The following is a 57,671-nucleotide window of genomic DNA, read 5'->3' on the forward strand; positions in this document are numbered from 1 at the left end:
CCTTTATCTCGTCGGAGGCACTCCAGTCTGTACGTCGATGGGCAAGGCGCTTCCGCTTTTCTTGTTTAAACAGTTTCTTTTTCCTTTATCCGTACCTTCGCCTTTTCTGTTGAAAGCTCCCATTTGACATCTTTCGGCCCTTTCACTTCGAGGTTCACTTCATGGTCCCCTGCCTGGAGGCCTTCCATATTCATAAACACTTCAAACGCGCTCTCCTGAGCCTTTTTCAACTGATCCTTGCTGCCTTCCACTTTGATGGATACAGCTCCATCCTCGGGCGATAAAAACTCAACATCCAAGCCTTCCGCCAAGCCCTTGCTTTCAATGGGCACTTCACTCAAACTTGTTTCTTCACTCTTTTTTTTGGCCTTGTCTGTCACGACTTTCACTTTGACTATTTCAGGGGTGATTTTATTAATCCCATCGGGCCTTATAATCGGTACATCCAATTCTTCATCTTTGGTTATTTTGCTGACATCCACTTCCGCTTCTATTTCATCGACTTTTTGCAAAATATCCGTCCGCCCGAAAATCATGACCTCTTCAATATCACCTTCCATCCGCTTGATGACAGTGCCTTCAGGCGAAGATCCGACCTGCTTGATTTTAAGCGGAACAGTCTTTCTCGGATTATTTACCGGGACGGTCACTGTTACATACTCAGGTTCGACAAACACATCGAGCTTGTTCAATTCGCGATCCAGGACAGTCACTTTTGTGTCCCGTTTAATGGTGTCTGTAATCAGCCCTCTTGCATCAATGGATGCTTTCACATAAGAAATCTTTTCAAGGGTTTCTTTTCCGCCGGTGATTTGGACTTTGTTCGGTTCGACAATCGGAAGTTCAGCTTCAAATCCTTCCGCCAATATATTATTGTTGAATTCGGGCTCGACGGTGAAGTCCTTTGTCACCTTTTCCTGGATGGAGACCTCCACATAGACAGGCTCCACTTGTACCTTCAGCTTCTCGGAAAAATCTTTATATAAAATGGGAACACGATGGTTACCAATGCTTAAATCAGATAAATCCACATAGATGGAAAAATCTCTTTGCCGCTTTGTCGCTTCGACAAATCTTCTTTGGCCTTCAATCGTTACATTAACCGTTTCAGGCAATCCGGTTACGACAAGATTTTCGGAATCAAAGTATTTCTCCAGTGGCACGTCGGTAATGGTTTCCACCTCATTGCTTTCCATTCCGTTAGGCCTGGATGCTCCGTTTTTGTTCCCCAAGTCCTGCACTGACAGGAAAAGAAGCACGGCCAGCGCCATGGCGACAATTCTTACGAACCAGGGATTATCCATGAATTTATCCATTTTGTTTCTTCCCCTTTCTTTTCCAAAGTGTTGAGGAAGTCTGTTTGGCCAATTCCTTTTCCAGAAGTTCCTGAAATTCTTCTGAAGACAAATCTCTATACAGTTCACCGTGCTGTGTCACGGATACATGGCCTGTTTCTTCGGAAACGACAATCGTCAAGGCATCCGTCACTTCACTGATTCCCACCGCTGCCCGGTGTCTTGTACCAAGCTCCTTGGAAATGAACGGGCTCTCGGAAAGAGGAAGATAACAGGCGGCCGCGGCAATTTGATCCCTTTGGATAATGACGGCCCCATCATGCAATGGCGTGTTGGGGATAAAGATATTGATCAGCAGCTGAGAGGTCAGCTTAGAGTGGAGCGGAATCCCGGTTTCTATGTAATCGCCCATGCCTGTTTCACGTTCGATAGAAATCAAGGCCCCGATTCTGCGCTTTGCCATGTAGCTGATGGCTTCTGTAATCGCAGTCACTCTTTGATGCAATTCCTCTTCTTCCTGGATGCCGCCTCTTGTAAAAATACTTCCGCGTCCAAGTTGTTCAAGGGCGCGTCTCAGCTCAGGCTGGAATATGATAATGATCCCCAGGAAACCCCAGGTAATGGCATTTTCCAATATCCAGCTCAGCGTATGTAGATTAAGGTATTCACTGACAAACCGTGCAATAATGATGACAAAAATACCTTTTAAAAGCTGCACCGCTTTTGTACCGCGTATAATCATAAGCAGCTTATATATAACGTACCAAACGAGGAAAATATCCACTATGCGGGACAAGTAGTCCATAATAGAAAGGTCGGCAAACGACATAATCTTTCCTCCATCTATTTTTTAAGCGCAGACATTGTTGCAGGCAAACCAATTATAACTAACTTATTATAACATAAAAATAATCCGGAGGCATTTGCCGCCAATATGCCAATGCAGTTTCATTTTGAAAAATTTTATCAAAAAAGGACTGCATGTGCAGCCCCGATAAAATCATTTGAATAATTGGCCTACCTTTTTTCCGCCCTCTTTCATCTTATACCAAATCCATTCGAACACTTCGTCAATTTCATCTATATCACCAGTCACGTTCCCTGCAGAAGCCATGTATTTATCTCCATTAATAATGGTAACATTCCCATCCACTTGGCCTTCTATCCTGAGATCCCCGTTTTTAACAACAAGATCCCCTTCGACCACTTCGCCTTCAGGAACAATTACTGTGTCATTTTCCACGATGATATTAGGTTTTTTCGTGAAGGCAAACTTCTGGTCATCATTCCATCCGCTGACAAGGCTTCCTGCCATTAATAAAAAGAATACTGATACGGCGATCAGCATAGGATGATGTCTGAACCAGCGTTTGACTCCCACCATATTCTTTTCTTTCGGGAGGCGGGCCATGACCTGATTTGTAAAGTGAGCGGGAGCTGAGATTCGGGAGACACTTTTCACCAATGCTTCTGTTCGTTTCAATTCTTGAAAATGTGTTTGACAGGCCTGGCACTTTTGCAAGTGATCCTTCAATTCACGTTCTTTATCTTGTGTCAGATCCCCGTCCATGTATTCCTGCATATAGAGAACGATCTCTTCTGAACAAGCCTTCAATTTCCTTCTCACCTTTCTCACATATTGTGCAATCTCTTGCGAAGTGCTTCCCTGCCGCGGTGAATTCTTGTTTTCACAGTGCCAAGCGGCATTTCCAACACTTCCGCGATTTCATTCAGCGAGAGGTCATCAATGTATCTGAGTATAATGACCGATCTGTATTTATCCGGCAATCGCAAAATTTCATTTTGCACAATTTCCTGAAGTTCCAACGTTTCAACTTCTGCATCAGGCGTTTTTCCTGCTGCTGCCAATTGTGAATATAAAGTCAATCCTTCTGTTCCTGCAATTTCAGCATCCAGAAAATAATCAGGTTTTTTCTTTCTTATCCGATCTATACAAAGATTGGTGGCGATTCTATACAGCCATGTGGAAAACTTGCGGTTGATCTGAAAGCTTTCGATATTAACATAGGCCCGGACAAACGCCTCCTGTGCAATATCTTCCGCTTCATGCCGATTGCCAAGCATCCTGTAGCAAAGGGAAAAGATCCTGTCTCTATATAGCTCTACGATTTCCCCAAATGCTTCCTGATCGCCTTTTAAAACTTGCCTGATTCTTTGATTCACCAGCTTATCCATCTCATTTAACCCTCCCGCCTGCGCGGTTCCCTTTATATACGTTCTGTTTAAAATAAAGTTTCAAATTTAATCATCTTTTCTATCATAACAAATTTTTACTTAGGTAGTGAAATTGGTTTAATCTTTAAAAAAATGGTTAAACAGTTATAAACAATCACTTTGCGAGGGATGGATCATGAACAGGGAACAGGAAATGTTGTTAAGGAAAATCGAGGAAAGAAGAAAAGAAATGGTTGAATTGGGACTGTCCCGGTCCTTCGTGGATGAACGCGTCGTATATTTAAGCGATCAATTGGACCAGCTATTAAATAAATATCATCTTTTTGAGCAGAAACAGGCAAGCAGCAGTTCGTAAATGAGCTGCTGCTTTTTTAAAAAGGATTTTTTCACAAAAGCTTTTCTCCAAATAAAGATCCCATCAACGCGACAGCCACCTCCGCTGTCTTGTTTTTTTCATCCAAAATGGGGTTGACTTCCACAAATTCCGCTGAAGTGATGAGTTCCGATTCCGCGAGCATCTCCATCGCCAAATGGCTCTCGCGATAGCTGATGCCGCCCAATACCGGTGTTCCTACACCAGGGGCATCATGGGGGTCCAAACCGTCCAAATCAAGGGATAAATGGACGCCGTCTGTTCTCTCTTTCAAGTAAGCAATGGTTTCTTCCATCACCCTTGTCATTCCCAGACGGTCAATTTCATGCATCGTATATACCTTGATGGAATGCTCCCTAATCAAACCTCTTTCACCCTGATCCAGATCGCGCGCCCCGATGATAACAACATTTTCAGGTTTTACCTTTGGATGGAATCCCCCAACACCTGTCAGCTCGGGATGTCCGAAGCCAAGGCTGGCAGCAAGCGGCATACCGTGGATGTTCCCCGAAGGAGACGTTTCATCCGTGTTTAAATCCCCGTGCGCATCATACCAGATCACGCCCAGATTGTGGAAGTGTTTCGCCGCACCTGCAAGCGTTCCGATTGCAATACTGTGATCGCCCCCCAGAATTAGCGGAAAACTGTCTTTTTTTATAATGGAATCTACACAGTCGGCCAAATGGGAGGCCGCCTTTGTGATCGCTTTCAAATTCCTTAAAGAAGGCTGGGCATTTTTGTCCTCATTTATATGAGCCACTGGAATATCTCCCATATCCTCAACCACATAACCTATGCGCTCCAAGCGTTTAACCGCATCCGCATACCTCATGGCACTCGGCCCCATATCGACGCCCCTTCGCATCTGACCCAGATCCATGGGCACCCCGACAATCGAAAGTTTCTTTCTCATAGGCTCGCTCCTTCACCAACATTAATGCCTATATTCTATCCCGGGAACCACAAATGACTCAACTGGACAAAAAAGTGAATATATATGCAGAAAAGCGGAAGCGCCTTGTTCAGCCCCGACAAGCATAAGCCGATTCCCGAGGAGGCAGTACTTCAGCCACCACAGGGAATTGGCTTATGACCTCGAGGGGCTAGGCGCTGGAGCTGGACAGCAGAAAAGCGGAGGCGCTCGTTTAGCGACGTACAGACTGACGATCTTGATGAGATAAATTGGAGGAGAACCGGTGGTTGGAAGGCATTGACTCTCTTTGCCTACCGAGTTTCCTCTTTGACTCTCTGCTCGGGAGGCATTGACTCCCTTTGCCTACCGAATTTCCTCTTTGCACCTCTGTTCGGGAGGCATTGACTCCCTTTGCCTACCGAATTTCCTCTTTGCCTTTCTGTTCGGGAGGCATTGACTCTCTTTGCCTACCGAGTTTCATCTTTGCCCCTCTGTTCGGGAGGCATTGACCCTCTTTGCCTACCGAGTTTCCTCTTTGCCTCTCTGTTCGGGAGGCATTGACCTTATCAGATCATTGCGCTCAAAATCGCTCTATGAAACAAAACCCTCGCTCCCTTAATCAGCGTTGTTTTACATTTAACCGCCCGCTTCAATGACGCCAAATAGAAAAAAAGCCTTATGTCTAAACAAGGCTTTTTAAAAAATGGAGCCTAGCGGGATCGAACCGCTGACCTCCTGCGTGCAAAGCAGGCGCTCTCCCAGCTGAGCTAAGGCCCCTCGGATAGGAAAATAAAAAAGTGAGCCATGCAGGATTCGAACCTGCGACCCTCTGATTAAAAGTCAGATGCTCTACCAACTGAGCTAATGGCTCTTGGCTGGGCTAGCTGGATTCGAACCAACGATCACGGAGTCAAAGTCCGATGCCTTACCGCTTGGCTATAGCCCATCGATTAAAAACACATTAAGTATATTACCCGATAATCTTTTTTTATATTCCTCTTTATGTAAATGGTGGTGGGGGACGGATTCGAACCGCCGAACCCGGAGGGAGCGGATTTACAGTCCGCCGCGTTTAGCCACTTCGCTACCCCACCTCAAAAAAGGCAAAATAAAAAATGGTGCCGGCCAGAGGACTTGAACCCCCAACCTACTGATTACAAGTCAGTTGCTCTACCAATTGAGCTAGGCCGGCAAGCCATAATTTTAAGTGGTGGAGGATGACGGGTTCGAACCGCCGACCCCCTGCTTGTAAGGCAGGTGCTCTCCCAGCTGAGCTAATCCTCCGAAATAGAATGTGCAAGTGCATGCGTTGCGACAAGATATCGCGCTCTTAGCATGCCATCCGCTATTAAAATTGTAATGAGCGGTGCATTACTGTGTCAGCTTCATGCGCTCGGTCAGTCACGTGCTAACGTGAGCTCTTGCTTTTATTAATGTCCAGCTGCAGGCGTCAGTGACGCCTTTCGCCTTTCGCCTTTCTAATGACCCCTACGGGATTCGAACCCGTGTTACCGCCGTGAAAGGGCGGTGTCTTAACCGCTTGACCAAGGGGCCGTTTATTAAGCACAATACAGAGTATAAGTTAAAGCATGCTGGCTTGTCAACACATTTTTAGATGTTTTTTAGAAAATGTTCGCAGCGCCATTTTTCGTGATCGACTATATAGTGAAATAGCACATTTTTTAATTGGAATCCCAACTCTTCTGCACTTGGGACCTTTAACTACATAAAATAATAATCAATAACCCTGAGGAGGTGCCTTTACATGAGTGCAGGTGTAGGCTACGGTGGTGGTTTTGCGTTTGTTGTTGTTCTGTTCATCCTCTTAGTCATTGTAGGTGCTGCCTTTGTAGGCGGCTGTGGCTGGTGGTAAACGGTTTAAACCTGATTGCGGGGCTCCCAACAATATGGAAGCCCCGTTTCAATTTATTTGTTCAAAAGTCCACCTGCCCCGGATTAACAACGGTGCCGCCATTTGACACTCCCACGCCCAAAAGCGTCCGTATTGCTAATAATAGGCTTGTTCATTATGTATAATATTTATTATGTTCTTGATCGAATCATTTCTTTACTTGAAGAAGGATGAATGCAAATGGCAAAAATTCTAATCATAGAGGACGATCCAAAAATTGCAAAACTGCTGCAAAATCATCTTGAAAAATACGGCTATGATGCTGTGATAACGGAACAATTTGATGCAATCATTGAGTGTTTTGAATCGGTAAACCCCGATTTGGTCCTACTGGATATTAATTTGCCCAGTTTTGATGGGTATTATTGGTGTCGGCAGATTCGGAAAATCTCTACGTGTCCAATTCTCTTTATTTCCGCTCGATCAGGAGAAATGGATCAAGTCATGGCATTGGAAAATGGGGGCGATGATTTTATTACAAAGCCTTTTCACTATGAAGTGGTGATGGCGAAGATTCGCAGCAGCCTCCGCCGGGCTTACGGGGAATATGCGCTTAAGGGCAAGGAACGCATGGTTGAATTGAAGGGGCTGACTCTTTTTGTGGAAAGAATGGAAGCTGCCAAAGAAGGGTCCACCATTTCTCTGACAAAAAAAGAAACAGTTCTGCTTGAAATGTTAATGGAGCGTTCACCTCGTGTCGTCTCCCGCGAAACGATCCTGGAAAAATTATGGGATGACCAAACTTTTGTAGATGAAAATACATTGAATGTGAATATTACCCGTATTCGGAAAAAGCTTCAGGAATTGGGCATTGGCCAGGCAATTGAAACGGTAAGGGGAGCTGGATACCGGCTGATCCCAAATTGGGAGCTTTCATCATGAAATTATTTATAAAAGACCATTTCCCACTGATTGTCATGAATGTTGTACAGATGGCAGTGGTTTTATTAGTTTATTGGCTTGATGGGTATCATAAACTTTCACTGATAGTCTATTCGCTTTTCTTGGGATGCTTAATTCTCACTGTTTATTTAGTGTTTCGCTATATTTCCAACCGTAAGTTTTATGAAAGATTGACAGTTACGGTCAATAAAATGGATGAAGCATTTGAAATGTTGGATACTACGCCGCTTTCCCAAGCACTTGGAAAGTTGCTCCAAAAGCAGTATCGACTCTATTTAAATCATTTGCACCTGCAGGAAAAAAAGCGCAATGACCACCTGACCTTTATTAATCAATGGGTTCATCAAATGAAAACCCCCTTATCCGTCATTGAATTAATAACGCAAGAAAGTGAAGACGAGCGTCTGGAAAGTATTCGCGAAGAGAAAGATAAGCTGGAAAAAGGGCTGGAAATGGTCTTATATGCGGCGAGATTAGAAGTGTTTGAACAAGATTTTCAAATAGAGCCCGTTATGTTAAAAACTGTTATTGAAGAGGCAATCCGTGAAAATAAGCGCCTTTTTATAAAAAATCATGTGTATCCCGAAAACCGGGTATCTCCCACAATCGTGGAATCAGATGAAAAATGGCTGAAATTTATTTTTAATCAGCTCATTACCAATGCGGTGAAGTATTCCGCCGGCAAAGGACAGAAGGTCCTGGTTTCGGAATTGAATACACCACATGAAACGATTGTCACCGTTCAGGATTATGGCGTCGGGATCTCCAAAACAGATTTAAAGAGAGTGTTCAATCCCTTCTTTACAGGAGAAAATGGCCGGATTTATCGCGAATCAACCGGGATGGGCTTATATTTAGTAAAAGAGGTATGTGATAAATTAGGGCATAAAGTTGAAATTAGCTCTGTTCAGGGAGAAGGGACAAGTGTTCAGCTCTCCTTCCGAAGATAACCTTACAGAAGTGTAAGCTAAATGAAAGCTATAGCGATGGTTTAACCCCGCCCCTCCTCTTACACTAAAGTTAGTTGAAAAACAGAGAAAGGGGTTTTTGTTTTGGAGATTTTGAAAATCAAAAATTTAAGTAAAGTCTACGATGGAAAAGTGGCTTACAAGGCACTGTCAGACATTGATTTAACCATAGAAGAAGGGGAATTTGTTGGCATTATGGGACCATCCGGGAGCGGGAAATCGACCTTATTGAATATGGTGGCTACCATTGATCAACCAACATCAGGGTCAATTATTGTGGATGGGAAAGACCCATTGCGTATGAAACATAACGAACTGGCACTATTTCGGCGCAGACATTTAGGTTTTGTTTTTCAAGACTTCAATTTACTCCCTACCTTGACAGTGGAGGAAAATATTGTTTTACCTTTGACGCTGGAGGGTGTAAGTGTTCAAATAATGGAAAAAAAGGTAGCGGCTGTAGCGGACAAACTAGGCATCTCCTCTATTTTAAAAAAGCGAATTTATGAAATATCGGGTGGGCAGGCGCAAAGGACCGCCATTGCTCGGGCAATTATTCACAAACCAAAAATGGTGCTGGCGGATGAACCGACTGGAAACTTAGATTCCAAGGCCACAAAGTCGGCGATGGAAATGATGGAAAGAGTAAATAAAGAAGACAGAACGACCATGATGATGGTTACCCACGATCCGATTGCCGCCAGTTATACTGAAAGAGTTGTGTTTATCAAAGACGGCAAATTGTTCAACGAAATTTACCGTGGAGATAATCGTCAAGCCTTTTTCCAAAAAATCATAGACGTGTTATCGCTGTTGGGAGGGGATTCAAGTGACCTTTCGTCAATTCGCGTTTAACAACGTTTTCCGTAATAAGCGAATCTATGCAGCTTACTTTTTAAGCAGTGTATTTTCTGTTTTAGTCTTTTTTGTCTATGCAATTTTTGCCTTTCATCCCGGATTGGCTGAGATTAGTTCCAATGTAAGCATTGGCCTGCATTTTGCCGAGAGCATTATTTATGTGTTCTCCTTTATTTTTGTACTTGTTTCGATGAGTGCCTTTTTGAAATCCCGAAAAAAAGAATTCGGCTTAATGGTTATGTTGGGAATGACCAATCAGCAACTTCGTCGCATGGTCTTTTTAGAGAATGTAATAATTGGATTTTTTGCCACAGTCTCAGGGATAGCTGTGGGTGTGGTATTTGCAAAATTGATTTTAATGGCAGCGGAAAATATTTTGGGTCTAGAGGAGGCCCTGCCGTTTTATTTACCTTGGCAAGCCGCAGTGTTAACATTCAGCGCCTTTTTGATTTTGTTTATTGTCATTTCCTTTTTTACCGTGTCTATTTTAAAAGGGAATAAATTGATTGATTTAATTAAAGGCAGCTCAACCCCAAAAAAGGAGCCGAAGGCCTCCATCGTACTGTCCATATTAGCTGCCCTTTTACTCGGTGTTGGCTATGCTATTGCCTTGCTTGTTCGTGATGTATTGGTTATCGCGGCAATGATCCCGGTAACAATTATTGTCATTATCGGCACATACTTTCTGTTTACCCAGCTTAGTGTATTTACCATTAATCGGTTAAAAAAACGCAAGAATATATTTTGGAAAAAGACAAACCTTGTTCTTTTATCGGATCTCGCTTATCGCATGAAGGATAATGCGCGTGCTTTTTTCTTCGTGGCGATTGTTTCGACTGTAGCGTTTTCTGCAATAGGCTCACTTGTCGGCTTTCGGTATATTTTTACAACTAACTTGGTAGAAGAAAGGCCATTTGCCTTTGAATATGTGTCGTGGGAAGGGAATCAACAGGAAGCAGAACATATTCAAGAAATTGAAAAAGAATTGGCCCCGATGAATTACCAGGAAGCAGGCATAACAATTAAACATGTATCCGCAGGAAGCCCTGAAGGGGAGCATTTTGAACGAGCAATTGTTTCACAGTCTGAGTATAACCATTTGGCTAAAGTGGCTGGACAATTGGATAAACAAGTCACACTTCAGGACAATGAAGCCATTCTCCTTTATTTTAAAAATGCCCTGGGAGAGATGCCAAATTTAATGGAACAAACAAACCACCAGCTTGGAAAGCATGCCATTCAACAAATTGCAGTCCAGCCAATGAACTTGATCCGAACATTTGAAGATTATCTGGTGGTCTCTGATGACTTATATAAGGACATGCAAGCTAATAGCACAGAAGCCTATTACGCATTTTTTCTGAAAGATTGGAAAGATACAATCACAATAGGTGAAAACCTTCTAAAAAAACTAAAGGTAGATCAATCCCATGGGGAGGACCCAGATGGACATTTCAAGATTTCTTCTCTGGCATATGATTGGAATCAGATGAATCAAGGATTTGGAGCTGTGCTGTTTATTGGATTATTTATCGGTGCCGTCTTTTTTGTCGCAGCAGGCAGTTTCTTATATTTCCGCCTATATGCAGACATAGAGGACGAGAAACGGAAATTTTCTGCCATCAGCAAGCTCGGTCTTACAGATAAAGAATTATCGAAAATAGTGACCGTCCAATTGGCCTTGTTATTCTTTGTGCCGATTCTTGTAGCGATTATCCATGGGGCTGTAGCGCTCACAGCCTTACAGCATATGTTCCATTTTAATTTATTCAAGAGTTCATCAGCAGTATTAGGAAGCTTCGCCGCTATCCAACTCGTCTATTTCCTCTTCATTCGCTTTCAATACATTCGAAAAATTAAAGAAGAAATATAGAAGAAGATAATCAAACCAGGCACATTTCTTTGGAGATGTGTCTTTTTTCTGTTAATCGTGTTCATTCCACAAATCAGATATAATTCTCCAAAAAAAAATGTTTGAGAACTATAGTAAAAACGACTATACTATTGTGGTACATTTTTCCTATAAAAAAATACATAAATAATAAGCAGGGGGACCAAAGAAATGTTTTTAAAGAAAAAATGTTTGATCATGTTGGCGACAATGACTGCTGCATTACTCTTAACAGCTTGTGGCGGTTCTGCTGAAAGTAAAATAATCGGAAGCTGGAAAGTAGTTATAAACGGTCATGTAGAATCATACCTGGAAATAGGTGAAGAAAGAATAATAAACAGGTCAGAATCAAATGATAGCCCAATATCCGCTGAGTACATATTAACCGAAACTCAGGACGACAACTTCATGATTGAATTTATCAATCCGGAAAATGGGTCTCATGAATTTATGTTTGAAGGTTATTTTGATAATAAAAACAAAATAATAGTTGTAAATGCCCCAGGCGGGGCAGTAGAAAACAGTGAATTAATTAGAGTGGATAATATAGCAGAAGAAAAAGAGAAAGAAGAAAAAGAGCTGGCCAAAAAAGAAGAAAAACTAGCTAAACAGAAAGAAAAGAAACAGAAAACAGAAAAGGAAAAAAACTAGCTAAACAAGAAGAAGAAAGACAACAAGAAGAAAAGGAACTGGCTAAACAAAAAGAGAAAAAGATGCAAGAAGAAAAGGAAATTGAACTAGCAAAACTAAAAGAAGAAGAGGAAACAAAACAGCGAACTATCGAAGAAAATAGTTTGAAAAAGGAGTATTTGCAAAAGTCGGATAATCTTGAGAACAAGATAATTGAAGAAGCCAAAAAAGTGTCTGCACATGATATGCCAGGTGGTTTTTATGGTCAATACTATGATGAATGGGATGATTTATTAAATGAGGTTTGGGGCGTATTAAAAGATACGATGCCGAAAAGTGAATTTGAAAAATTAAAATCAGGGCAAATTGAATGGATTGCAATGAAAGAGCAAAATTTTGATGAAATACCAGATGAATCAGCTTGGGAAAGAGCTAGAGGAATGGACTATCTAGCATTTGAAACGAAAGATAGGACTTACTATTTAATTGAGAATTATATGCAATGAACCTTCCCTCCTCAGCCGATTAAAGATCGAATCGGCTTGAAGGAGGGGTTTCCGCTGGCGTGCACGGCATATCGAATAAGTGGTTGATTGTTTGTCGGTCCGGAAACCGGTTTTGACGGCCCTGTACACAGCACTCCCCCCTTCTGATTTTTTCGACCGTTTCCATTATACCTTAGCCTGCTTGAAAACGAGTGTTCCTATAGCAAAACCCTTTTGAGTTCTCCCAAACTAAAAAGAAGTCCCCCACTTACCGGCTATCGCCGTTTGAAGTGAAGGACTTCTTTTAGAGGTTCGTTAAACTATCATAAAGGTACTTACCGATTTTGCTAATTACCCGTCTGCCCGAATAGGAATCCTCAAGCTGGTCCATTAAAACGGCCACATACGCCGTTTTATTACCCCATTTGAAAATCGCACAATCATTCTCCACCTGCGGCAGGCTGCCGGTTTTGCCGGCGACAAAGATTGCTTCCGGGTCAATCATAGCCGAGAGCTTATCATGAAACTGCTGAGCGTGCATGATTTCCAATGCCAGTTTTCGGCTTTTCTCCGTCAAAAAATCCCCCTGATTCATAACTTTTAAACAAGTGACGATATCAGCGGGGCTTGTCAGATTATTTAAGCCTCGCTCAATAGCCGAAAAGTCCATCATTTTTCGTTGAAGTACCGTCTTCTGCATTCCCATGTTTTTAATCGTTGTATTGATTGCATCCATCCCCAACAGATCAATCATCATGTTCGTCGCAGTATTATCTGACACGGTGATCATCAGTGTCATGAGATCTTTTACCGTCACGATAACCTGATCCGATAGGGCCTGCAGCACCCCGGATCCTCCGACACGATGGCGGATTTGGATGCTTTCATTTACATCTATGTTGGCGCTCTCCGCCTGCCTTAGCGCTTCTATTAAAATCGGAACCTTGATAACACTTGCTGAGGGGAATACCTCCTCATGATTGAAATAAAAACAATCGTTGTCTATTTCAATCGCGGCCCCGGCCTTCCCTTTTAAATCTCCCAACAACTGTTTCATTTCTCCTGAAAAATGTAACATGTCTACCTCGAAACGGCAGTCTCGGTGAAATCTTGACCGTTTGTTTTCTGTTCATCATATAAATGACAGGCCACATAATGATGATAATGGACTTCCTTCCATTTCGGTTTTTCCAGCGCACAAACATCCATTGCCATTGGGCAGCGGGTTCTAAAGACACAGCCGCTCGGAGGATTGATCGGGCTAGGAAGCTCCCCCTCTAAAATAATCCGTTCCCGTTTGTCTTCTACATCCGGGTCGGGAATCGGAATCGCCGAAAGTAAGGCCCGGGTATATGGGTGCAGTGGATTATTGTATAATTTGTCGCTCTCCGTCAATTCGACCATATGGCCTAAATACATGACGCCGATTCTATCGCTGATTTGTTTCACCATTGAAAGATCGTGGGCGATAAAAAGATAGGTTAACCCTTTTTCCTTTTGCAGCCGTTTCAACAAATTGACAACCTGTGCCTGAACGGATACATCCAAAGCCGAAATAGGTTCATCCGCGATAATAAATTCCGGATCAAGGGCTAATGCTCTGGCGATGCCTATCCTTTGCCGCTGACCGCCGCTGAATTCGTGGGGATATCGATTGGCATGATCTTTGTGCAGGCCGACATCTTCCAATAATTGATACACACGCTTTAATTGATCTTGTTTATTCGCAAACATTCCATGGACTTCCATCGGTTCCGAAATAATTTCGCTGACAGTCGACCTTGGATTTAACGATGCATACGGATCTTGGAAAATCATTTGCATTTGCCGGTGAAAAGCGTATCGCTCTTTTTGATTCATGGTGTGGATATTTTTACCTTTAAAAATGACCTCGCCTTCCGTTCGGTCATACAGACCGATGATCGTTCTGCCGGCGGTCGATTTCCCGCAGCCTGATTCACCGACAATTCCGAACGTCTCCCCCTTATAGATGTGAAAGGTAATTCCATCAACAGCCTGTAAAGTTTCGCCCTTGCCGAGGTAAAAATGTTTTTTCAAATTGTTTACTTGCAGTAATGCCTGCTTTCCCATCTTAAGCCTCCGTCTCCAGCCAATAGCGTCTCGCTGCACAAAGTTCTTTTTCATAGATTGTCCCGACTAACGGAATGATTTCAACCGTTTTTCCGGTATTTGGCGAATGAAGCAATTTTCCATCGCCGTAATAAATACCAACATGGTGGATTTTCCCTTTCCCTTCTTCATGGGCAAAAAACACTAAATCTCCCGGTTGTAAATCGGAAGCAATATCAACCTCTTTTCCGGATTTCGCCTGGTCATGGGCATCCCGGGGAATGATATAACCATTGGCCTTGCACATCGAATAGCTAAAACCTGAGCAATCATAGCCATAACTGCTCATTCCGCCCCACAAATAGGGCAATCCAATAAATTGCTCACCGCAGGAAACGATGTCCAGACCTGTACCTTTATAGCGGGAGTCCAAAGATTCACTGATCATAACATCTTTCCAGTCAAATCTTCCTTGGCTGCCGTCAGGTGTTTTTACCACTACTTTCTGATCGTCTTCCCATACAAGCGGCAAGATGGTTTGATAGGATAGCTCCATATCCACATTCGTATGCAGTGTAGCTTTCGGTTTCGCAACGACAACCACCGGACCATCGTGGATATTCCATTCGTCCGGGGATTGGGTTAATTGGACCATCGGAATCCAGCCGGGATAGCCGGAAGGATTTTTGGAAGAAGGCTGTTCTGGGACAATCACATGGGCCCATCCCTTTGCCTCTTCAGTCACAATGACCTCCTGGCCATACAATACTTGACTTTGTACCAAAGCATCATTACAGAGCCCCAACCTTGTTTCATATGTTAAACGATCAAGCCATGCAGGAATGTCCACAGGATTTGTTACCGCATCCCAATCTATTTCCCGCGGTGAGTCATAAGATGTCCAGACAGTTGCAACGGCAACATTGACAAGCCTTCTATCCATGTAAAATTCCCCCTTCAACATGTACCTGTTTTATTCCAAGCCCCGGTTCATCCGGAAGTGTAATAAACCGCTGCTGATATTGAATTCCCCCATCGATTATGTTCTTCTTGAGCATGAGCGGGGCATCAAAGTCAAAACGGGTGATATTTTTCTTACTGGCGGCAAAATGGGCCGCAGCAGTAATGCCAAGATGGGTTTCAATCATGCTGCCAACCATGCACTCAACGCCGCAGGTTTCCGCCAGTTGATTGATGATTTGCGCCTGATAAATCCCACCGGATTTCATTATCTTAATATTAATTAAATCGGCACTTCTTGTTTTCAAGACTTGAAATGCCTGCTTCGTTGTGAACACAGATTCGTCTGCCATAATTAGCGTGTCAACGTGATCGGTCACTTGTTTAAGGCCTTCTATATCATCCGCCTTCACCGGCTGCTCCACCAGCTCAATATTTAAACCGCTGTCTTCCATTTTGCGGATTGCTCTGATGGCATTTTTTGCCGTCCATCCTTGGTTGGCATCAAGCCGGATTTTAATCTTATTCCCGACACGATTTCGAATTTCCCGAATTCGTTCAAGGTCAGTTTCGATATCATCCTTACCAACCTTGACCTTTAGAACATTGAACCCCTGATTGATATAAGAAACCGCGTCATCGGCCATCTCCTCCGGTCCGTTGACACTCACGGTAAAATCAGTTTCCAGTTCCTGTTTATAGCCGCCGAGAAATTGGTATAGCGGCAGCTTGCAATATTGCGCCAAACAATCATACAGTGCCATATCAACTGCAGCTTTGGCGCTGGAATTGCCAACCATGCCTGTTTTCAGTCCTTGAAAAATAAGTTCATAGTTTAACAGACTTTTATTTTTCAAAAATGGTGCAATCACCAGATGAACGGCGGACTCGATGCTCTGCAAGCTGTCGCCTGTTATGACAACAGTCGGCGGTGCTTCCCCCCAGCCGGTAATCCCGTTATCGCAGATTATTTTCACCAAAACAGATTCGGCCACAGTCACGGTTCTTAAGGCTGTTTTAAAAGGATTAAGAAGCGGGACCGCCACTCTATACGTTTCTATTTGCTCGATCTTCATCTTTATCATCCTTTACATGAGGCCGGAATCTACCGATAGCTTTTTTTCCGTTGTGTCAAGCGTCGCCTGAACGCCCAACGGTACCGCGATATGCGGATTACAGTGCCCCATTTGGAAATCCTTCATGGCCGGTTTATTGGCAAGCTTTACGTAATGGTCAATCACTTCATGAAGCGCAAGCGATAAGTCACGTTTCGGGATACAGTCGGCAAAATCGCCAATTACCATCCCGCTCGCGTCATCCAGTTTGCCGGCCATGTAAAGCTGATTCAACATTCGGTCAACAGCGCGCGGTTCCTCATTGACATCTTCAATCAATAAAAGTTTATCCTTCGTGTCGATTTCAAACTTTGTTCCAAGTGTACTTACTAGCAATGATAGGTTTCCGCCGACTAACGGCCCGTCCGCTTTACCTTCCACTACCACTTCAAGCGGTGAAATGTCTTCCGTATACGACCATTCTGTCGGCTGAAATATTTGCTGAAAGCATTTTTTCGATAATGGGTGGGTATCTTCCTTGCCTATATCCGACCCAAGCATTGGACCATGGAAGGTCACGAGACCGGCCTCCTGCCTGATGGCTGTATGTAAAAAAGTAATATCACTATAGCCCCAGAAAATTTTTGGGTGATGACGAATCATTTCGTAATCAATCTTGGCGGCAATCCTGCCAGTACCATATCCGCCGCAGGCACATATAATTGCCTTAACCTCAGGATCCAGAAACGCTTCATGTAAATCTTGCAGCCGCTCCTCATCTGTCCCTGCCAAATAACCGTTTATGTTAGTGAGGCTTTTTCCTCTTATCACGTTTAATCCAAGTCCTTGTAAAAACTCAATTCCCCGCTCAAGATTGTCAAGGTTCGGCGGACTTGCCGGTGCAATCACCGCAACGGTATCCCCTTCTTGCAAACGAAATGGTTTGATAAACGGCAAGATCATGCACCCCTTTCTTCTACTCTATGATAGATGGGTAAAAGGGATGTTCCAATCGAACACCCCTTTTAGAAGTTTATTTCTTTTCAGCCCATTTTAATTCTAAATAGCCTACAGGGTGGCGGACAATGCCAGTGACATCTTTATTTTGTAAATATGGTTGGTTGTAAAAATGAATTGGAACAATTGGTGCTTCATCCAACAAGATTTTTTCCGCTTTATACATCATTTCATAACGTTTTGCTTCATCTTTTTCATGTTTTGCTGCTTTAATAACTTGATCAAACTCCTTATTGCTCCAGCCTGTACGGTTCATTGGGGAACCAGTGATAAAGTTCTCCAGGAAGTTGATTGGATCGGCATAGTCAGCAAGGAATGAACTGCGTGAAAATTGGAATTTCAGTGCTTTTTGATCTTCTACAAATACGCTGCTTTCCAAGTTGGCCAGCTTTACATCAACGTCCAGGTTCTCTTTAAACATTTGCTGCAGAGCCTCGGCAATTTTCTTATGCTCGTCGAGTGTGTTATAAGTTAAAGTGACTTCCGGCAGCTTTGAATACCCTTCTTCTTCCATTCCTTCTTTCAATAATTCTTTTGCTTTTGCTGCATCGGTTTTAATCAGATCGCCATTCTTTTCACGGAAATCATTGCCTTGTGAATCTTTGAATCCATAGGAAACGAAGCCATAAGCAGGTTTCTCCTGGTTCTTCGTTACAAGTTCAACCATTTGCTTTTGGTCAACTGCTAACGCGAAGGCCTTACGGATATTTTTATTTTGGAATGGTTCTTTTGTTACATTAAAGCGGTAGAAATAGAGTCCTGCCTGATCCTCTATCTTGACATCTTCCTCTTTAAACAGCTTGTCGGCCAGTTCCGCCGGAATATCGGTTGTATCGAGTTCACCTGTCGTAAACATTTGATATTCCGTATTTGGATCATCGACCATTGCCCAATGAACTTTATCCAGTTTCACATTGTTGACATCCCAGTATTGGTCATTCTTTACCATTGTAAAATCACTGTCATGATTCCATTCAGCCAATTTGAACGGTCCATTGCTGACAAATGTGCTGGCCTCGTTAAACCAGTTTGGATTGTCATTTGCGACTTTTTCATTGATTGGGAAAAAACAAGGATTGGCAATGACACTTAGGAAATAAGCCTGCGGACTCACCAGTGTTACTTCCAACGTTTTTTTGTCAATCGCTTTCACCTTGACATCGTCAGCAGAGCCTTTTCCATCGTTATACTCTTCGCCGCCTTCAATAAAGTAGCCTAAAAAAGCAGCGGCAGAACCGGTATTCGGGTCCAACAGGCGTTTCCAGGCATAAACGAAATCATCGGCCGTTACATCATCGCCGTTTGACCATTTGGCATTTTCACGAATATGGAATGTGTAGGTTTTACCGTCTTGGGAAATATCCCATTTTTCTGCCGTTGCAGGCTGCGGCTCATGGCTTTCATCCAACCGGGTAAGCCCTTCCATAATATTGTTTAAAGCATTGTAAGACACAGCATCAAAGCCAATCGGCGGGTCAAATGATGTGGGCTCTTGTCCATTATTTAAATAAAGAACCTTTTCTCCCTTATCCGCGGTCTTTTCTTTCCCATTGTCTTTTGGTTCACTGCTGCCGGCATCCTTGTTGGCTGTACATGCCGACAAAGAAATTAGAAGCATGATGGCAGCCAACATTATCATCAACTTTTTCATGTTCTTCCTCCTTATAAATTAATATTATGTTAAAATGTTGAAACCAATTTTCTCGCCCGTTCATCCTGCAGCCAGCAATCGACTTGATGCTGGTCGCTTACCTGGTATTGAAACGGATAGACGCGGCTGCACACTTCCATCGCAAACGGACAGCGGGCACTAAAGGCACAGCCAACCGGCGGTGCAAATAAATCCGGTGGTGTTCCCGGAATCGGAATCAAGTCACCCTTGTCCATATCCAAGCGCGGTACGGATTGAAGCAATCCCTTTGTATAGGGGTGCTGCGGCTGATAAAATATCTCCCGCCTTGACCCGAGTTCGACAATCTTGCCAGCGTACATGACAGCAATTCTATCGGCAACCTGTGCAACAACCCCCAAATCATGCGTGATTAAAATAATCGAAACACCGATTTTCTTTTGAATATCCCGGAATAGTTCGAGAATTTGTGCTTGAATGGTGACATCAAGTGCCGTTGTCGGTTCATCCGCTATCAGTACATCAGGTTCACAAACGAGTGCCATCGCAATCACAATCCTCTGGCGCATCCCGCCGCTAAACTGATGCGGATATTGTTTCAAGCGGATTTCCGGGTTAGGAATGCCGACGAGCGCCAGCATCTCAATCGCCTTCTGCTTGGCTTCATCCCGGGAAATGTCCTCATGCTGGCGAATTCCTTCTGTAATTTGGTCACCGATTGTAATTGTCGGATTTAACGCCGTCATCGGATCTTGAAATATCATTGAAATATAAGCGCCGCGGATTTTTCTCAGTTCAGGCTCCTTTAACTTGATTAAATCTTTATCTTTATATATAATTTCCCCGCCTGCAATCCTGCCGGGCGGTTCTGGGATCAGTCTCATAATACTTTGCGAGGTTACGCTTTTCCCGCAGCCGGATTCACCGACAATCGCCAATGTTTCACCTTTATGCAAATCAAAGCTGACACCGCGTACGGCTTTGACTTCCCCGCCATAGGTTTTAAATGATACATGCAGATCCTTCACCTGCAGGATTTTCTCCATGATGCTACCTCCTCAGTTTCGGATCAAGGGCATCCTGTAGCCCGTCGCCTAAAACATTAAATGCAAACATTGTTAATGAAATAAACAAAGTCGGGAAGAACAAGCGCCACCAGTAACCTGACAGAATCGTCGATAAACCGTCATTCGCCATTACTCCCCAGCTGGCATGCGGCGCTTGGATGCCAAGACCGATAAAGCTTAAGAAAGCTTCCGCAAAAATCGCCGATGGAATCGTCAGCGTCATTTGCACGATAATCGGCCCCATCGTGTTTGGCAAAAGATTTTTGCGGATAATCCGCGATGTTTTCGTGCCAAACGTTTGCGAGGCCAGCACAAATTCATAGTTTTTAATTTGCAGAACCTGCCCTCTGACAATTCGCGCCATTCCGACCCAGCCGGTAATCGATAGTGCGAGAATAATAGTGGTTAAACCAGGGCCAATCACGACCATGACAAGAATGACAACTAGTAAATAAGGCAGGCCATACAAGATTTCAACAAACCGCATCATCCAATTATCAACCCGTCCGCCTTTATAACCGGCAATCCCGCCATATGTGACCCCGATCAGAAAGTCAATTATAGCCGCCATAAACCCGACAAATAAGGAAATTCTTGCCCCATAGCATGTTCTGGTAAACACATCTCTGCCCAGGTCATCTGTTCCAAACCAATACTTGCTCGATGGAGGGAGATTTTGCTGCGTTAATTTTTGCGTTTCAACAGAATAGGGTGAAAACAGCGGGCCGAAAATAGCCAGTAAAGCAAGAAATAGGAGAAAAACCAAACCGGCCATGGCTAATTTGTTTTTCACCAAGCGATGCCATGAGTCCTTCCAATAGGATAAGCTCGGTCTTACGACTGCTTCTGCTTGCTTTTCGTCATGGACTTTCGGCACAAACCATTCATCAGGTATTTCAGGCGAAATATCCCGCTCTTCCTGTTTGCGCAGTTCCATCATTTCGCCTCCTTTTTATGGAGCTTTATTCGGGGATCCAGGAATCCATAGGCTAAATCTACTAAAAACAACATGAAAATTAATAAAGCACTATAAAAGACAGTGGTACCCATAATGACCGGGTAATCCCGGTTATTGATGCTGTCGACAAAATACTTTCCCATGCCGGGAATCGCAAATATTTTTTCAATGACAAATGTTCCGGTTAAAATGCTTGCCGCTAAAGAACCAAGAACTGTCACGACCGGCAAGAGGGCATTTCGCAAAGCATGTTTAATGACGATTTTCGCTGGCGACAATCCCTTTGCTTTTGCCGTTTTTATATAATCCTGGGTTAACACTTCCAGCATGCTTGTCCTGGTTAACCGTGCAATAATGGCCATAGGGCCGGTTGCCAGGGCCAAAATTGGCAACACCATATGTTTTGGACTAGACCATGTCGCCACCGGAAATATCGGGATATTGACAGCCAATTGTTGAATGAGCACCGTCGCCATGACAAAGTTCGGAATGGAGATTCCCAATACGGCCATGCTCATTGCCAGGTAGTCAATCCAGCCGTTATGCCTTAGGGCGGCCACTACCCCTAAGACAATCCCGGAAATAATCGCCACAATCAGCGTATACATCCCCAATTCAAATGATACGGGAAACCCTCTGCCAAGCAGACCATTTACTGTTTGGCCGGGTTTTTTGATAGATGGTCCAAGGTCACCCTGAACAAGTGATACTAAATAATTGCCGTACTGCACAATGAGCGGCTTATCCAATTGATAGTAAGATTCAAGGTTTTTTTGTATGGCTTCATTCGTTGTTCTCTCTTCGTTGAAAGGCGATCCCGGAACAGAATGCATTAAGAAAAATGTCCCGGTAATAATCAGCCATAACGTAATAATCATGGCCGCAAAGCGTTTTATAAAATATGTATTCATGATGACCACTTCCCTAACAGAATGTTGTTCGCATCGCAAGTTCCGTCATGACAAGCATCGCTTGGTAGGCTTCAAGAATATCTTTGGCTTGAAAACGGACAATCGCTGTTCCTGGCACCATCTCCGTCCCCGGCATTAAATTCGCCCACTCCGCTTCACCATAATTGGTAAATTCGATGCTTAACAACGGTTTATCAGGCGGGGTCAGCGGTTTAACGTGATGGCGGTTCTTAATCGCTTGTGCCGTTTTTTCTTTTAGCAGCTCCTCTGCTTTAGCCGGTGTTAATGATTTGGCTGCAGAACGGGAAATGGCTTCCTTGACCACTGCGGTCGTCACATTTGGGATTAACTGTTCCGCTTCAAGTGCTGCCTGATCATCTCCGGAAACCATAATCACAGGAACACCGTAATAACCAGCGACATAGGCATTGAACCCCAACTCGCCAACGGCCACATCATTAATAAACATGTTGCGAACACCAAAAATCATCGAGTGGGTCATCACTCCGGGCTGGGCTGCACGGGCATGGTAGCCGGTAAAAATGGCACCGGCAAACGTCTCATCAAGTCCTTGAACCATTGAAAACGGTTTCGCATCACCGGTAATTAATTGAGCCTCCGGGTGAAGCCTTTCGATTAAAAGATTATTCATCTTTGAATGACTATCATTGACGACGACTTCCTTCGCCCCTTGGTCAAACGCGGTCGCAATCACATGGTTGGCTTCATCCGTCATCATGATCCGGCTTCGTTCATAATTGTGCTTGTCCGAATCCACGTGGGTGTGGTCGACGAGGCCTGTGATGCCCTCCATGTCGACAGAGATATAAAGGTTCATAGTCTCTCTCCTTTTAAAATATTATTTTATTATAAAATAAATAAACAAATTATTCAATATAATCCCAAAATAAGAAAAATTATCCACGGATCAAATTCACATTCTATCCTCATTCTTTCAGCCACGGCCACTTGCGGGTCCTTCATCTGATCATATTTCCGTAAATATCTGAATAAATACAGCTGCCACATGTTAAAGGCGACCATCTGCAGGTAAATGCAGGCGGTGACGGCATGCAGGCCGTCCACAAAACGGTGATCCAGGTAGCAGAGGGTTTTCAGCTGATGGAACAGACAGTTTTCAATATCGCTATAGCGTTTGACGTAAATGATTTAATTTATTTCCGAGATTTCTGTTTGTTAATAAATAAAAAAATCCAGCCATTAGAGACAGAAAATTCTCTAACAGCTGGATTTCACTTGCGAAGAACAAATGAAGCAGCTAACCTGAAATAAGCTGATTATATTTAATAAGAGCATTTTTGAAAGCGACAATCAGCGCTTTTTGCGAGGAACCAAAGTACCGGCTTTCGATTTCTGAAATAATTTCCTCCTGCTCATGCATAAACCTGCCGGTAAATAATGATTTAACAAACTTGGAAGTAAGTGGAATAGTAGAAGAACATTCCACTTCTAATATTTCATGATTCCTGGTGTCGACAACCAAACCAATGAAATATGCATTATATTGCTGCATAATAGGGTTGTTGGATGCTGTCTTACTGTCACCAACCACATAAATCGCTTCTTTAGGAAACACTTATGATCCTCCTGCCGTTCGGATAAAGTGCGGGGCATTCACATGGGTGACATGCAAACGTCCGTCACTAGATCGAAGGTATAACTTATATTAATACAAACGCTTTCATTTTTCAAGGATTATTTCTATTATATCTTTTATCTCACTAGGAAACGAGTGTTCCTATAGCAAATCCCTTTTGGGTTCCCTCAAACTAAAAGAAGTCCCCCACTTACCGGCTATCGCCGCTTGAAGTGGAGGACTTCTTTTAAAGGTTCGTTAGACAGAAACAACAGGCAAAAGCGAAATATAACTAAGCTTCCAGCCGGGCTTGAACCGGCGACCTCATCCTTACCATGGATGCACTCTACCAACTGAGCTATGGAAGCATGGCTCCGCAGGTAGGATTCGAACCTACGACCGATCGGTTAACAGCCGATAGCTCTACCACTGAGCTACTGCGGAATATTTATAATGGATAAGCCAACTCTTATTATAATCATTTTATAAAAATATTCAAGAGTTCTTTATAAAAAAATGGATGAGGTAAATATAACAATCCCGCTCAGTGCATGTCAATATATTTTTATGATTTTCTCCCCACTCCCCCCGCTGGGAGTATATATTTCATACAGTCCCTATGGTCCGCAACGCGCTTGAACAGAGCAAAGAGTATTTTGTACCTTTCTTCCATCGCATGTTTCACAATGTGCTCAATATGCTCGTTTTTTAAATCGAATAAAATTTCGTCCATTTCACGTTTCAGCAGGTAAACGATCTCCTCTTTCTCCTGCTCTGTAATCAGCATCCCGTACATGACTACACCTCGTTGAAGATTTTAGTATTCATAGCTATCCCCAAATTGAATAGGTTCATACGCCATTTCGTTTGGGCCTTTTAGGCATACGAGCCAGGTTTGCGCATAGATTGTACAAGGATGGAAGAATGAAGGTGATAAGATGAATTTTTTTGTTACAGTAAGCGGCAGAAGGATTAAACAAGGAATCCTTATTGTGATTATTTCGTTTTTTACCGCGCTCTTTTACTTTTCCCAATCCATTGTGCAGTTTCCTGTCTTATCTGCGAAAGACGAGCCGAAAGCGATTTATAAAGGGGAAAAAGGAGTCGCTCTTACGTTTAATATTGGATGGGGAGATGTTCAGGCGGAACCTATTTTAAAAGTTCTGGAAGAAAAGAAAATCCGGTCGGCAACGTTCTTCTTATCCGGCGCCTGGGCGGAAAGACACCCTGAAGTTGTTGAAAAAATAAAAGAGATGGGATTTGAAATCGGAAGTCTCGGTTATGCGTACGAAGATTATACCGAACTTGAAGATGAGCAAGTAAGACGGGACATAGACCGGTCCCTTGAAGTTTTTAAAAAGCTGGATATCCAGGAAGTGGAGCTGCTTCGCTCCCCGACAGGCCATTTTGACAAACGCACGCTCAAAATAGCTGATGACATGGGCTTGACCGTCATCCATTGGAGTTTGAATTCGCAGGACTGGAAAAACCCCGGTGTCAAAGCGATCGTCAAAAATGTCAGCAAGGTGAAGAAAGGGGATATCATTTTAATGCATGCGTCAGATGCCGCCACCCAGACAGCCAAGGCTTTGCCTGAGGTATTGGCCATTATCAAAAACAAAGACGAGATGGTAACCGTTTCTTATATGATCTCAAACGGAAAGGTAAAAACAACTTTAATACCATAGAAAAAGCGAACCCTACGTGCGGTTCGCCTTTGTTTTTCCGGTTTTTTCCGGCCTATTCTTTTGGGCCTCAAGCCTGCGGGCCCTGTCTTCCTCCGATAAACGGTTATATTTCGGAAGCACCAATATCTGGTATGCATTGCAGGCAATCAGAGGGAAAATCACCAAAAAAAGCCAACTCTCTTCGTTTGTTGCCAAAACCGGCAGCCATTCCAAAATCGTCATGACTACCATGAAAAACAAGGCAGAAACAAAGGTTGTTCTCGATGTCGTCTTTGCTTTGAAAAAGGCGGTGATCAAGCCTGCAATCAAAATGAAAATGGCAAGCCCGATATAAGGAAGAATGCTCTCCCCTTCACCTGCAAAGTTTTGAAAGCGAAGGTAAACCAAATCAAAAAGAACAACGATCGTAATAAAGATCTGAACGGCATTCCATAAAGAAAGGGAACGGAAAACCCCAAGACCAAACTGATGGATAAATAAATAGGCGAAAAAGCCGACCTGGCTTACAACGCTGAATGTAAACCCTACACCTGCTAGCCAAATAAATGTTGAAATAATGGCTCCTATATTCATTTCTGTAAAATATGGCTGGAATTCACTCCACCGGATCAAAAACCCAAAAATACCGGTAATGATTCCGCCCAGAAAAAGTGTCGAAAAGAAAAAACGCAGCCAATTCCGGATTGTCACTGACCTAATCCTCCAATTATTATTCTTGTCTACCCGATTTTATCAACCTTTCTTCAAAAAAGCCATTGCCCGCGTAAATGTGCATAAATTCTTCACAAAGTCCCATATTAAAATTAGGTGAAACATTAGGAAAGGAGCGTTTTTTATGAAGAAGGGAATCCTCCTGCTGCTCCTCGTCTGCTCATTGCTGATTGCCGCATGCGGCGGAAAAGATATTGATGCCGGACAGCCCGACTATGACCAGACGAAAAAAATGATGGTGGATATTTTAAAATCGGATGAAGGAAAAAAAGCTGTCAAAGACATTATGGCAGATGAAGAAATCAAACAACAGCTCGTTATGGATCAAGCCGTTGTCAAAGATACAGTCGAAAAAACACTTATATCGGAAAAAGGGCAAGATTTCTGGAAGAGATCTCTTGAAGACCCGAAGTTTGCCGAAACTATGGCCAAAAGCATGAAAAAGGAAAATGAAGAACTATTGAAATCATTAATGAAAGACCCCGAATACCAAGGAATGGTCATGGATATTTTGAAAGACCCCGTCTTTCAAAAAGATTTGTCGCAAGCGCTCAAAAGCAAAGAGTTCAGGGAGCAAATGCGCGAAGTGGTAACGGATACACTTGAAAGCCCGCTTTACAAAGCCAAGCTGGAGGAAATAGCCAAAAAAGCCGCCTCCGAAAAAAAAGGCGATAAAGGCGGCGGGGATGAGGAAAAATAAGCACCTCTTGTCGTGGGCTTCGCCAATCACACGACTGAAGAGGGAGTCTTTGGGCAGAAAAGATAAAAAATGGTTCCAATCATCGAAATTTTGATGGTTGGAACCATTTTTCGTTATACAATTATACATTTTTTTCGGCAATGAATTAATATTCTCCCTGCCCCTCCCATATATCTGTGAAAAAAGCACTATTCTGCCCGCGTTTTATTGATGTTCGGTAAAGTCTTCATATATCATTTGATGAGATACTAAAAAAGAGAGTTGAATTTGATGAAGAGATATTGGTTTGCATTGTTCGTTTTAGCTTTTCTGCTCGGAGGATGCAGTTCGGCTGAAAAAGAGGAAAAACAATCGGCAGCTCCTGAAAAACAGGCAGAAGAAGCAGAAACATCCGCCCAGCCTGAGGAAGAATATCAGCCAAAAGAAGTGAAGTATTACGATATTAAAGATCCAGGCCGGGAACTGACTGACCTGGAAAAAGAGCTGCTTCGCTACCCGGGTATATACAGCGGCGACAAGTATGATGAAGACAAAGTAAAAGAAACTCTTGACCAGTTGCCGGACAATTTGACGCCGGAACAATATGCAGACGAACTTAAATATCTTTTTACAGAAGACTATCACAAAGAGCTGGAAACCCTCCTTCACTTTGATCCCAATGTTGAAGTGAGTATTGACCGGCCCGATGAATCTGTGGACGCCCCTGCATTAAGGAAGGCACATTTTGCCATTTTGATTGATGCCAGCGGAAGCATGAAGGCAACAGTGGGAAATAAAACACGTATGGAAGCCGCCAAAGAGGCTGTGCTTGAGTTTGCGGAACAGGTTCCGGAAGAAGCAACCATATCCATGCGGGTGTATGGCCATAAAGGGTCCGGAAGCGATGCGGACAAGAAATTGTCATGCAGCAGTTCGGAAACTTTTTATAACGATACTTTTGACAGCGGGAAATTCCGCTCAGCTCTTGAGCAAGTAAAGCCTGCCGGCTGGACACCGATTGGGCTTGCCCTTGAAAAAGTGAAAGAAGATATTCCGAAAGATGCCGATGATGTGGTCGTATACGTAGTAAGCGACGGCATCGAAACATGCGGCGGAGATCCTGTCAAAGCCGCCAAAGATTTGGTGTCCGATGACATCGAAACCGTTGTGAATATCATCGGTTTTGATGTGGACAACGAAGGGCAAAAACTGCTGAAAGAAGTGGCCAGTGCAGGCAATGGGGAGTTTACGTATGTTCACTCCGAGCGTGACCTGAAAGAATATATGAGAACCCAATACGAAGAGATTAAGAAGGAATGGATTAAATGGAGAGAAGAAGGAAAACAGCAGTCGATCCAAACGCGACAGGAAAAGGAACAGCTCGCCATTGATACAAAAAATAGCATCGTAGACAAGGTGATCCGGGAAAAACAAAGAATGGAGAAGGCACAGCTCTATTTAAAGCAAAGGTTCGATGAAGTCAGCCATCCCATTTCAGAAGTCTATTTCCTTATTTCGGAATATGGAAGCGAAAAATACAAATATGCTTCGGAAGAAGGAAGCAAGGCCTTCAGAGAAAGCTCAGACAGCGGCGTTAAACAGTATAAAAAGTTTGAAGAAGAAGGATTGAAGAAAATAGAAGAAATGGACGAAAAGAAGAATGAATAAGCTTGGAAGCCGGATTTGCCGAGAAAGGTAATTTTCCCAATTTAGATATCCATGCATATTATTTCCAGACTCCAAGTAGCCTAAATATTAAACGAAGCAGGTGGAATAAATTTGACTCCACCTGCTTTTATTAATATATAAAAGGTGGCAGAACAACTGAGCGCATATTTTCATGGTTTGGAATCCTGCTTTTATTCATGGTTGTTATGCTACCCATCCATCAAACAATTGCCACCCGCTAAAACTCTAATTTATTTTTCCAACGCACGAACAACTTTTTCTGCAATACTTTGATAAATCTGCCCCAGCTTATGTGATTCATCGTAAATGGACGGCGCGAAATCCTCTTCATTCCAATCAGGCTGCTGAAGCGGCAGCTTTCCAAGCAGCTCTGTGCGAAGCTCTTCGGCAAGCTTCTCCCCTCCGCCTTGTCCAAAAACATATTCCTTCTCGCCTGTCAGCTTGCTTTCAAAATAAGACATATTTTCAATGACGCCCAAAATTTCATGATTCGTGCGAAGGGCCATCGCCCCGGCACGTGCTGCAACAAAAGCTGCGGTCGGATGCGGTGTCGTCACGATGATTTCCTTTGTGCTCGGCAGCATTGTATGGACATCAAGCGCTACATCTCCCGTTCCCGGAGGGAGGTCAAGCAGCAGGAAGTCCAAATCTCCCCATTCCACTTCCGTAAAGAAGTTGTTGAGCATTTTTCCCAGCATCGGCCCGCGCCAGATCACCGGGGCATTGTCTTCCACGAAGAACGCCATGGAAATGACCTTCACGCCAAACCGGTCCACCGGCAGGATCTTTTTCCCTCTGACAACCGGACGCTCCGTAATTCCCATCATATCCGGAACACTGAATCCGTAAATGTCCGCATCGACAAGCCCGACCTTTTTGCCAAGGCGTGCCAAAGCAACAGCCAGGTTGACGGAAACGGTTGATTTTCCTACGCCGCCTTTTCCGCTGGCAATCGCGATGAACGTTGTTTTGCTGTCGGGTGAAAGAAGGCCTCCCGCCGTCTCATCCGGAAGATCGCCGGCTGCACGGTGTTTCTCCAGCTCTTCTTCCGGCAGCTCTGTGAATCGGATTCCGACCGTAGCAGCGCCTGCCTCTTTTAAAAGCTGCACAATTTGGGATTGGAGCTGCATCTGTTCCGGGGTTCCGGTCTTGGCCAAAGCGATTTTTACACTTACGTGCTCCTTTTCCTCCTTGACCTTAATTTCTGCAACTCCATTCGTTTCCTCTAACGTCTTATGTAAAAGCGGATCCTTTAATTCTTTAAGAATGTCGAACGCCTGTTGTTCAGTAAACATTTTTGCACCCCTTTTATCGATTTGCACCTATGATCCAGTATAACATATTCAAGTTGTTTTCTAGGAAAAGACGCTCTGCTATAACATTTGATTTGCCCAAGGCATTACCCTTAGTCTTTTAATTTTTCCTTCGTAAAATACCTCATGACCCCCCGGTAGATGGCCGCTGCCACTTTTTCCTGATAGTCTTCTTCCATTAAAGAGGCACGCTCTCCCGGGTTCGATAAAAAGCCAATTTCAACTAAGGCGCCCGGCTTCTTGGAGTGCTTGATTAAATATATATTTTCGATGATTTTGGCTTTTCGATCCGTATTCTCAAGGCTTACGACCAGTTCTTCCTGGATCAATTTCGCCGCACGCTTATTTTCCGCCAAATGGGGTGAATAGAAGGTCTGCGCACCTCTCCACCTCGGGGAAGGGATTGAATTCAAATGGATGCTTATGAATAGATCCGCTTCTGATTCATTGACCAATTCCAGACGTTTCTTCAAATCGGCCGTTTTCCTCCTGCTGAGCCCCTTTATCTCCGGATCTGCCAAATCTTTGTCGGCTTCCCTTGTCATCAAAACGAGCGCCCCTTGGCTCTGCAGATAATCCCGCAGCTTCATGGCTACTTCAAGGGCGATATCCTTCTCAAGCGCTTCGCTGTCGCCGGCCCCACCATCGGGGCCGCCGTGCCCTGGGTCCAGGTATATTATTTTTCCGGTCAATGGCAGATTCCATGTATCAAATGAATCCCGCGGAATGAATTGATATTGGACAATCAAAAATATGAGTGTGGTGCCGATGATAAAAAAAGTGACTTTCGTCTTTTTTCGCATGCGATCTTCCCCTTTGCCATGCTTTCCTACAATAGAATATGGGACAAGATATGAATTTAGAACAAAATAAAGCCGGCAAGGCTGCGAAAAAGCTACAAACAGGGAAGGGGAAGATACACTTTTTTTCCACGAAAAAACAAAGGAAAAATCAACTAAGAAAAGCGCAAGCGCCTTGCCCATCGACGTACAGACTGGAGTGCCTCCGAGGAGATAAAGGAAACACGGCGAGGAACGAGCCGATGTTGACTTATCGTAGGAGGAGGTGCGAAGTCTGCTAGTCGATAGGCGCTGGAGCTAGACAACAAAAGGCTTTGTTCAAAATTTTAAAGCTAAAAAATCTTATACTCTTACTCTGTAAAAAAGAAAAGTGCATCAAATCGCACTTTCCTTTATCAGGAGACTTCCTGCGGTAACAGCAAATCGGTATTGTGAAAATACTTTTCAAACAGTTCATTGGATACCGGCTTGCTGAACAGATAGCCCTGTCCCTGAATACAGCCGCCGCTGTTCAGCAGTTCAAGCTGTTCAGAAGTTTCAACCCCTTCAGCGATCACATTGATATCCAAAGTTTCGGCAAGGGTCAAAATGGCATTGACAATCGCTTTGCTTTCAACGTTTTTATGGATATCCCTTATGAAAGAAGAGTCGATTTTGATCGTATCAACGGGCAGTTGTTTAACATAACTGAATGTACTATAGCCAGTCCCGAAATCATCCACGGAAATCTGAACGCCAAAGCCCCGGATATCCTCCAAAATGGCCGCGGCGTTTTCAAGATCGGCAAAGACGCTTTCGGTAACCTCGAGCTCCAGCCATTTCGGGTCAAGGCCAGTTTCGTTCAACACTTCAATCACCTGCCGGAGCATATCCGCTTGTTCAAGTTGCCGGACTGAAACATTTACAGATACTGAGACAGGCGGGAAACCCATTTCCTGCCATTTTCTATTCTGTTTGCAGGCTTCGCGAAGCACCCACTCTCCAATCGGGATGATCAAGCCCGTTTCTTCCGCAATCGGAATGAATTTGTTTGGCGGTATCCTGCCAAGATCAGGGTGATGCCAGCGGACGAGCGCCTCCATGCCGATCAGCGTCCCTTTGGAGAAGTCAAGCTTCGGCTGGTAATCCAAATAAAATTGCTCAAGCTCCACGGCTTTTCTCAATTCAATTTCCAGCAAGATTCGCTCTAAGGATTTCTCTTCCATATCAGCGTTAAAGAGGGCGTAGCCGCTTCTTCCACGTTCTTTTACCGCATAAAGGGCGGTGTCGGCCCGTTTTAATAATTCATCGGCATTTTTTCCATGATCAGGGTATATCGCGATTCCTATGCTGCAGGAAAGGAAAATTTCTTTCCCTGGAATGTGAACCGGCTCCTTAAAGCCCTTTTGAATTCTTTCTGCCAGCGATTCTACGTCCGCTTCATTTTCGACATTGCCAAGAAGAACCGTAAATTCATCCCCGCCAAGTCTAGCGACAAAGTCTGTTGAGCGGAGTGATTGTTTGATGCGGTGTGCCGCTTCCATGAGAATATAATCGCCTGTATCGTGTCCCCAGGAATCATTCACATATTTGAAGCGGTCCAAATCAATAAACATAGCTGCCACTTTCGAAGATTTCTTTGCCTTTGCAATCGTTTTTTGCAGCTCATTCATAAACAAGCGCCGGTTTGGCAGATCTGTCAGCGTGTCATGGAACGCCAGATGATATATTTTCTGTTCCGATTTTTTCCGTTCGGTTATATCCCTTGTGACAAGCATGACCTTTCTCACATGCCCCATCTCATTCAAAATCGAATTCATCTTGGCTTCTGCGTAAATATATTTTCCGGAACTGGTTTTCAAACGAAACTCAAGCTGGGAAGCAATTTTCTTCTTTTCCCAAAGCTGTTCTATTTCTTCCTTCAGTTCATTCCGGTCGGCTTCATGAATCAAATCAAAAATAGTTCCGCTTTTCATGTCTTCCAAGCTATATCCCAGCAATGATTCATGGGATGGGGATATGTACTGAAAGCACCCTCCCGCATCTAATGTCGATATGAGGTCAGAAGAATTTTCGGTGATCAGACGGTATCTTTCTTCACTTCTTCTGATTTCCTCTTCCATTTCTTTCCGCGCAGTGATATCATTCCGAATCGCAATATAACGGTAAGGTTTACCTTTTTCATTTAAAAAAGGGACAATCGTCGTATCCACCCAATAAAACGAACCATCTTTTGCCCTATTGCGTATTTCCCCTTCCCAGACATGTCCATTGCCAATGGTCGCCCACATTTCCTTGAAAAATTCCTTTGAATGATAATGGGAATTGAGAATCCGGTGATCCTGCCCGACCAACTCATCGCGGCTGTACTTTGATATTTTACAAAGCAAGTCGTTGACATAAAGTATTTTTCCCTTCTGATCAGTGATTGCAACAATCGAAGACTGGTCCAACGCATATTTGATATCGGCCAATTCCTTCAAAACTTGCTCCAAATCTGTCTGATCGGCCAATTCAAAATTATGAAGATGAAGCTTCGACACCTCTTCAACCGCCAAGCCCGCCTTACCCATATTCTTCTCCTCCTCCACACTTGATGAATCTCTATATAAAACTTCCTTCATTGTCTATTTCGATACATACATCATAGCACGACAGGCGGGAACTGGACACTTCTTCCTAGTCCCTAGGTATTAAAAAGAGGAGTTCCATTCACAATCTCGTCAAATAAGGAAAAGGCCAGAAGCAACCGCTGCTGGCCTGGTCATTTCAGTTTTTTCAATACCCAGGCAAAGGCCTGCTTTTCCTTGGATATGTGCACAAACGGCTTTTCCCGGAAATAAGCTCTTGGCAAAAAGGACACCATCGTATTTTTATGAATTAAAAAATCCGCTTCACATACACGCCAGCGGCCATGATGAATGTCTCCGCGGAATAGACGATTTCCCTTTTTGTTGAACCTCTCATGACTGAAGTCACGAGATTCTTGGGAACAGAGCATACTTGATGGCAGCGGCATACACTGCCATCAGCGGTTACTCTTATATACCAAGCTAACCCCGCAGTACCTGCGGTTTTCTTGTTCTTGTTTTTATGTCAGGGACAGTTGTCTCAGCCCTTCCTTCAGGATATTTATGCTGGCGTTGACATCCCGGTCATGGCAAGAATGGCAGAAAGGACAAATCCATTCTCTCACGCTGAGGGGGTGCCTGCCAGCTTGATGGCCGCATGCAGAACAGATTTGGCTGGATGGATACCATCTGTCAATTTTGATCACCTTTTTCCCATACCATTTGGCTTTGTATTCCAGCTGTTTCACAAATCTGGACCAGGATACATCGGATATACTTTTCGCCAGCTTGCGGTTTTTCATCATCCCTTTTGTGTTCAAGTCCTCCATACAGATCGTGTCGTGGTTTTTGATTACGTCTGTACTCAGCTTATTTAAGAAATCGGTGCGCTGGTTCATTACTTTTTCATGCATTCTGGCCACTTTTCTTCTCTGCTTCTGATAATTCTTTGCCTCAAGAAGGTCGATGCCTTTCTTTTTCGCAAGAAGGGCACGACGGGACAATTTACGCTGTTCACGCTTTAATTTCTTTTCCATTTTGGCAGTGAATCGGTGATTATCCACTTTACGGCCATCTGAAAAAACGGCGAAATCCAAAATTCCCAGGTCTATTCCGATGGAGGAATTGGTTTTGGGAAATTCGGCTATCTTCTCTTCACAAAGAAGGGAGACAAAATATTTTCCGCTTGGATATTTCCGGATAGTTGCGCGGAGGATGCGTCCGGAAACGTCCTGGCTATTCGCGAACTTCACCTGTCCCAGTTTGGGCAGTTTCAGCAGGTTCCCATTAACGGCGATATTATCATTTACATATTTTGTTGTATACGATTGGACAGGGTATTTTTTACTTTTGAACTGTGGCTTTCCATTTTGTTTGTTAAAAAATCGGGTGAACGAATCGGCGAGGTTTTTCAATGAGGATTGAAGGGCGATGCTGTCGACTTCCTGCAGCCAACTGGTTTCTTCTTCGACTTTCATCATGGGGAGCATGGCAGAACATTTGTGGTAGGACAATCCTTTACCAGTCTCAGCATATGACGTGTTCCATAGTTGAAGGAAATGATTATAGACGAACCTGGCGCAGCCAATGGTCTTGGAGATGAGGATTTCCTGTTCCTGATTTGGGTAGATGCGAAACTTATACGCTTTGTGCCGGAGCACTCCACACACCTCATTTCTTTTTCTGGGACTGAATATATTGCCTGATCTGCTGTTCCGTATTTTCACTGTTAGTGGCGACAAAATAACTGGGATTCCACAAATGGCCACCCCATAGACGATTTTTGAGTGCAGGATGGAGTTTAAAAAGCAGTCGGGCAGATACCCCTTTCAATGCTTTCACAACTGGAATATAGCGCTGTGGTTAACACTCGATAAGTAAATGGATGTGATCTTTATCTGATACCATTTCAAGAATGGAAAAGTCATGTTTTTCAGCAATCTGATAGAGTAATTGTTTAACATCGGCATCGATTTTGCCGACCAAAACGTCATGGCGGTACTTCACACACCAAACAAGATGATACTGAATGGCGTAGACGTATCCGCGGCCTTATTTTATTTCAGACATGACAAGCACCTCAATAATATTGTAACATATGCATTCATCAAAGTCCTATTATATTGGGGTTGATAATAATCATAAGATTGATATATGTCGGTCAGCTAACATACCTAAAAGGCATGCCTTGACCGAAGCCGATTCATCTGCACGACTGAAGTCGCGAGTATTCTCGGCTAGTTGATAAAAAGCTCCTTTTCGTTCAAACTTTCCTTATCTATTCCCCTTTATCAGCTTGTATAAGCGGAAAGTTTTTAAGAAAAGCGCAAGGCGCGCAGCCTCAGGCGACAAGCACAAGCCGAATTTTGATGAGGGAGCTTTTCAGCCACCATAGCAAAGCAGCTAAATTAAATCACATCGTGTAAAGCATCCCTGAGAGGCTTCATGCAGCTTTGCGACGAGGTGAACTTAGCTTCCTCGAGTAGGCTGTGCCGCAGGAGCACATTCCTCCTGAATAAGCTTCCTTGCTGGCTTGATCCTTGCGCCGTTGGCGCCTGAAGCTGGACATATCACATCATCATTCCATATAGATGCTTCATCCAAATTTTATACTTTTTTTAACAGGAACGAATAAGCAGGAGCTTCTCCTACAAAACTTTATTTAAAAACGCCTTGGTTCGATCTGATTTGGGATCCGTAAAAATTTGGGACGGAACATCTTCTTCAACAATGACGCCGCCATCCATAAATATGACGCGGTCGGCCACTTCCCTGGCGAATCCCATTTCATGGGTGACAACCACCATTGTCATGCCTTCAAGCGCCAGCTGCTTCATGACTTCAAGCACTTCCCCAACGAGTTCGGGGTCAAGAGCTGAAGTCGGCTCATCGAACAGCATGACTTTCGGCTGCATTGCAAGCGCACGGGCAATTGCCACCCGCTGCTGCTGTCCCCCTGACAATTGCCTTGGGTAACTGTTTGCCTTATCGGAAAGCCCGACTTTTTCCAGCAGTTCCACGCCGAGTGCTTTTGCTTCCTCATTATTGATTTTCCGTATTTTTTTCGGCGCCAACGTGATGTTTTCCAAAACCGTCTTATGGGGAAAAAGGTTAAACTGCTGAAAAACCATTCCCACTTCTGTACGAACCACATTAATATCTGTTTTCGGGTCGTTCAAGTGATGACCATTGATCACAACATCTCCGTCTGTCATTTCCTCAAGCATGTTCAAACAGCGGAGAAAGGTGCTTTTACCGGATCCGCTCGGCCCGATGACGCAGACCACTTCCTGCGGCTCGACCTTACACGTAATTCCCCTTAACACCTCAAGCTCTCCGAATTTTTTATGCAAATTGTTGACTTGTATCATTTACGTTTCCAACCTTCTTTCAAAAAAGCGTAAAATCATCGATAAACTGAAGGTGATGACTAAATAAAAGAGTGCCACCGTCGTATAAATTTCCACCGCATTAAAGTGGTTGGCTGCAATTAAGCGCCCTTGGAAAATCAGTTCGGGCACGAGAATGACAGACAGTAAGGACGTGTCCTTGATACTGATGATGAATTGGTTTCCAAGCGGCGGGATCATCCTTTTAAATGCCTGCGGCCAAATGATATGGAGCATCGTCTGCTGATGGTTCAGCCCAAGAGACCGTCCGGCCTCCATCTGGCCTTTATCGATCGATTGAACCGCACCCCGGACAATTTCGGCAATATACGCCCCTGAATTAACCGCGATCACGATAATCCCTGCTGTAATGGAATCAAGGTTTTTTCCGATGATCAAAGGAAGAGCAAAGAATATCCAGATCGCCTGGACAAGCACAGGAGTACCGCGGATCACCTCAACGTACACAGTGGAGATCATATAAAAAATCTTATTCTTGGCTACTCGTCCAATGCCGAAGAGGGCCCCCAAAGCAAAACCGATTAAAAGCCCGACAACTGAAATGAGCAGTGTATAATACAATCCTTTTGTCAAATCCGGCAGGAATTCGATGACACCTGCCCAATCAAATCTGCCAATCATTGCTTCACCTCTTATGTATTTCTATGAATAAAAGGGTGTAACAAAAGTCGGTTACACCCTTTCCTTGCAGGCTCACAGCTTATTCAGGTTTTTCACCAAACCATTTTTCATAGATTTCATCATATTTTCCATTCTCTTTTAACGTGGACAAGGCTTCGTTGACCTTGCTCACAAGTTCATCCTGGCCTTTAGCGAAGGCAATGCCGTATTGCTCAGCCTGATACAGCTCGCCGACCATCTTCAGGCTGTCTTTCCCTTTGGTCTGGATATAGTAAGCTACATTCGGAGAGTCATAGAGGATGGCGTCGGCACTTCCATTTTCAACAGCCAGATACGCCTGATCCAATTGCTCGAACTGGCTGGCTTTCGCTCCCTCAATATTCTCTTTAATATAATCGGCACTTGTAGATCCGAGCCTCGTTGCAACCGTTTTTCCCTTCAAGTCTTCAATACTGTTAATATCATCATTGTCAACGGCAACACCGATCCTGAGCCCTGCATCATAATATGGGTCACTGAAATCAACCGTCTTCTTACGCTCATCCGTAATCGTGATTCCTGCAATGGCAATATCAAAAGACCCAGTCTGCAAACCAGGGATGATACCATCAAAGTTTGTCGTTTCCAGCTTGATTTCAAAGCCGACTTCATCAGCAATCGCATTGATCAAGTCGATATCAAATCCGACATACTCGCCTTTTTCTTTAAACTCAAAAGGTACGAAAGAAGTATCGCTTGCAACTGTATATGTATCTTTCAAACCTCCGTCTCCGCTGCTTCCGCTTTCATTGCCGGCGCTGTCAGAACCGCCGCCTGTACTTTTAGACCCTCCACCGCCGCAAGCAGCCAGCACAAACATCAAAGCAAGCAACAAAATTCCCCAAAGACTTCTTTTCTTTACTCCCACGAATCAGACTCCCCCTCTTCAATTTGCAAGTGTTTTCATGATTATGCTAACTATAACAAAGATTATCTTTTTAGAAAAGTTTTTATATTCATCAAATTACAGGATTATCTGTCTTTTGGGGCAATTCATGGCTTTTTAGGGTTATAATGCTTGTGATTTATCCAAAATCCGAGGTACGCCTGTATAATTCCCGAGCGAAGCGTAAATATATAGTTCAATAAACATATTAAAAACCGTAAAGGAAACATAGTTCTTCTACGGTCTTTAATACACAGCTATTTACTTTTGGCCATATGTTTTAAATTTTTCTTCCATATGCATCATCTCTTCATCCTCCAATATTACGGGGTCCCCGATTGATTTGGCACGATAGTATACTTCTGCGCAAAATTCAATTTCCTCCGCAATATTAAAAGCATTCTTAATGTCATGTGCTCCGGTCAATAGGCCATGATTTGCCAAAAGAACCGCTTTTCTGTTATCCATTGCTTTAAAGGCATTCTCTGCAAGTTCTTTTGTTCCAAAGCTGGCGTATTCGGCACACCTGACATTTTTTCCAGCATAAGCCACAAGATATGACACTGCGGGAAGACTCCATCTCAGCGCAGAAAGAGTTTTGGCAAATACAGAATGTGTATGTACAACAGCATTTATATCTGTACGCTTTCTATAAAAGATCGAATGCATCTCTAACTCACTTGAGGGCTTTCGTTGACTATCAATGATCCGATTCTCCAGGTCAAGAACCACAACATCTTCAGGCCTCATCGTGTTATACTCAATTCCACTGGGACTAATAGCCATCAATTGCTTCTGTCGATTAAAGATACTGATGTTACCTCCTGTACCTTTTGTTAGACCGCTGGACAACAGTCTGTTACAGTATTCGACGATGTCCCGCCTCTCTTGTTCCATAATCAATTGGGCGGCCTCCCTATACAAATATTTAATTGGATTGTTTTGCTATGATTACGTTTGTACCATTTTCCCGGTATTGTTCTAGACATTTTTGCTGTTCCTTGTTAAAAGGAACAACTTCATCTGTAATTAACGTATTTACACTTTCTGCCGGGCAAATTTTAAAGAAAGCAATTGTATTTATTTTAGTATGGTCCGCCAATAAATATAGATAGGTGGAGCGCATAATAATGGCTTGCTTCGCTTCCCCTTCATCAATGAGGCTGTCTGTAACTCCATCATTAAAATTTAAAGATTTGCAGGAGATGAATGCCTTATCAATGTATATAGATTCCAAATACTTGGAGATTGAAGAGCCGAACACTGAAAGGGATGTCCTTCTTAGAAACCCTCCGAGTAATATGATTGTTATATCCGGATCACTGGATAACTCAACCGCTATATTGATATTGTTCGTAACTACCGTCACCTTTTTCTTGAATTTGATATGACGGCTCAATTCCAAAGCGGTTGTGCTCGCATCAAAAGCAATGACGTCTCCATCTTCTATGAATTTTACTGCCTCCAAAGCGATGAGCTTTTTCTCAAAACTATTTCGGCCTTTCCTCTCCTCAATGGATCCTTCATATTCTTTTTCCCGGATTTCTTTCAGCCGAACCCCGCCATAAACTTTTAATACTTTTCCTTCCTTCTCCAATTTATCTATATCCCTACGAATAGTCATTTCTGAAACAGAGAATTTTTGACTTAAGTAGGATATCTCTGCATAATCTTTTGATTTTAATATGTTTACAATCTCGTCTCTGCGCGCACTAGGTAAAGTTACCATTTTCTATTGCTCATCCTATCTTGGTTAGATAATCAATAAAAATCATTAAATATTTTTAACAAGTTCTCCCTATAAGGAGCTCTCACAATTCCTTTTTCGGTGACAATGGCAGTAATATTTTCCGCAGGAGTGATATCAAAAGCAGGGTTATATACTTTACTGTCTTTTAATGCTGTCCACTTTCCAAATAAATTGATGACTTCCTCGGGATCCCGTTCCTCAATTGGAATATCTTTTCCTGATTTAGTTTTTAAATCAATGGTTGGAGTTGGCACTGCTACATAAAATGGAATATTATAATATTTGGCAAGAATTGAGACTCCCAATGTTCCGACTTTATTTGCTACATCTCCATTTGCAGCAACCCTGTCCGCCCCAACAATAATGGCATCAATTTTATTTTGGGACATTACTACACCTGCCATACTATCCGTAATTATTGTAACATCAATTCCGGCCTTTTGGAGTTCCAATGCTGTTAAGGTAGATCCTTGGAGCCTTGGCCGAGTTTCATCTGAATATACTTTAAAGTTCCATCCTCTTTCCTTAGCTAAATAGATGGGAGCCGTTGCTGTTCCATATTTAGTTGTAGCCAAAGAACCTGCATTGCAATGTGTTAGAATTCCCATGCCATCCTCTAGTAAAGATAGAAGGTTTTCTCCAATTTTTCTATTGATTTCTTCATCCTCTTTATGAATGGCTTTCGCTTCTTTAAGCAGGGTCTCTTTAAGCGCGGCTACAGGTAAACCTTTGTTTGTTTCTGCGATATTCTCCATTCGTTCAAGGGCCCAAAACAAGTTTACAGCTGTGGGTCTTGAAGTAGCCAATAGTTCGGATTTTTCCTTTAGGGTCTTCCGGAAATCCTCAAAAGAGGATTCAGGCGCATCTTTAATCCCCAGGTATAACCCATAGGCTGCGGTTACGCCAATTGCCGGAGCACCCCTGACCACCATTGTCCGAATGGCTTCCCAGACACCTTCTGCTGAATCATACTCCTTATATATGATTTCATTAGGTAAAACAGTTTGATCTAAAAGAACAAGTTTATTATTTTTCCATTCAATTGTTAACAGCTGATCACTCATTTTTCACCTTCACCTCGTCAATGGCCTGATGCAATGCTTCAGTATAGTCTTTGCCTTCTTTAAATTCATTTCTTCTCTTTATTAAATTTTTTGCTAAAGTTAAACAAATGCGTTCGGCCCGCACTCTGCTGTCCGTATTCTCAATCGAAGTGATATCCTTTACCTTGGCAAGCCCCACTATCCTTCTTATGATTTCAAGTCCGGCTACTCCGGCTGTATCTGATAAAATATGGTCCAGATACCATTCCTTGAAACCTGTTTCCTTAGCTAACAACTCAGTTACAGAACCATCCCACTCTTGGCTGAATTTTACCTTGAATAAGTCTATTACCTCTATAATAGTCTTTTCCACCCAGTCAAGAAACTCCCGTTTGTGATATGTATCTCCATTGATATAGGCAAAAATCAGGTGTGCAACAACATTACCAGTGTCATATCCAATAGGTCCAAAAAAGGCGAATTCAGGATCAATCACTTTAGTGGAGTCTTTTTTTGCAAAAATCGACCCGGTATGGAGATCTCCGTGAATTAGAGCTTGAGCATGGTTCATGAACTCAAATTTAAGTTTAGCAGCCTCAAGGTGCAATTCATTATCATGATAGATTTCCCGGATAATCCAATCTTTGTTCTCAACGATGATTTCATTTCGGTGATGGTAATTATTAAACGGCTCTGTATAAACAAGATCTTCGGAAATTTCGCATAGTTCCGGATTAATAAATTCCTTTACCAGCTGTTTCTTCTCCTTATGTTCCATGACAACATCAGTTGTGGGCAGAAGTGTCTTTACCATATATGAGGTAATATGCTCGGCAAATAATGGATATATTTCATGCTTTAAAAAGCCCTCTCTTAAAATGAGATGATCGGACAAATCTTCCATTACACAGCAGCTCATCACTTCATCAAGCAGGTATACTTTCGGAACAAGTCCGGGAGCATACTTTCCATGGATAATAAGGGCATTTGATTCTATCTTGTTCCTATTTGTCGAAAGTGTGATGTCTTCCGAGATGCGGGCTGTACGCCCTGCCTGCTTTACTATCAATGATTTATCTGATTGTTTGTCTGAGACGCGATACACATAATTTAGGTTCCCGTCTCCAATTTCATCACACGTTAAATAACTTTTTTTATCGAAAAAATCAACTTTCTCTAAAACATAATCCACTACATCTTTTTCCTTCATTAAGAAATATTGATTGAACCGGGACATCCTCACATTTCCTCCCCTTCGTTTTATTTACGGTTGTAATAAGTTGAAGCAAGAGCAAGAGCTAACACCATGCCTTTTACTATGTTGAGGGAATAATATGGGACTGACATCATAACAAGTCCATTTTCAAGAATCCCTACCAAAGCAGCACCTATAAAAGTACCAATAGCATTTGGTTTCCCGTTCCCGGCGAAAGAGGATCCAATAAATGCAGCAGCAACTGCTGGCATCAAGTACCCAGCCCCGGAGTTAATTTGTGCAGATCCAAGATAGGAAGCTAATATAATTCCTCCAAGAGCTGCAAATAAAGTCGAGATGACATATGCCAAAGTTTTATACCGATTGACCGGAATCCCGGATAACCGTGCAGCTTCTATATTTCCTCCGATCATATACATATAGCGGCCGTGCTTTGTGTGGTTCAAAAACACATGAACAATCATGACGACCAAAATCATGATGATGATTATCCACGGAGTCTCGCCCATCTTGTCAAAAACAACTGGAAGCTTCCCTTCCGTTGGGGAGCCGTCCAGTCTCGGCATCCCCTCACTGATGGAACCGCCACCAGTATATGTCATGGCAACACCTTCAAAAATGAACATTGTCGACAATGTAGCGAACAGATCTGGAATTTTTATTTTTACAATCAACAGCACATTAATCAGTGCAACGCTCAATGTTAGAACAATGGCTAGAGGAATGGCAATACCTGCCGGTAAGTTGTACCATACAAAAAATGAAACAATCAAAGAACTGGAGAGTGTGGCAGACGATCCTATCGATAGATCGAAACCATCAACTGATAATGACACGGTCAAGCCGATCGCAATAATAGTCACGATAGAAATGCTTCTTAATATATTGATAATATTAGAACTCGTTAAAAATATATCCGGCATAATTATCGTAAAAAAGGCAAGTAAAACTACAATGGCAATGATAGTACCCCATTTGTTTATGGATTGAAGAACGGAAAGGGGTCTCTTCTTTATACTTTTTTCCATTGATTAATTTCCCCCAGTTGAATAATACATAACTTCTTCTTCAGTCGCTTCCCTTGTTTCTAATTCCTTAACGACACGGTTATCATACATGACATAGATTCTGTCTGTAATGGCCATTATTTCTGATAGTTCACTAGAAGCATATATAACACCCTTTTGATCATTTGCCAGGTCACTAATCAAATCAAAAATCTCTTTTTTGGCGCCCACATCGACCCCCTTTGTCGGTTCATCAAAAATATAGATTTCTGCATTCGATAACAACCACTTACCGACAGCAACCTTTTGCTGATTCCCTCCGGACAGCAAAGATACTTTCTGTCTCTCATTCGGGGTTTTAATACCTAGCGATCCAATCATTTTCTGAGCCGTGTTTCTTTCTAACATCGGTTGTAAAACACCCGTGGCCGTTGTATATTTGTTCAGGCTTGCCGCAGTGAGATTCGTGTAGACGGGCTCATCCACAAGGACCCCTTCCTTTCGCCGCTCTTCTGGAACCAATGCCAAGCCTTGTATTACGGCATGGTGAGGTGATCTTATGTTCAAAGACTTGCCATATAGCTTAACAGCTCCGGAGTCTATTTGATGGGCACCAAAAATTGTTTTGCATAGCTCAGTTTTTCCGGCGCCTACTAGACCAGCAATCCCTACAATTTCACCTTTCCTTACATGGAGACTTACGTCATTTACTTTTCCTTCTTTATCATTCAAGCTATTTATCTCAAATATAGTCTCATTCCCTATTTTTCTGTCAGCCCTGGTGAATTCTTCTTCGAATGTCTTACCCAACATCAGTTCAACAACTTGCTGGGTCGTTAAATCGCTAATAGGCTGGCTTGTCACAACCTTTCCATCTTTCATAATGGTGATGTCTTCACAGATTTCAAAAAGCTCGGGAAGCCTGTGAGAGATGAATATTACACCAATATTCTGATTTTCCGCCAAATCCTTTATAATCCTAAAAAGTTCTTTTGTTTCCCTATTACTTAAAGGAGCTGTCGGCTCATCAAGAATTAAAAACTTCCTTTCTTTAACAATAGATCTTGCAATCAAGATCATTTGCTTATCCGCTAAATCCAATTGAGATACGATTTTTTTCGTATCAATCTTAATATTTAGCCTTTCCAAAACCTTATTGGCCTCATAATGTATGTTTCTCCAATTTATTATTTGTCTTTTGCCCATATCATTAACGATCATGTCTAACATGATATTTTCGCCGACTGTTAAATGGGGAATAAGAGCTGTATCTACTTCCTGGTAAACAATATCAATCCCTAGATCTTTCCCGTCTTTTGGAGTTTTAATAATAACTTCTTCATTATTAAAGGAGATTTTCCCAGTGTAATGATTATAAGCACCTGACAAGACTTTCATTAAGGTTGATTTACCTGCTCCGTTCGCTCCGATTAATGCGCGGATGGAGCCTGTTTCCATTTCAAAGTGGACATCTGTCAGTGCCTTTACTCCTGGAAATTCTATATTGATATTTTCCATTTTTAGTAGTGTTTTTTCAGATTTTTCCATATGCTCACCTATTTAAGTTTTGATTACCAGATTGTAGAAAAGGAAGAATGGGCCATTCTTCCTTTTCCATTGATTAATTTTCTCTGAGCTTCTTCATCCAGTCTTCGTTGAAGTCATCGGACTCTCCCCAACCTTCGACTACTTCTGCCAAACTATCCATCGTCGTTTCAGACGACAAATCTTCTTTTTTAATCAATTTCGGTTCAAGCGCATATGTTTCCGGTGTATCTTCACCTGCAATCTTCTTTGCTAACAAACGCATATTCATTACACCGATTAAGTAGGGATCAACAGCAGCTGTAGATTCCCATGTGCTCCCCTCTTCCAGCATCATGTTAATATCCTGATTGGAGATATCAATTGAGACCAATTTAATATCAGACCGTTTATTATCTTTAAGCGCTTTGAATCCTCCTTTAGCCATTTCATCCCAAGATCCCCAAATAACATCCACTTTTCCTTCCGGATACTTGCTTAAGATTGAGCTAACACCTGAGGCAATATCCCCTTGAACATTTTGCATATTGGACGGCCCAATCGTTTCTAACGTTTTAATCTTGCCTTCTTTTTCATATTTTTTATAAATCTCTTCCCTGCTATCAAGAGGCGGTAATCCTCCAAACCATAATTTAATGACATTAACAGGCTCCCCACCTTTTGTGTAACTGGCAACTTCATCGAGGCTAAGCTCGGCCAATTTATGGTCGTTTTGGGCAGTATATGTAACCCCTTCCAATTTTTCGCCGTTTTTAACAGCGACGGTATCAAACGTTACAACCTTTATTCCCTTATCTAAGGCCGGCTTAATCATATCGTATGAATACGATTCCTTGCCATGAGAAATAACGAGTCCATCATAATTTTTCTGAATAGCTTGTGATACAAGGTTTTGGAACTTTGCATCATCCCCATCCGAAATAAACGTGTCTACTTTAAAGCCTAAGCCTTCTCCTTCACTTCTGGCTCCATCTAAAAATTGCTTCGTATGGTCATCCGAAGGGAGATTCCTGATTACAGCAACTTTAACGTCTCCCTGAACACTCTCCGGTACACCTTCAATTTTTTCTTTTGGTTTGGATTGGGTACTTTCTTTACTCCCGCAGCCTGCTATCACCAGCAACAACAATAAAAATAACAAGAAACATTTTCTCAACTAGATAACCCCCTGAATTAATACTTTTTATTTACCTCACAGCAATTACTAAACTTTTTGACTATCAATAACCCCCTTTTGCATGGAAGCGTATCCAAAAGCAACAAAACCTTTTCAAACATACACAAATGAACACATACTTTTGATATAAAATGTTTGTTGTTAACAACATATTAACACTAATTAACAAATAGTCAATATATTTTTAATGTATAATCTAGTTGAATTAAATTATTAATGTAAATAGTCCTACTCTAAATAAAATTAACAAGACTTCCTCCATATATGCTTTTTCCATTCCGGCGCATCCGTAATACATTTGTTACATAACTGAAAAACAAAGTCACAATTTGTCGTGTTATGCTATATCTAACATAAACAAGAAAATGCTGGAGTTTCAGGGGGAAAGTGCTAGAATGACGATGTTAAAAAAAGCTTTGGTTTCTTTATTCGCCGTTATCATATTCGCAGCAGTGATCACTCAACCTATAAATACCGCAAGTGCAGCAAGCAAACCAACAGGATCGGCCATTGTGAAAGAAAGTAAAAAGTACTTGGGCGTCCGATACAAGTATGGCGGAACGACTCCAAAAGGCTTCGACTGTTCAGGCTTTACTTCCTATACCTTTAAGAAAAAGAACGTCAAGCTTCCAAGAACGGCAGCTGAGCAATATAAAAAAGGAAAGTCTGTCAGCAAAAAGAACTTGAAATCCGGAGATCTCGTATTCTTTAAAACAACTTCCAAGAAAAAAGTTACACACGTCGGAATTTACATAGGGAACAATAAATTTATCCACTCTGCAGGAAAAGGTGTATCCATTACATCCATCAATGATCCTTATTATTGGAAATCCAAATATGCGGGTGCAAAAAGGGTACTTTAACTCCCTTTTTCATTAAAACAGACAGCGACGATTTGAACTCTCGCTGTCTGTTTTTTTGTATGGATTTCTTCCAAAATCAAACCCTCTCCTTCCATCAGTATCCTTTACCCCAACAATATCTGTATACCTCGAAGTTGTTTCATTCCATTCATCAAGGGAAAAGTAAACCAGATGCACTTACTTGGCTTCAAGGAGGATTGCACTGATGAAAAAAATGCTGCAAACTGGCCTTCTATTGTCTCTAATTTTACTGGCAGGCGCATGTTCTAATAATGCCACGACACCTGGCAAAAAACCTGCCGCTGATCAGAACCAAACGGAAAAAGCAGGTGAAGGTGAGGCCAAAGAAGCTACAGACGAGGTGGACAACTCGAACCACAGTATGACACAAGCAGAAGTCATCGAGGCCGTGAAAGACCAATTCCATACAAACTTAACGATCAAGCTTCCAAATGAACTCCCCCTGAATAATGGCAAGCACCTGACGGCAACAACTAAATCGGATGAAAATCGTTACTCGGTTGTTTTTTTTCAAAGTGATGAGCCGATACCGATCAATAATGAAGAACTGGTCAATGACAGTGGTGCAGCTGACCGGATAGCCCGGATAGATGTAAAAAAATACGAAAGCCAAGAAGCTGCAGATGAGGAAATAGCTTTTGAGAATTTCAGTGAAATTGGCGGACAACCAACTGACCTGGGACATCATATAACGGGTTATCAAGATGCAGGTGCTGGTTCTGTATGGACAAGCTGGAATGAAGGACGCTGGGCTCTTTCATCACACGCATTTACCAATAATGGTGAAGAAGGAACGGCTCTCGCCCGTGATGCCGTACAATTTTTGGAGGACCACACACTTCCTGTTCCAAAACCGCATGGACATGCCTTTCTTGATGCGGAAGGAAAGAACACCCGGATCCTGTGGCAGGACGGCCAGGTAGTCTACGCCATCGACCAAGTGAGCAACCCGATGGATGCACTGAAGATAGCCACTGCATTTGAAAAATGAGAGAAATGTGATTTGAAAAAAGTACCGTTTATTAATAGTTACACTTTTTTTGCCTCCTTTGGATATGCTTTATCCGAAGGGGACTTTTTGCTAATTGCCAATTCTTCGACTTTTTTGAGAAAAAGGCAATACCTGTCGGCTTTCTCGCTTGTCTGACAGGCCTTTCATATGCAAGCATTCTATCTTATTTATCCATCTATGCCCAAGGAAAAAATCTGCTGAGCATGACAAGTACCTTTTTCCTCGTCTTTGCCGCTGTCATGCTTCTTGCAAGACCGTTCACAGGCAGGTTGTTTGATCTGAAAGGACCTCAATACGTCCTGTACCCCGGATTGGTTTTATTCATCGCCGGGCTGATTATGCTGGCATATACAAGCTCGGCCGCCACATTTTTGACCGCCGGTGCATTGATCGGGCTTGGATACGGATCTTTAGTGCCGAGTATGCAGACGCTTGCCATTCAATCCACGAGTATCGAGCGAAGCGGGTATGCCACCGCCACTTTTTACACTTTCTTCGATGGCGGAATTGCGCTTGGTTCATATATTTTCGGGATCATTACCGCAGCAAACGGTTATCAATCGATTTATTTGATTTCCAGTGCGCTCGTGTGCTGCGTCTTTATATTGCTTATGATTTTAAATCCGAATAAACAAGATGGAAAAGCGGCGGACGCCGTAAAGGAAGTGGAGAGTTTTTAAGGGGGCTGTCTAAAAAGCCCCTAAAATAAATCAAGGGGTTATTTTTAGAGTTTAATGTTTTTTTACTTTTGATATTTTTATAGATATATAAAAGGACAAGATGGTAAAAATAAGGATTGTAAACGCACAAATACCATATGCGGCACCTTCAAAACCTCTAATCTCAAAACTTATGATGAATATGATGATTGATGCCAATAAACCTAAATAAGATGGAATTTTTGCTAAAACTGCTGACTTTTTATTTAGAAGTAAGGTTAGAAGAATGATCACGACACCAACGATACTACCTGTACTAACTGGACCGGATAACAAACAAACCACTCCCCATTTTTTAATTTAATTACTCTAATAATACCAAAGGTTTGAAAAGGTAAGAACTGTAAAATGATTATTCTTTGGAATAACCCCAATTTAACTTTGTTTTCTTTTGATTTACTTTTTTATCGGCCAAACCTTGTGCCGCAGTTGGTATAATAATCAGGAGCATGAAATTTATACGAGAGAGGCTGCTGCTATGACCGGATTCATTATAAATATTATCATTCTCATTCCATTCCTCATTTTCGCCGTCATACTGTCAAAAGGGAAAGGCGCATTTTTGATTGCCGGCTACAATACGAAGTCTGACAGTGAAAAAGCCCAATATGACGAAACGGCGTTGTGTAAATTTATGGGCAAAATAATGTACGGCATTTGTTTTAGTATCTTGCTGTGGGGATTAAGTGAAGCTTTGGAAAACCAGTTACTGTTCATTTTGGGTCTTATTTTATTTATTATCATCGTTATTTTTGCCATTGTGTATATGAATACCGGGAGCCGGTTTAAAAGAAAATCTGATGGCAGATAACGGCCCTCTTTATCTCCATTCCTAGTTCGAGTGAATCTCCTCTCAATAACAGAGATTGCATTTTATTCAAAATATACTACAATAAAGGTAGAAATTTGAATCGGCGTACCAAGGGGAGCTTTTTGCTGAGAGCGGACTCGTTCCGGACCCTTTGAACCTGTTAGATAATGCTAGCGCAGGGATGGTATATAAACGGCAATAAGATTATCATTGCCGTTGTTCCCCTATGGTTACGGTCGGTCATCATATCATAGGGGGTTTTTTTATGGGAAGAGAAAAGATGTCATTACGTGCACTGATGGAGGTATCGATTTTTGCGGCATTTGCAATGATGCTTGATATGATCCCATCCGTTCAAATAACGCCGGCAATTAAGTTTTCAGTTTCCATGGTACCCATTTTTATCGTGTCGCTTCGCTGGGGAATAAAGGCCGGGTTTGCTTCAGGATTTTTGTGGGGCCTGCTGCAAATTGTAACAGGGGATGCTGCCGGACAAATTTTGACGCCTCTTCAAGGATTAATTGAATATTTTATTGCATTCAGTTTTATTGGTGCAGCAGGATTGCTTGCACCTGCTATAAAAAATGTTTTGAAATCTGAAGGAAAAGTCATGCTAGTCTTGTTATTATTAAGTGCTGTATTGATTGGCGGCGCTGCAAGATATATTTGGCACTTCATCGCCGGAATCATTTTCTGGGGGCAGTACGCACCTCCAGGCCAATCTGCTTTTCTTTACTCACTCATCGCAAACGGCACTTCTTGCATTGCCTCTTCCTTAGCTTGCTTTATTGTGATTGCATTGCTTACCACAACAGCACCTCGTCTGCTGCAAGTGAAATGAAGAATAAGTGCAGTTGCTTTAATCAGTTCCAATGGAAGCCAGTCGATTCCCACATGTCTCACTAAGTTTTTCTATAAAAACTTTGATTTGACTAAGCTGCAATCGGGCGTGATTTGTTGAGCAAAAGATAAAAGGGCAATACATATTTTACATGACTAATATGTATTGCCCTTTATTTTTTTGACTTTCTACGATTTAGGCCTTGATAACACGAACTCAAGTATTTTTTTGGTTACATGACAGCAGCAACAAGGACCCTTTCCCTTCAGACCCTCGTCTTCTGATATACCATTTCTCCGCCCATATACGTTTCTTCTACGTTCATGCTGCTAATTTCGGCTTTGTCCGCCTTAAAGATATCTTTTTCAAGAACGATGAAGTCAGCATGGTATCCCGGAGCAAGCCTGCCAACGAAAGGAATCCGGGTAACTTCCTGTGCCGCTTTCGTATAAAGCTCGACCGCTGTTTCAAGCGGAATGCCCTGCTCCTGTCCAATATCTGTCCCGTTGTAAGCCTTCCTGTTCACGGCCGCTTCCAGTCCGACAAATGGATTCACGGGATCATCCCATGCAGTGGCAGGCGCATCTGATGAAAAAGCCACTTGAATTCCTTTTTCCAGAATGGCTTTGACCGGGTAAGATTTTCTCGAACGTTCTTCACCTAAATTGTTCAGGTAGCTTTCTATTTCGGCATATAAAAAAATGGGCTGGGTCACAAAGGCGATTCCGGACTCAGCTGCACGCCGGAGTGCCTGCTCCGTCGGCAGCGACACATGTTCGATTCGAACAGATGGGGCCCCATCCAGCCAATCGGCTTTTTTGTAAAACGTATCAACGACCTGGTCAATGGCCTGTTCCCCCATTGCGTGAACGGCCAATTGGATACCGTATTTTTTTGCCGCTTCCCCTGCTGCCAGCAGCTCCTCTTGACAGGTTGTAGAAATCCCGAAATTTTCACCGTCTCCCAGAAATGCGGGGTTTACCCAAGCTGTCTGGCCGGAAATACTGCCGTCGGCAAATAATTTAATTCCAGCGATATAAACAGGCTGTTCCCTGTCAAAAATGGCCGGCTCATGCAGGTCAAACTGCTGGAACGCATCCCAATTGTAATAGAGGGCCGCCCTTTGCTTCAGCCCTTTTTTCCTTGCAGCTTTATATAAATCATAATAATCGATAGGGTTATGCTCTCCCATCATCTCTGTAATGCCAGTAACACCCTTGGCAAGAAATGTGTCACTGTATTCCGCCAGCAATGCGGCCTTTTGTTCAAGGCTTTTTACAGGCATTTTACTTTTCACTAAATCGGCTGCACTTTCACGCAGTACACCTGTCGGCTCTCCCAGTTTATCACGATCAATTTTTCCGCCTGGAGGATCTGGCGTATCCCTTGTTATTCCGGCAATTTCCAAAGCTTTGCTGTTCACGGTAAGAATATGGGTGCATGTCCGTGTCAAAACAATCGGGATATCACTGGCCGCCTGGTCCAAGTCATGCCTGTTCGGCGCCCTGCCTTCATCCAATTTGCCTTCATCATACCCCCAGCCTTCTATCCATGAATCAGGTCCTTGCCCTTTGAGCCGCTTCTTCAACGCTTGAACCATGCCTGAAATGGATGTCACTCCCGGCGGCGTGCATGCAAGCTGCTTCGATGTTTCCGCAAGCAGCAACGGATGAAGATGGGCATCAATGAACCCGGGAAGTACGCGGCGACCTTCCAAATCATACTTCTCTCCCTGAACAGGAGGCATATCCTCCTCTTTTCCAACCCAAGTAACAATTCCATTACTGACGATCATAGCATTGGCCTCTTTGTTTTTCTGATCCGCTGTAAAAAATTTTCCGTTCATGAAAATGCGATTCAATTTGCAACCCTCCAAATAGAGCAATATGCATCAATTTTCGAGGCCCTCATACCACTATCATCGTTCTTTCAGGCGGGGAGTTCCTTTCAATTCTTGAATTGTCGACGCTCCGATTCCGAACATCGACATCCGAAGTTCCATTTCGCGGATTTTCATTACTTCAATAACATCTTCCGGGCTTTGGGTCGCTTCTTTCAGAATGGATCGCCCGAATCCGACCAGGTCGGCACCCAACGCGATAGTCTTGGCGCCATCCAGCCCCGTCTGCATCCCGCCGCTGGCAATCAGCGGACGGTCCCCAATTTCTCCGCGGACCAGCTTGATCGATTCCACCGTCGGAATCCCCCATTCGCTGAAGCTTTGCGCGGCAGCCCGCCGGATGGGATCTTTGGCACGGAACTTTTCCACCTGGCTCCAGGATGTGCCTCCAGCTCCGGCCACGTCGATAAACGCCACACCGGCCTCAGCTAACTTTTTGGCTGTCTGGCCATCGATGCCCCATCCAACTTCCTTGATTCCGACCGGAACCTCCAGCGTGCTGCACAATTGTTCAATCTTCTTTAATAACCCTTTAAAATTCGTATCTCCCTTTTCCTGAATCACTTCTTGGATGCTGTTCAAATGAAGGACGAGCATATCCGCCTCAGTCATCCCGATAATTTTCCTGCATTCTTCGACACCGTATCCGTAATTGAGCTGAACAGCACCAAGGTTTGCAATAACAGGGACACTCGGTGCGTACTTCCTCATCATGAAAGAGGAGGAATGTCCGTCGCTGTCGAGCAGTGCCCGGGTGGATCCGAGCGCAAGCACCCACCCCCGTTCTTCGGCCGCTGCGGCCAAGTTCCGGTTAATCGTCTCGGCAAGGGCTGTCCCGCCCGTCATGGAACTGATGAGAAACGGCGTTTTGCATTCAAAGCCGAGGAATGTGGTTTCAATGGAGATTTCGTCAAAAGCGATTTCGGGGAGCGCATTGTGGATGAACGTAAACGACTCTAATCCTGTGGAAATCGACTCCCCTGTAACCTTTTCATTCAAAGTGATTTGAATATGCTCAGATTTCCTTTGCTCGATTGAGTTGGCCAACGCCAACACCTGCCTTATCATCAATATTCTTACAGATTTCGCAGCCGCTCCATAGGGGAGACGGGGATTAATAAATCTAAAGCGTTCTCTGCACCTGAAACATGGAATTAACTGATTTGAACTTCTTCTACCGTTTGTTCTACTTCTGCACGTGTGATTTTTTCCCGTCCCTCTTTCATCGCTTTTAACGTTTTCTGAGCCAGGGCAAGCGGCAGACGGCAGAATAATAAAATGCTTTTCTTTTTTAGAAACTTCATATATTCATCTGCCTTTGCCAAGTTTACCTCTGCATATTCAAATAGCTTTGCACGATTCCAGCCGTCGGGTACGAAGCTTACACCACGTTCATCCCAATCTTCCTTTTCATTGCGCAAAATGTTTACGGCCTGAAGCCCGCGCCCATAACCAATGGCAAGTTCCCGGTCTGTTTTTTCTTCGCCATAATGCTCCCAAAGGTCCGACAGCATGACTCCAACAAGTCCTGCAACGTAATATGTGTAGTCATCCAAATCTTCACATGTGCGGATATCCCAGTTTGCTTTTGCCCATTTTGCCATACCAAATGCCATTTCAGAAGCAGCGTTCGTAACGATTGGCAGGGCATCTTTTGGACAAGCTTGCAGCCATTCTTCTAAACGAAGTGTAACTTCGGGCATTTGATCTTTTGTCCGTCCAAGAATTCTTAAATACTCTTGGTTATCAAATGGTTGTTTAAATAATTCGCTTACTTTCATTAAGATCGTGCATTTTACATCATTGTCCAATTCTTCATGGTCTTCAATTTCATCAATTGCCCGAAATACTAAATAAGCAGCTGCAACCGAATACTTTAACTCCTTTTGCAAAAAAGTAATCGGAATATAAAATGTACGACTCGTCTCTTTCAGCATACGCATAGCATCTTTCGGAAATCCACTCATTCTTTTTCCGTACCTCCTATTTAAATCTGGCTATAAATATCGTATCTTAATTTTTTAAAAAACACACGAAAACATACAATAAACGGAGTTGTTCCCTGATCTGGTGTATTACTATATTATCTCATATCCCGGCATTGGTTTAAACAAGGATAAAGGATATAATAAACGCCCTCTATCAGGGTTCACTTATCTTTTTTTAAACAAAAACAGGCTGCCCCATCATAAATGAGATAACCTGTAAACGTTGATATAACGCCGATATTAAAGTATTGAAAATTGCGGAGGTCTACGCGCACCTTCTTTAAGGCACTGTTACCCCTTTAGAGAGAACTTGATCTTATCCATTTTCCAGAAAACGATTTCATTGAATTGACACAATTTCATCGAAAGGTATATCAGAGGATATTATTAATTGCGCTCGGCGGAATAAGTAATCCCAATTCCTCATAGAAGTGTATATCCCCCTCCGAATCAAATGCGAGGGTGTCGCGCATCATTATTTCTTTTTGGTTATTAATTCGAGTATAATTGACTTAGGGTGGTGATTGCTTTGAGTTTATTAAATGAAAGGTATAGCACCTATGAAGAATTTGAATCTGAACGGAAGAAAACAGATAAAAGGTTAGAATTTATCGATGGTGTTATATATATGACTCCATCTCCAAGCATCAAACATCAAGAGATATCATCTTATTTGCACGGTGAGTTATACAATTTATTGAAGGGGAGTAAATGCAAGGTATTCGCTGCACCAACTGACGTCGTCTTTAATAACGAAAGTAAAGATGAAAAAAAGACAGTTGTCCCCGATCTATTTGTAGTTTGTAACCAAGGTAACTTCACTGAAAATGAATACATCGGAGCTCCTGATTTTATTATTGAAATATTGAGTCCTTCAAATAAATCGCACGATATGATTACAAAGCTGAATTTATACATGAATTTCGGTGTTAAAGAATACTGGATAGTAGACCCTATGGAAAATCGTATAATGGTTTATTTCCTGGATCAAGATGGAGAGATTCAATTCACTCTGGTTAATCTAGGGGAAATTGTTACCTCAAACCATTTTAAAGAATTTAAGATAAATACCAATGAATTATTCAACCTAAGCTAATCACTTTTGTGACTAGCTTTCTTCATTAAAAAACGGTCTATTATTTTAAATCACAAATATTCCTTACTTTTCGAACGTGCGTTTTTTTAAAACAGCTATAATAAGGAGAGCTTTTACTTGCATATTTTTTTATTTGTCAGACGTTTTACCTCTTAACCTCATAATGCAATTCAACAAATTGATTAAAGTTCCTTGTTCCTTTCAATGAAAGGTCTAATTGATAATCCCCCTCTTTAAATAAAGGAATTCCTTTGCCGATTATGGTTGGTGCAACTGTTACGATAAGTTCATCAATTAAATTCTCTTGTATAAAAGAATGTAACAGTTCTCCTTCACCAACGATCCAAATTTTTTTGCCAGGTTGGCTTTTTAATTCATTAATAAAATCAGTTATATTAGGGCTGACAAATTTTACATTTTCAGTATCTTCAATGTAAACACGTAGCAATCTTTATTTTTATATGGAAATTCCATTGGAGATCACTCTTGATCGCATAGTAAGATGACGAGCTCCTTTAGAAAGCTCGCCACCAAGAAAAGTATACTTCTGTGATGTTAATTCCGTTCCAACCAAGCTGGAAGCTCTTCCTCTGCAATCAGTTTCATATATTCCTTCATTTCCACAGGATATACATCTATTTCATCTGCTTCCATTACGAAGCTATAATCTAGAAACCACACACACGACTTTCCTCTTAAAAATAGATATACTGGCTCATCGCGCTGCTCCTCTTCCTCTTCTTCCCCGAACATAAACGTAATTGAATCAAAAGCAGCATGACGTTCTTGAAAGTCTCTTAAAAAGGAGCGGAAAGAGATTGGATGATCCTCATCCTCACAAATTGCGTCTATTTCTTCATCTGTATATGTACCCATGGAATCAAACAGTTCTCTTTCGATCTTAAATGGTGCGACCCCCTCTTTTGGCTCTTCCTCAGGTAAACCATAAAAGTCGATCAGATGCTCTACATAATCAAGATTACCACTAATCATCGTAAACATATGATCCATACCTTCGAAACGTTGGACAATCCTGCCTCCATCTGCCAGATGATGAAATATTAATGCATACTGTCCATATACGCAACGAACCTTTTTTGGCGCCTTTATCACAGCATGAATCAGGTCTTCTACTTCTTGGACTAGTTGTGTTGAACGGGTTTCATCCCAATAACCGCGATGCTTTAACAGCCTTTCTACGTGATGCGCGAAAGCGCCTAGCTGTTCCTCTGTCATATCCCGCTTTAGCAATGAGGCTTCACGTGCCACATCCTCATAACCGCACAAGGCGAGCACTCCAATAAATTCATCTGTCGATAAGGCGATCCTCTTTTCTTTTAACAAGTTCATCATCCATCCCTCCATAGGCACATCCGCTCTTTTTTAAAAACCAAACCACATTTTTATCCGTGTCATGATCATCTGAATTAATGAAGATGCTTCTATAGGATAGAAGTATACTTGACCTTGCGTATCTACTTCCGTGTAATCGATATACCAAATGCATGATTTTGACGGTAAAAACAAATGTATTTCCGGAATCTCATTCTCATCTGTGATGTAGTCAGACTTGATCAATGAAAAATTATTGAGGAAACATCCACTCTTCACAAACGATTCCATGAATGCCTGCATAGCTGGAGGATGTTCTCCTTCAGAAAGCAATTCGTTGATTTGTTTTGCGGTCTTTGCAACTGAAAAGGACTGGAACATCTCACTCGACATTATAAAGGGCTCCATGTCGATCGGTTCTTCGGAGGGAAACTGATAAAAGTCTTGTATTGTATCTTCACCTTGTTTATTCTTTGTCATATCTATGTAGTAAAAGCTATGCATGCCATCTTCACATTTTTGCACAAGCACTTTCCGAGACCCCATGTTATGTAAAAGCATCACCGTTTTATCGTGCACGCAACGTACTTTTTTCTCTGCTCTCATCAACAGATGAATCAAACTTTCGAGTCCATGATCTATTTCACCTTTTTCATTTTGATAGCCGCGACGCCATAATAACAACTCCGCTTCTCCGACAACTTCTTGCAGTTGTTCGTCACTTTTCCAATCCCGCGTGTTCTTTAACGCATCAGCCGCCGCCTGCTCGTATCCACACAACAGCATCGCTACGCTTAGTTCTTCTGTCGATAACGAAAATGCTTTTTTCTCCTGAATCATTGTCCATCCCTCCACTCAGGTTTGTTCATTATCGCAATCAGAGGTACAACTGAATGTGCCTATCCAATTTTCTCATGATCAATAAACTGCCCAACAAATTCCAACACTGCCTCTAACGGAACATCACTTGCATTTTGCGGGATACTGATCGGAATCTCTTTTTTCTTGTTCATACTTAAAAGGGCACGTTTCACACCACTTTGTCGCTCCAGGAATGGCTCAAAGTCTTTTGGAATGATGCCAATCATTTTTTGGCCCATCATCGAATACATCACAATCCGTTCAATTTCATCCCAACGGATCTGGCCTACACCAACAAAAGAAGCATTTTCATCAATCCCATCTTTATCAATACGCAGCGATGGCTTCGGTTTTACAAAACGATACAATAAATACACCGTACAAATGCTACAGAACGGGATGCCTACCACCAAGA

At 42.7% G+C, this 57,671-nt stretch carries 58 protein-coding genes, 9 tRNA genes, 1 pseudogene and 1 riboswitch (1 of these 69 running past the window's edge); of the genes and pseudogenes, 17 read left to right on the forward strand and 51 right to left on the reverse strand.

Features of this window, described 5'->3' with window-relative positions:
* Window positions 1-65: 65 nt before the first annotated feature.
* The 4 genes from FS666_RS04370 to sigW form a co-directional block, all read right to left on the reverse strand.
* A complete protein-coding gene (locus FS666_RS04370; RefSeq protein WP_120070114.1) occupies window positions 66-1,316 on the reverse strand; it encodes a CdaR family protein in 1,251 nt (416 codons plus the stop codon).
* On the reverse strand, window positions 1,309-2,124 hold the full coding sequence (cdaA, locus tag FS666_RS04375; RefSeq protein ID WP_144460812.1) for a diadenylate cyclase CdaA: 816 nt from the start codon (window positions 2,122-2,124) through the stop codon (window positions 1,309-1,311). Before cdaA ends, FS666_RS04370 begins: the two co-directional genes overlap by 8 nt.
* Window positions 2,125-2,295: 171 nt before the next feature.
* Window positions 2,296-2,910: an anti-sigma factor family protein gene (locus FS666_RS04380; protein WP_120070255.1), complete on the reverse strand. Its 615-nt coding sequence runs from the start codon at window positions 2,908-2,910 to the stop codon at window positions 2,296-2,298.
* Window positions 2,911-2,927: 17 nt separating this feature from the next.
* On the reverse strand, window positions 2,928-3,491 hold the full coding sequence (gene sigW / locus FS666_RS04385; RefSeq protein ID WP_120070108.1) for an RNA polymerase sigma factor SigW: 564 nt from the start codon (window positions 3,489-3,491) through the stop codon (window positions 2,928-2,930).
* A gap of 175 nt (window positions 3,492-3,666) precedes the next feature.
* Here sigW and FS666_RS04390 point away from each other — a divergent pair, with 175 nt between their 5' ends.
* Window positions 3,667-3,846, forward strand: coding sequence for an aspartyl-phosphate phosphatase Spo0E family protein (locus tag FS666_RS04390; RefSeq protein WP_120070105.1), 180 nt, complete (start codon window positions 3,667-3,669; stop codon window positions 3,844-3,846).
* 31 nt (window positions 3,847-3,877) lie between these two features.
* On the opposite strand, the gene rocF is transcribed toward FS666_RS04390, so the two are convergent.
* The 8 genes from rocF to FS666_RS04430 form a co-directional block, all read right to left on the reverse strand.
* Window positions 3,878-4,777: an arginase gene (gene rocF, locus FS666_RS04395; RefSeq protein WP_144460811.1), complete on the reverse strand. Its 900-nt coding sequence runs from the start codon at window positions 4,775-4,777 to the stop codon at window positions 3,878-3,880.
* A 704-nt stretch (window positions 4,778-5,481) separates the two neighbouring features.
* Window positions 5,482-5,554 (reverse strand) — tRNA-Ala (locus FS666_RS04400).
* A 21-nt stretch (window positions 5,555-5,575) separates the two neighbouring features.
* Window positions 5,576-5,648, reverse strand: a tRNA-Lys gene (locus FS666_RS04405).
* A 1-nt stretch (window position 5,649) separates the two neighbouring features.
* Window positions 5,650-5,723, reverse strand: a tRNA-Gln gene (locus FS666_RS04410).
* Between the two features lie 63 nt (window positions 5,724-5,786).
* A tRNA-Tyr gene (locus FS666_RS04415) sits at window positions 5,787-5,871 on the reverse strand.
* A gap of 22 nt (window positions 5,872-5,893) precedes the next feature.
* Window positions 5,894-5,969, reverse strand: a tRNA-Thr gene (locus FS666_RS04420).
* Between the two features lie 16 nt (window positions 5,970-5,985).
* Window positions 5,986-6,061, reverse strand: a tRNA-Val gene (locus FS666_RS04425).
* A 198-nt stretch (window positions 6,062-6,259) separates the two neighbouring features.
* Window positions 6,260-6,331: transfer RNA gene (locus tag FS666_RS04430), tRNA-Glu, on the reverse strand.
* Window positions 6,332-6,542: 211 nt separating this feature from the next.
* On the opposite strand from FS666_RS04430, the gene FS666_RS04435 reads away from it, so the two are divergent.
* The 7 genes from FS666_RS04435 (at window position 6,543) to FS666_RS04465 (ending at window position 12,445) form a co-directional block, all read left to right on the forward strand.
* Entirely contained in the window at window positions 6,543-6,650 is a 108-nt protein-coding gene (locus tag FS666_RS04435) for a YjcZ family sporulation protein (RefSeq protein ID WP_120070095.1), read from the forward strand.
* A 219-nt stretch (window positions 6,651-6,869) separates the two neighbouring features.
* The gene (locus tag FS666_RS04440) at window positions 6,870-7,571 is read left to right on the forward strand and encodes a response regulator transcription factor (RefSeq protein ID WP_144460810.1); all 702 of its coding nucleotides are present in this window, start codon (window positions 6,870-6,872) and stop codon (window positions 7,569-7,571) included.
* Window positions 7,568-8,542, forward strand: a complete 975-nt coding sequence (locus FS666_RS04445; protein ID WP_144460809.1) for a sensor histidine kinase — start codon at window positions 7,568-7,570, stop codon at window positions 8,540-8,542. The genes FS666_RS04440 and FS666_RS04445 overlap by 4 nt, the downstream gene beginning before the upstream one ends.
* Before the next feature lie 108 nt (window positions 8,543-8,650).
* A complete protein-coding gene (locus FS666_RS04450; RefSeq protein WP_144460814.1) occupies window positions 8,651-9,415 on the forward strand; it encodes an ABC transporter ATP-binding protein in 765 nt (254 codons plus the stop codon).
* Window positions 9,390-11,291, forward strand: a complete 1,902-nt coding sequence (locus tag FS666_RS04455) for an ABC transporter permease (protein ID WP_144460808.1) — start codon at window positions 9,390-9,392, stop codon at window positions 11,289-11,291. Before FS666_RS04450 ends, FS666_RS04455 begins: the two co-directional genes overlap by 26 nt.
* 189 nt (window positions 11,292-11,480) lie before the next feature.
* Window positions 11,481-11,960 carry a hypothetical protein gene (locus FS666_RS04460; protein ID WP_144460807.1) on the forward strand — a complete coding sequence of 160 codons (480 nt, stop codon included), beginning with the start codon at window positions 11,481-11,483 and terminating at the stop codon, window positions 11,958-11,960.
* Window positions 11,961-12,022: 62 nt separating this feature from the next.
* On the forward strand, window positions 12,023-12,445 hold the full coding sequence (locus FS666_RS04465) for a lysozyme inhibitor LprI family protein (protein ID WP_144460806.1): 423 nt from the start codon (window positions 12,023-12,025) through the stop codon (window positions 12,443-12,445).
* Between the two features lie 283 nt (window positions 12,446-12,728).
* Here FS666_RS04465 and FS666_RS04470 read toward each other — a convergent pair whose 3' ends face one another.
* The 15 genes from FS666_RS04470 to FS666_RS04540 form a co-directional block, all read right to left on the reverse strand.
* On the reverse strand, window positions 12,729-13,481 hold the full coding sequence (locus FS666_RS04470; RefSeq protein ID WP_186306458.1) for a serine hydrolase: 753 nt from the start codon (window positions 13,479-13,481) through the stop codon (window positions 12,729-12,731).
* A 23-nt stretch (window positions 13,482-13,504) separates the two neighbouring features.
* A complete protein-coding gene (locus FS666_RS04475; protein WP_120070074.1) occupies window positions 13,505-14,515 on the reverse strand; it encodes an ABC transporter ATP-binding protein in 1,011 nt (336 codons plus the stop codon).
* Window position 14,516: 1 nt separating this feature from the next.
* Window positions 14,517-15,437, reverse strand: coding sequence for a C40 family peptidase (locus FS666_RS04480; protein ID WP_144460804.1), 921 nt, complete (start codon window positions 15,435-15,437; stop codon window positions 14,517-14,519).
* The gene (locus FS666_RS04485) at window positions 15,430-16,530 is read right to left on the reverse strand and encodes a mandelate racemase/muconate lactonizing enzyme family protein (protein WP_144460803.1); all 1,101 of its coding nucleotides are present in this window, start codon (window positions 16,528-16,530) and stop codon (window positions 15,430-15,432) included. Before FS666_RS04485 ends, FS666_RS04480 begins: the two co-directional genes overlap by 8 nt.
* 12 nt (window positions 16,531-16,542) lie before the next feature.
* Window positions 16,543-17,472: a S66 peptidase family protein gene (locus FS666_RS04490; RefSeq protein WP_144460802.1), complete on the reverse strand. Its 930-nt coding sequence runs from the start codon at window positions 17,470-17,472 to the stop codon at window positions 16,543-16,545.
* A gap of 70 nt (window positions 17,473-17,542) precedes the next feature.
* Complete coding sequence (locus FS666_RS04495) at window positions 17,543-19,177, reverse strand: peptide ABC transporter substrate-binding protein (RefSeq protein ID WP_144460801.1); 1,635 nt, start codon at window positions 19,175-19,177, stop codon at window positions 17,543-17,545.
* Between the two features lie 29 nt (window positions 19,178-19,206).
* Entirely contained in the window at window positions 19,207-20,202 is a 996-nt protein-coding gene (locus FS666_RS04500; protein ID WP_144460800.1) for an ABC transporter ATP-binding protein, read from the reverse strand.
* Window positions 20,203-20,206: 4 nt separating this feature from the next.
* The gene (locus FS666_RS04505; protein ID WP_144460799.1) at window positions 20,207-21,160 is read right to left on the reverse strand and encodes an ABC transporter permease; all 954 of its coding nucleotides are present in this window, start codon (window positions 21,158-21,160) and stop codon (window positions 20,207-20,209) included.
* A complete protein-coding gene (locus FS666_RS04510) occupies window positions 21,160-22,092 on the reverse strand; it encodes an ABC transporter permease (RefSeq protein WP_144460798.1) in 933 nt (310 codons plus the stop codon). Before FS666_RS04510 ends, FS666_RS04505 begins: the two co-directional genes overlap by 1 nt.
* A 13-nt stretch (window positions 22,093-22,105) precedes the next feature.
* The gene (locus tag FS666_RS04515) at window positions 22,106-22,930 is read right to left on the reverse strand and encodes a D-aminopeptidase DppA (RefSeq protein WP_144460797.1); all 825 of its coding nucleotides are present in this window, start codon (window positions 22,928-22,930) and stop codon (window positions 22,106-22,108) included.
* A 53-nt stretch (window positions 22,931-22,983) separates the two neighbouring features.
* A complete protein-coding gene (locus tag FS666_RS20010) occupies window positions 22,984-23,178 on the reverse strand; it encodes a hypothetical protein (protein ID WP_144460796.1) in 195 nt (64 codons plus the stop codon).
* A 193-nt stretch (window positions 23,179-23,371) separates the two neighbouring features.
* Window positions 23,372-23,689, reverse strand: a complete 318-nt coding sequence (locus FS666_RS04525) for a DUF3870 domain-containing protein (protein ID WP_120070039.1) — start codon at window positions 23,687-23,689, stop codon at window positions 23,372-23,374.
* A 295-nt stretch (window positions 23,690-23,984) separates the two neighbouring features.
* Window positions 23,985-24,057, reverse strand: a tRNA-Thr gene (locus FS666_RS04530).
* 1 nt (window position 24,058) lies between these two features.
* Window positions 24,059-24,133: transfer RNA gene (locus FS666_RS04535), tRNA-Asn, on the reverse strand.
* 121 nt (window positions 24,134-24,254) lie between these two features.
* A complete protein-coding gene (locus tag FS666_RS04540; protein WP_144460795.1) occupies window positions 24,255-24,485 on the reverse strand; it encodes a hypothetical protein in 231 nt (76 codons plus the stop codon).
* A 142-nt stretch (window positions 24,486-24,627) separates the two neighbouring features.
* On the opposite strand from FS666_RS04540, the gene FS666_RS04545 reads away from it, so the two are divergent.
* Window positions 24,628-25,377, forward strand: a complete 750-nt coding sequence (locus tag FS666_RS04545; RefSeq protein ID WP_144460794.1) for a polysaccharide deacetylase family protein — start codon at window positions 24,628-24,630, stop codon at window positions 25,375-25,377.
* A 12-nt stretch (window positions 25,378-25,389) separates the two neighbouring features.
* Here FS666_RS04545 and FS666_RS04550 read toward each other — a convergent pair whose 3' ends face one another.
* On the reverse strand, window positions 25,390-26,067 hold the full coding sequence (locus FS666_RS04550) for a KinB-signaling pathway activation protein (RefSeq protein ID WP_144460793.1): 678 nt from the start codon (window positions 26,065-26,067) through the stop codon (window positions 25,390-25,392).
* Window positions 26,068-26,212: 145 nt separating this feature from the next.
* On the opposite strand from FS666_RS04550, the gene gerD reads away from it, so the two are divergent.
* Window positions 26,213-26,788, forward strand: coding sequence for a spore germination lipoprotein GerD (gene gerD, locus FS666_RS04555; protein WP_144460792.1), 576 nt, complete (start codon window positions 26,213-26,215; stop codon window positions 26,786-26,788).
* Window positions 26,789-27,058: 270 nt separating this feature from the next.
* The gene (locus FS666_RS04560; protein ID WP_144460791.1) at window positions 27,059-28,435 is read left to right on the forward strand and encodes a vWA domain-containing protein; all 1,377 of its coding nucleotides are present in this window, start codon (window positions 27,059-27,061) and stop codon (window positions 28,433-28,435) included.
* Window positions 28,436-28,686: 251 nt separating this feature from the next.
* Here FS666_RS04560 and FS666_RS04565 read toward each other — a convergent pair whose 3' ends face one another.
* The 15 genes and pseudogenes from FS666_RS04565 to FS666_RS04640 all read right to left on the reverse strand — a co-directional run bounded on the left by FS666_RS04565 (window position 28,687) and on the right by FS666_RS04640 (window position 45,791).
* On the reverse strand, window positions 28,687-29,751 hold the full coding sequence (locus FS666_RS04565) for an iron-sulfur carrier protein/transcriptional regulator SalA (RefSeq protein ID WP_120070019.1): 1,065 nt from the start codon (window positions 29,749-29,751) through the stop codon (window positions 28,687-28,689).
* Between the two features lie 110 nt (window positions 29,752-29,861).
* On the reverse strand, window positions 29,862-30,572 hold the full coding sequence (gene cwlD / locus FS666_RS04570; protein WP_120070250.1) for an N-acetylmuramoyl-L-alanine amidase CwlD: 711 nt from the start codon (window positions 30,570-30,572) through the stop codon (window positions 29,862-29,864).
* Window positions 30,573-30,964: 392 nt separating this feature from the next.
* Window positions 30,965-33,121: a sensor domain-containing protein gene (locus FS666_RS04575; protein WP_144460790.1), complete on the reverse strand. Its 2,157-nt coding sequence runs from the start codon at window positions 33,119-33,121 to the stop codon at window positions 30,965-30,967.
* Between the two features lie 518 nt (window positions 33,122-33,639).
* Entirely contained in the window at window positions 33,640-34,779 is a 1,140-nt protein-coding gene (gene tnpB / locus FS666_RS04585) for an IS200/IS605 family element RNA-guided endonuclease TnpB (RefSeq protein ID WP_144460788.1), read from the reverse strand.
* A 10-nt stretch (window positions 34,780-34,789) separates the two neighbouring features.
* Window positions 34,790-35,170, reverse strand: a pseudogene (gene tnpA / locus FS666_RS04590) (IS200/IS605 family transposase); the annotation flags it as partial.
* 596 nt (window positions 35,171-35,766) lie between these two features.
* A complete protein-coding gene (locus FS666_RS04595) occupies window positions 35,767-36,489 on the reverse strand; it encodes an amino acid ABC transporter ATP-binding protein (protein WP_144460787.1) in 723 nt (240 codons plus the stop codon).
* The gene (locus tag FS666_RS04600; protein ID WP_120070007.1) at window positions 36,490-37,149 is read right to left on the reverse strand and encodes an amino acid ABC transporter permease; all 660 of its coding nucleotides are present in this window, start codon (window positions 37,147-37,149) and stop codon (window positions 36,490-36,492) included.
* Window positions 37,150-37,228: 79 nt separating this feature from the next.
* On the reverse strand, window positions 37,229-38,008 hold the full coding sequence (locus tag FS666_RS04605; RefSeq protein WP_164876277.1) for a glutamine ABC transporter substrate-binding protein: 780 nt from the start codon (window positions 38,006-38,008) through the stop codon (window positions 37,229-37,231).
* 327 nt (window positions 38,009-38,335) lie between these two features.
* Window positions 38,336-38,977 carry an L-fuculose-phosphate aldolase gene (locus tag FS666_RS04610; protein ID WP_120070001.1) on the reverse strand — a complete coding sequence of 214 codons (642 nt, stop codon included), beginning with the start codon at window positions 38,975-38,977 and terminating at the stop codon, window positions 38,336-38,338.
* Between the two features lie 25 nt (window positions 38,978-39,002).
* Complete coding sequence (locus FS666_RS04615) at window positions 39,003-39,803, reverse strand: DeoR/GlpR family DNA-binding transcription regulator (RefSeq protein ID WP_120069998.1); 801 nt, start codon at window positions 39,801-39,803, stop codon at window positions 39,003-39,005.
* A 32-nt stretch (window positions 39,804-39,835) separates the two neighbouring features.
* The gene (gene mtnA, locus FS666_RS04620) at window positions 39,836-40,888 is read right to left on the reverse strand and encodes an S-methyl-5-thioribose-1-phosphate isomerase (RefSeq protein ID WP_144460786.1); all 1,053 of its coding nucleotides are present in this window, start codon (window positions 40,886-40,888) and stop codon (window positions 39,836-39,838) included.
* A complete protein-coding gene (gene mtnK / locus FS666_RS04625; RefSeq protein ID WP_144460785.1) occupies window positions 40,881-42,104 on the reverse strand; it encodes an S-methyl-5-thioribose kinase in 1,224 nt (407 codons plus the stop codon). Before mtnK ends, mtnA begins: the two co-directional genes overlap by 8 nt.
* A 23-nt stretch (window positions 42,105-42,127) precedes the next feature.
* On the reverse strand, window positions 42,128-43,111 hold the full coding sequence (locus tag FS666_RS04630; protein WP_144460784.1) for an ABC transporter permease: 984 nt from the start codon (window positions 43,109-43,111) through the stop codon (window positions 42,128-42,130).
* A gap of 3 nt (window positions 43,112-43,114) precedes the next feature.
* Window positions 43,115-44,638, reverse strand: a complete 1,524-nt coding sequence (locus FS666_RS04635; RefSeq protein WP_144460783.1) for a sugar ABC transporter ATP-binding protein — start codon at window positions 44,636-44,638, stop codon at window positions 43,115-43,117.
* A 73-nt stretch (window positions 44,639-44,711) separates the two neighbouring features.
* A complete protein-coding gene (locus FS666_RS04640; RefSeq protein ID WP_144460782.1) occupies window positions 44,712-45,791 on the reverse strand; it encodes a sugar ABC transporter substrate-binding protein in 1,080 nt (359 codons plus the stop codon).
* Window positions 45,792-46,207: 416 nt separating this feature from the next.
* Here FS666_RS04640 and FS666_RS04645 point away from each other — a divergent pair, with 416 nt between their 5' ends.
* The 3 genes from FS666_RS04645 (at window position 46,208) to FS666_RS04655 (ending at window position 48,388) form a co-directional block, all read left to right on the forward strand.
* Window positions 46,208-46,675, forward strand: coding sequence for a C40 family peptidase (locus FS666_RS04645; RefSeq protein ID WP_144460781.1), 468 nt, complete (start codon window positions 46,208-46,210; stop codon window positions 46,673-46,675).
* A gap of 205 nt (window positions 46,676-46,880) precedes the next feature.
* Window positions 46,881-47,687, forward strand: coding sequence for a hypothetical protein (locus tag FS666_RS04650; protein WP_144460780.1), 807 nt, complete (start codon window positions 46,881-46,883; stop codon window positions 47,685-47,687).
* Between the two features lie 128 nt (window positions 47,688-47,815).
* Window positions 47,816-48,388 (forward strand): MFS transporter, encoded by a 573-nt coding sequence (locus FS666_RS04655; RefSeq protein ID WP_260841937.1) that lies wholly within the window; start codon window positions 47,816-47,818, stop codon window positions 48,386-48,388.
* Window positions 48,389-48,439: 51 nt separating this feature from the next.
* Here FS666_RS04655 and FS666_RS04660 read toward each other — a convergent pair whose 3' ends face one another.
* The gene (locus FS666_RS04660; RefSeq protein ID WP_164876275.1) at window positions 48,440-48,703 is read right to left on the reverse strand and encodes a YesK family protein; all 264 of its coding nucleotides are present in this window, start codon (window positions 48,701-48,703) and stop codon (window positions 48,440-48,442) included.
* Window positions 48,704-48,905: 202 nt separating this feature from the next.
* Between FS666_RS04660 and FS666_RS04665 the strand changes: the two genes are divergently transcribed.
* Complete coding sequence (locus FS666_RS04665; RefSeq protein WP_120069970.1) at window positions 48,906-49,238, forward strand: DUF3784 domain-containing protein; 333 nt, start codon at window positions 48,906-48,908, stop codon at window positions 49,236-49,238.
* 101 nt (window positions 49,239-49,339) lie between these two features.
* A riboswitch (TPP riboswitch) is annotated at window positions 49,340-49,437 on the forward strand.
* Between the two features lie 66 nt (window positions 49,438-49,503).
* On the forward strand, window positions 49,504-50,079 hold the full coding sequence (gene thiT, locus FS666_RS04670) for an energy-coupled thiamine transporter ThiT (RefSeq protein ID WP_120069967.1): 576 nt from the start codon (window positions 49,504-49,506) through the stop codon (window positions 50,077-50,079).
* Window positions 50,080-50,344: 265 nt separating this feature from the next.
* Here the strand turns inward: thiT and FS666_RS04675 are convergent, their stop codons facing one another.
* From FS666_RS04675 to FS666_RS04685, 3 genes are all read right to left on the reverse strand, one after another.
* A complete protein-coding gene (locus tag FS666_RS04675; RefSeq protein ID WP_164876274.1) occupies window positions 50,345-51,940 on the reverse strand; it encodes an amidohydrolase in 1,596 nt (531 codons plus the stop codon).
* Window positions 51,941-51,997: 57 nt separating this feature from the next.
* Window positions 51,998-53,026 (reverse strand): type 2 isopentenyl-diphosphate Delta-isomerase, encoded by a 1,029-nt coding sequence (gene fni / locus FS666_RS04680; protein WP_120069964.1) that lies wholly within the window; start codon window positions 53,024-53,026, stop codon window positions 51,998-52,000.
* Window positions 53,027-53,133: 107 nt separating this feature from the next.
* A complete protein-coding gene (locus FS666_RS04685; protein WP_120069960.1) occupies window positions 53,134-53,946 on the reverse strand; it encodes a squalene/phytoene synthase family protein in 813 nt (270 codons plus the stop codon).
* Window positions 53,947-54,496: 550 nt separating this feature from the next.
* On the opposite strand from FS666_RS04685, the gene FS666_RS04690 reads away from it, so the two are divergent.
* Complete coding sequence (locus FS666_RS04690; protein ID WP_120069957.1) at window positions 54,497-55,063, forward strand: Uma2 family endonuclease; 567 nt, start codon at window positions 54,497-54,499, stop codon at window positions 55,061-55,063.
* A 145-nt stretch (window positions 55,064-55,208) separates the two neighbouring features.
* Here the strand turns inward: FS666_RS04690 and FS666_RS04695 are convergent, their stop codons facing one another.
* The 4 genes from FS666_RS04695 to FS666_RS04710 form a co-directional block, all read right to left on the reverse strand.
* Window positions 55,209-55,511 carry a dihydrofolate reductase family protein gene (locus FS666_RS04695; protein WP_306463598.1) on the reverse strand — a complete coding sequence of 101 codons (303 nt, stop codon included), beginning with the start codon at window positions 55,509-55,511 and terminating at the stop codon, window positions 55,209-55,211.
* 107 nt (window positions 55,512-55,618) lie between these two features.
* The gene (locus FS666_RS04700) at window positions 55,619-56,413 is read right to left on the reverse strand and encodes a hypothetical protein (RefSeq protein WP_120069954.1); all 795 of its coding nucleotides are present in this window, start codon (window positions 56,411-56,413) and stop codon (window positions 55,619-55,621) included.
* A 33-nt stretch (window positions 56,414-56,446) separates the two neighbouring features.
* Entirely contained in the window at window positions 56,447-57,235 is a 789-nt protein-coding gene (locus FS666_RS04705; RefSeq protein ID WP_120069951.1) for a hypothetical protein, read from the reverse strand.
* Between the two features lie 59 nt (window positions 57,236-57,294).
* Window positions 57,295-57,671: the 3' portion of an STM3941 family protein gene (locus FS666_RS04710; protein WP_120069947.1), read on the reverse strand. The gene runs 193 nt beyond the window's last position; 377 of the gene's 570 nt are visible here — the last part of the coding sequence; its start codon lies beyond the right edge, outside the window; the stop codon is at window positions 57,295-57,297.

Source organism: Siminovitchia fortis (genome assembly GCF_007681465.1).
GTDB classification, from domain to species: domain Bacteria; phylum Bacillota; class Bacilli; order Bacillales; family Bacillaceae_C; genus Siminovitchia; species Siminovitchia fortis.

Bases quoted from the DNA above. Each gene is read 5' to 3' on its own strand.
- FS666_RS04370 (WP_120070114.1), bottom strand. From the start codon at position 1,316: ATGGATAAATTCATGGATAATCCCTGGTTCGTAAGAATTGTCGCCATG.
- cdaA (WP_144460812.1), bottom strand. From the start codon at position 2,124: ATGTCGTTTGCCGACCTTTCTATTATGGACTACTTGTCCCGCATAGTG.
- sigW (WP_120070108.1), bottom strand. From the start codon at position 3,491: ATGGATAAGCTGGTGAATCAAAGAATCAGGCAAGTTTTAAAAGGCGAT.
- FS666_RS04390 (WP_120070105.1), top strand. From the start codon at position 3,667: ATGAACAGGGAACAGGAAATGTTGTTAAGGAAAATCGAGGAAAGAAGA.
- rocF (WP_144460811.1), bottom strand. From the start codon at position 4,777: ATGAGAAAGAAACTTTCGATTGTCGGGGTGCCCATGGATCTGGGTCAG.
- FS666_RS04435 (WP_120070095.1), top strand. From the start codon at position 6,543: ATGAGTGCAGGTGTAGGCTACGGTGGTGGTTTTGCGTTTGTTGTTGTT.
- FS666_RS04440 (WP_144460810.1), top strand. From the start codon at position 6,870: ATGGCAAAAATTCTAATCATAGAGGACGATCCAAAAATTGCAAAACTG.
- FS666_RS04445 (WP_144460809.1), top strand. From the start codon at position 7,568: ATGAAATTATTTATAAAAGACCATTTCCCACTGATTGTCATGAATGTT.
- FS666_RS04460 (WP_144460807.1), top strand. From the start codon at position 11,481: ATGTTTTTAAAGAAAAAATGTTTGATCATGTTGGCGACAATGACTGCT.
- FS666_RS04465 (WP_144460806.1), top strand. From the start codon at position 12,023: ATGCAAGAAGAAAAGGAAATTGAACTAGCAAAACTAAAAGAAGAAGAG.
- FS666_RS04470 (WP_186306458.1), bottom strand. From the start codon at position 13,481: ATGAAACAGTTGTTGGGAGATTTAAAAGGGAAGGCCGGGGCCGCGATT.
- FS666_RS04475 (WP_120070074.1), bottom strand. From the start codon at position 14,515: ATGGGAAAGCAGGCATTACTGCAAGTAAACAATTTGAAAAAACATTTT.
- FS666_RS04480 (WP_144460804.1), bottom strand. From the start codon at position 15,437: ATGGATAGAAGGCTTGTCAATGTTGCCGTTGCAACTGTCTGGACATCT.
- FS666_RS04485 (WP_144460803.1), bottom strand. From the start codon at position 16,530: ATGAAGATCGAGCAAATAGAAACGTATAGAGTGGCGGTCCCGCTTCTT.
- FS666_RS04490 (WP_144460802.1), bottom strand. From the start codon at position 17,472: ATGATCTTGCCGTTTATCAAACCATTTCGTTTGCAAGAAGGGGATACC.
- FS666_RS04495 (WP_144460801.1), bottom strand. From the start codon at position 19,177: ATGAAAAAGTTGATGATAATGTTGGCTGCCATCATGCTTCTAATTTCT.
- FS666_RS04500 (WP_144460800.1), bottom strand. From the start codon at position 20,202: ATGGAGAAAATCCTGCAGGTGAAGGATCTGCATGTATCATTTAAAACC.
- FS666_RS04505 (WP_144460799.1), bottom strand. From the start codon at position 21,160: ATGGAACTGCGCAAACAGGAAGAGCGGGATATTTCGCCTGAAATACCT.
- FS666_RS04510 (WP_144460798.1), bottom strand. From the start codon at position 22,092: ATGAATACATATTTTATAAAACGCTTTGCGGCCATGATTATTACGTTA.
- FS666_RS04515 (WP_144460797.1), bottom strand. From the start codon at position 22,930: ATGAACCTTTATATCTCTGTCGACATGGAGGGCATCACAGGCCTCGTC.
- FS666_RS04540 (WP_144460795.1), bottom strand. From the start codon at position 24,485: ATGTACGGGATGCTGATTACAGAGCAGGAGAAAGAGGAGATCGTTTAC.
- FS666_RS04545 (WP_144460794.1), top strand. From the start codon at position 24,628: ATGAATTTTTTTGTTACAGTAAGCGGCAGAAGGATTAAACAAGGAATC.
- gerD (WP_144460792.1), top strand. From the start codon at position 26,213: ATGAAGAAGGGAATCCTCCTGCTGCTCCTCGTCTGCTCATTGCTGATT.
- FS666_RS04560 (WP_144460791.1), top strand. From the start codon at position 27,059: ATGAAGAGATATTGGTTTGCATTGTTCGTTTTAGCTTTTCTGCTCGGA.
- FS666_RS04565 (WP_120070019.1), bottom strand. From the start codon at position 29,751: ATGTTTACTGAACAACAGGCGTTCGACATTCTTAAAGAATTAAAGGAT.
- cwlD (WP_120070250.1), bottom strand. From the start codon at position 30,572: ATGCGAAAAAAGACGAAAGTCACTTTTTTTATCATCGGCACCACACTC.
- FS666_RS04575 (WP_144460790.1), bottom strand. From the start codon at position 33,121: ATGGGTAAGGCGGGCTTGGCGGTTGAAGAGGTGTCGAAGCTTCATCTT.
- FS666_RS04595 (WP_144460787.1), bottom strand. From the start codon at position 36,489: ATGATACAAGTCAACAATTTGCATAAAAAATTCGGAGAGCTTGAGGTG.
- FS666_RS04600 (WP_120070007.1), bottom strand. From the start codon at position 37,149: ATGATTGGCAGATTTGATTGGGCAGGTGTCATCGAATTCCTGCCGGAT.
- FS666_RS04605 (WP_164876277.1), bottom strand. From the start codon at position 38,008: ATGTTTGTGCTGGCTGCTTGCGGCGGTGGAGGGTCTAAAAGTACAGGC.
- FS666_RS04615 (WP_120069998.1), bottom strand. From the start codon at position 39,803: ATGGTAACTTTACCTAGTGCGCGCAGAGACGAGATTGTAAACATATTA.
- mtnA (WP_144460786.1), bottom strand. From the start codon at position 40,888: ATGAGTGATCAGCTGTTAACAATTGAATGGAAAAATAATAAACTTGTT.
- mtnK (WP_144460785.1), bottom strand. From the start codon at position 42,104: ATGTCCCGGTTCAATCAATATTTCTTAATGAAGGAAAAAGATGTAGTG.
- FS666_RS04630 (WP_144460784.1), bottom strand. From the start codon at position 43,111: ATGGAAAAAAGTATAAAGAAGAGACCCCTTTCCGTTCTTCAATCCATA.
- FS666_RS04635 (WP_144460783.1), bottom strand. From the start codon at position 44,638: ATGGAAAAATCTGAAAAAACACTACTAAAAATGGAAAATATCAATATA.
- FS666_RS04645 (WP_144460781.1), top strand. From the start codon at position 46,208: ATGACGATGTTAAAAAAAGCTTTGGTTTCTTTATTCGCCGTTATCATA.
- FS666_RS04650 (WP_144460780.1), top strand. From the start codon at position 46,881: ATGAAAAAAATGCTGCAAACTGGCCTTCTATTGTCTCTAATTTTACTG.
- FS666_RS04665 (WP_120069970.1), top strand. From the start codon at position 48,906: ATGACCGGATTCATTATAAATATTATCATTCTCATTCCATTCCTCATT.
- thiT (WP_120069967.1), top strand. From the start codon at position 49,504: ATGGGAAGAGAAAAGATGTCATTACGTGCACTGATGGAGGTATCGATT.
- FS666_RS04685 (WP_120069960.1), bottom strand. From the start codon at position 53,946: ATGAGTGGATTTCCGAAAGATGCTATGCGTATGCTGAAAGAGACGAGT.
- FS666_RS04700 (WP_120069954.1), bottom strand. From the start codon at position 56,413: ATGAACTTGTTAAAAGAAAAGAGGATCGCCTTATCGACAGATGAATTT.
- FS666_RS04705 (WP_120069951.1), bottom strand. From the start codon at position 57,235: ATGATTCAGGAGAAAAAAGCATTTTCGTTATCGACAGAAGAACTAAGC.